The sequence below is a fragment of the Acinetobacter sp. 809848 genome (assembly GCF_000581275.1).
Taxonomy (GTDB): domain Bacteria; phylum Pseudomonadota; class Gammaproteobacteria; order Pseudomonadales; family Moraxellaceae; genus Acinetobacter; species Acinetobacter pittii.
Window position 1 is genome coordinate 1 of the sequence record NZ_JEXG01000005.1, and the last position, 57,671, is coordinate 57,671.

Here is a 57,671-nt window from a genome sequence, read left to right on the forward strand (position 1 = left end):
TTTTGCACAGAAGTGAAGTTTTCAATGTCCATGGTGTCCATCACCTGACCACCGAAGCGTTCAGCCACAATACCCGTGTTAATACCTTTACGTGCCGCATAGATTGCAGCTGTTGCACCCGCAGGACCACCACCAATCACCAACACATCAAAAGCATCTTTGGCATTGAGTGCTGCTGCATCTTTTTCAGCTGAGTTGGTGTCGAGTTTTGCCACAATCTCTTCAAGGGTCATACGACCTTGGCCAATGTGTTCGTTGTCTTGGAATACCATTGGCACAGCCATGATTTTGCGTTGTTCCACTTCATCTTGGAAGAATGAACCGTCAATCATGGTTGCTGTGGTGTTCGGGTTATAAATGGCAATCAGGTTAAGCGCCTGTACCACGTCCGGACAGTTATGACAGCTTAAGGATACAAATACATCAAAGTTTGCTTTGAGGTTTAAACTTTTAATCTGGTTGAGCACTTCATTTGACACTTTAGGTGCATAGCCAGACACTTGTAACAGTGCCAAGATCAAAGACGTAAACTCATGACCCATTGGCAAGCCTGCAAAGAACACACGAGGTTGTTCACCTGCTTTAGCCACACCAAAGCTTGGACGACGTGTATTGTTTCCGTCAAAACGGGCAGTGACTTGGTCAGATAGTTCAGCAATTTCTGTCACTAACTCTTTAATTTGAGCCGCTTTATCTGATTCATCTAAAGCAGCAACTAATTCGATTGGACTTTCTAGACGTTCTAAGTAAGCTTTTAATTGAGTTTTAATGTTTTGATCTAACATCTGTTTTTACTCCAATGCATCCAAATTCTTTCAATAGATGCATAGTACGTGAAAACACAGAATAGGTAAAACAGTATGTTTTTATATATTTAATCGGTTTTTTAGATTTAATTATTATTTACTTCAAATTAAAAAAAGCCAACCTGAACTCATCCAGCGCAGGTCGGCAAACTGGTTAAACTAGAGTAAGACCACACCAAATACAGCCCCAGCAATCAAGACATGTAAAGGATGAACCTTTTTAATTAAAGATAATAAAGTTGCAATGACTACCATAATAATGAGTAAAGTATTTATTGCAGCTGCCTCAGAAATAATCCAAGCACTAGCAAGTACAGTTCCCACAGTGACAGGTTGTAAAGCAAGCTGTAAAACACGTCTCCATTTTTTATCTTTAAATTTTGACCAGCCTCTCATCACAAATACAGTAATAAGAGATGAAGGTAAAAATTTAGCAGTAGACGTTACAAGTAGACCTGACAACCCTGCTACATGCCATCCCACCAACGGTACAATCATCATGTTCGGACCAGGTGCAGCTTGAGCCATGGCGAACAATGCACTGAATTCTTGTGCCGTCATCCAGTGATGAATATCAACTACTTGGCGTTGCATCTCAGGCAAAATTGTATTGCCGCCACCAAATGCAATAAGAGACAATTGAGTAAAAATGATCGCTAAAGTAAGTAGAACTGCACCCATTACACACGTCTCCAAATGATAGCTGAATAAAATGCCAACAAAATCAGCATCGTCACTAGTAAAGAGATTTTTAGAAAAGCAATACTGATAATTGCAGCAACAACTACGCAAATCGCTAATGGATTACGTAATAATGGCTTAAGCATTTTCAAACCTGTTGCAACCAGAAGTCCTGCTGCTGCTGCCGCTAAACCTTCGAAAAGATGCTTAACCATTAAATTATCTTGGAACTGCTCATAGACATAATGTAAAAGTACAACAATTATCGTAGGTGCAAGGATCAGACCAATGAGTGAGCTCACTGCCCCACGAACACCGCGAAACTCCATGCCAATCGCAACCGATAAATTAATAATATTGCCGCCTGGTAAAAATTGACACAGACCAAGTAACTCAGTGAATTTTTCAGGGCTTAGCCACTGTCTCTGCTCTACAATAACTTTACGGGCTAAAGGCAGCACGCCACCGAATCCAATTAAACCTAATGTTAAAAAACCTAAAAATAACTCTGTGCAGGTCGGGATACTCTCCTTCTGCACAGCAAACTCAACATGGTTCATTTTCGTTACTTTTCACTTTATCTGACCAAGATAGAATGATACTTTTGTGATATATCTACAAATGCTTTTATTTTCATTAACCATACCATAAAGGTATTCCTATGCTCGATTTACATAAGCTCCATGCCTTTGTTGTGGTAATTGAAGAAAGGAATATTACGCATGCCGCAAACCGATTGTTTATTCAACAGCCGCCTCTAACGCGTTTACTTAAAAAACTCGAAGAAGTACTTGGTACACAATTACTTATTCGCCAGCCTCGAGGAATTGAACCAACTGAGGCTGGTTTAGCCTTATTTAAAGAAGCACAACTTTTATTAGAACATGCGCGCCATATTCCAAAATTAGTCCAAGATGTTAGCCAAGGTAAAACTGGACAACTCAATATTGGTTTTACAAGTTCCGCAGGTTTGCATCCGCTTATTTCACTAGTATTGCGCTCATATCGAGAAATATATCCAAATGTACAAACCAAACTTGAAGAAGCAGGCAGCCAAAAACAATTAGATCGATTAATCTCCGAGAAACTTGATATTGCTTTTTTAAGAGCACCGATCAGCCGTGATATTGGGTTAAAACATCACCATATATTAGATGAGCCAATGATGGTGGCATTGCCTATAGGCCATCCACTTACACAAAAAGAAAAAATTAGCTCAAATGACTTATCAAATGAAAATTTTGTTTTATACCGTCGTTCTTCAGGACAAGGTTTATATGACAATATTTTATATAGTTGCTACCAAGCAGGTTTTAGTCCACGCATTATTCAGGAAGCACCTCGACCTACCGCCACATTAAATTTAGTTGCTGCTGGAATTGGTATAACGATTGTGCCAGCTTCAATGCATAACTTTTGGGAACATGAAATTGTGTATCGCGATTTTGATGATTCAATAAAAATGAATGCGCCTATTTACTTGATTACACGAGAAAATGAGAGCTCTGCCAAAGTTTCAAATTTTATTGAACTATTACAAAAACTTTTGCCCACAATGGCCTGAGTGTAAGAGCTAAGCAATAAAAAGTGCCCCAAGTGGAGCACTTTTTTATGAAACTGTTTATTTTTGATTTACTCGTTTTGACAGCTCTTCTGCTGATTCTTTGCGCTCAGAATAGCGATCTGTCAAATACTGTTTTTGCCCACGTGTTAATAAAGTGAACTTATACAATTCTTCCATAACATCAACGATTCGGTCATAGTAAGAGGATGGTTTCATACTGCCATCTTCTTCAAACTCTAAAAAAGCTTTAGCAACCGAAGACTGATTTGGGATGGTAATCATGCGCATCCAACGCCCTAAAATACGCATTTGATTGACCGCATTAAATGACTGCGAACCACCACTAACTTGCATAACTGCTAAGGTTTTACCTTGAGTTGCACGGATTGCTCCAGCTGCCAAAGGAATCCAGTCAATCTGGGCTTTTAAAATTGAACTCATTGCACCATGACGTTCTGGTGAACACCACACCATACCTTCTGCCCAAGCCAAAAGCGCATGTAACTCTTGAACTTTCGGATGATCAGTTCCTGCATCCTCAGGTAAAGGTAAACCTTTAGGATGAAAGATTTTGACTTCAGCACCTAAGTATTCAAGGATTCGACCAGCCGTCAGCACAGCAAAACGACTATAAGAACGTTCACGATTAGAACCATATAGCAATAAAATGCGAGGTGGATGCTCAAGCTGCTGTGCTTGCACTTGCTCAAATGTAGGTTTATCTAAAAGATCTAATGCTACATTTGATAAATCATTATTAAGACTGTTCATCTGAGAAATACTTTTTCTTTAACCAAAGAGAAACGGTAACGAGTGAAATTAAAACGGGTACTTCAACCAATGGTCCTATCACTGTGGTAAATGCCACAGGTGATGCCAAACCAAATGTTGCAATGGCAACCGCTAAAGCTAACTCAAAATTGTTACCAGCCGCAGTAAACGAAATAGCAGTGGTACGTGGATAGTTATTCCCCATACGTTTACTCATAAAGAAGCTAATGAAGAACATCACCACAAAGTAAATCGTGAGCGGAATCGCAATACGTAATACATCTAAAGGTAAGCTCACTACATCACCACCTTTTAGGCTAAACATCGCCACGATGGTAAAAAGTAAAGCAATTAAACTAATTGGACTAATTTTTGGTAAAAATTTAGTTTGATACCATTCCAAACCTTTCGACTTGACTAAAATCAAACGCGTCAAGAACCCCATCAAAAATGGAATACCCAAGTACACCAAAACCGCATGTGTAATAGTCCAGAAATTCACATCAATGACTTGCCCTGCCACACCAAAATAAGGCGGGAAAAAGGTTAAGAACAACCATGCATAGGTACTGAAAAATAAGATTTGGAAAATACTGTTAAATGCAACCAACGCTGCAACATATTGGTTATCACCACAAGCCAGCCCATTCCACACCAAAACCATTGCAATACAACGTGCCAAACCAATCAAAATAAGACCAGTCATGTATTCCGGATAGCTATGCAAGAAAACTATCGCAAGTACGAACATTAAAACCGGTGCAATCAACCAGTTTTGTACTAACGATAAAGTTAAGGTTTTCTTATCTTTAAATACTTCTGGTAACGCAGCGTAGTCAACCTTAGCTAAAGGTGGATACATCATCAAGATTAAGCCGATTGCGATTGGAATATTGACGTTATCTACACTCATTCTGTTCAAAGAAACCGAGGCTTGAGGAAAGAACACCCCAATTGCCAAACCTAAAGCCATGGCTATAAAAATCCATAGCGTCAGGTTACGGTCTAAAAAAGAAAGCTTTTGCTTAGTCATCTCGGCTCTCTCACTCAATATGAGAGATTTTATTAATCTCAGCAATCAAATGTGAACGGCTTAAGTTCGCAACATCAAGTGCAAACAATGCATCTAAACGACGGTTGATATGATCTACAGTCTCTTGGAATGCTTTAAGCTTTTCTTCTTTCGGCAAGTCTAAGTGAGATGGGTCACTTAAACCCCAATGTGCTTTGATTGCGCCACCTAAATAAAGTGGGCATGCTTCTTGTGCAGCAGAATCACAGACTGTAATCACAACATCTGGTTGATACTGCTCGCAGTCATCAATAGTTTTACTCCATAGCCCATCTGTTGAAAGACCTAAGTTTTCAAGTGTTTCAATGGTTAATGGATGTACCTGTCCTGATGGTTTACTGCCAGCGCTATAGGCTTTCCAATTTTCTGGTGCACGACTATTAAATAAAACTTCTGACAAAATGCTACGGCAACTGTTTCCAGTGCATAAAAATAAGAATTTCATGGTGTTACTCACAATAGGTAGAAATAGAAGAAAACTGTGAAGATGATTGATTCACTAAATTTTCATCTTGGTTTGCTATAGTTTTCAAAACTTCAACAGCCCAATTGGGTAAATCTGGATTGACGCTGTAATACACCCATTGCCCCTGTCGTGTATCAAGTAAAATGCCATGAGTTCGTAACAAAGCTAAGTGCCTAGAGATTTTCGGTTGACTCAACTCAAGCTGTTCAGTTAACTCACAGACACAAATATTTTGTTTATTTAGAACTAATTTAAGAATATTTAACCGAGTTTGGTCAGATAGACATTTAAAGAAATCGACTTGGTTGATCATATCTTCAACAGAATATATTCGTTATTGCAAATATACGGATATCCATATATAAATGCAATATCTTAATTTGACAATAAATTTACCATGACTGAGCTAGTGAAGATTTACCATAACCCTGCTTGCGGAACCTCACGTAATACCTTGGCGCTTATTCGTCATGCAGGAATTGAACCTATCGTTATTGAATATTTGCAAACACCACCAAGTAAAGATGAATTGATTCAACTCATTAAGGATTCAGGCTTAACTGTACGGGAAGCAATTCGTAAAAATGTTGATCCCTATAAAGATTTAGATTTGGAACAAGACCATTGGACCGATGAACAGTTAATTGATTTTATGGTTCAGTACCCAATTTTAATCAATCGTCCATTTGTGGTTACACCAAAAGGCACGCGACTTTGCCGCCCTTCCGAGATTGTCCTTGATATTTTAGATGTAGAAAACTTAGGCTATTTCACAAAAGAAGATGGCGAAGTGATCATTGATGAACAAGGTCGTCGTATAAAGTAATTGAAGGTATTTATTAATATAAAAAGCTAAATGGCATGGCACCATTTAGCTTTTTTGAATGAAACGGATTAAAAATAGGATTTAATAAAAGGAAGCAGTTGCTCTCCTATTACCATGCCTAATAAACCGACTAATGCAACAAGAGGTGGAGCTGGTGACTTAACATTTAAAACATAATATAAGACACCAACAAGCAACCCTACAGCCAAAGATAACAAGTACATTTTCATCGTACATACCTTAGAGAATCAAGCCATTTAATCAGCAGGTTCCCATACTGTTTTATTTAAAATGCAAAACACGAGCACCCAAGTGCGCCCCAGAAAGATTTTTTGTCCTTATCATTTACAGGAACATCAAGCATCCAAGCATGGCTATGCCCATGCATACCACAACTGCTAGCACATGCACACAAAGCACTTTGTGACTGTAATGATTGATTAGAAGGAGCATTACGGTTTTCAGATAAACGCCACTGACCACCGAAGCGCTTTACTGGTGACCATGTTGGTGAAGCTGGTGGTAACGGCGGATCGTCGTGCTTAAACTCTGCCCCGGCATAGACCACTTTGCCACCTAAGACAGTAAGTACAGACTCAATCCACTGGATATCCTCAGCTTCTACTTTAAAGTAGTCATCAGATAATACGACCAAATCAGCAAGCTCTCCTGCTGTTAGTGAACCTTTAACATCTTTTTCGCCAGAGAACCAAGCCGAACCTTTAGTCCAGAGTTTGAGTGCTGTCTGACGGTCTAATAGATTTTTTTCATCATAGAGTGGTAAACCACCGACTGTTTTACCAGTACTTAGCCAATACAAACACACCCAAGGGTTATAAGAGGCAACACGAGTCGCATCTGTCCCCGCACCAACAGGAACACCAAGTTCTAACATTTTCTTAACTGGTGGCGTTGCCTGAGCAGCCTCGGCACCATAGCGTTTTACGAAAATCTCACCTTGGTAGGCCATACGGTGTTGAATGGCGATACCACCACCCAACGCACCAATACGTTCAATATTACGCTCAGATACAGTTTCGGCATGGTCAATAATAAATCGAGTTGCAAATGGCTGTTTTGAATTTACTTTCTCAAATACATTCAGCAAACGATTAATACTTTCATCATAGGTTGCATGAATACGGAATGGCCATTTCTTTTCAGCCAAGTGCTCTACAATAGCTTCTAGTTCACCTTCCATTTTTTCTGGTAAATCTGGACGTGGTTCATAGAAATCTTCAAAGTCACCCGCTGACCAAGTCAGGTTCTCACCTGCTCCATTCATTCTAAACAGCTCATCACCATCACCTGGAAATGTCATTTCTGTCCAACGGCGATAGTCATCAAGCTCTTGGCCTGCCTTTTGAGCAAATAGGTTGTAAGCGATTCGCACCGTCATTTGATTTTGATCGTGTAATTGCTTAATCACATCATAATCTTCAGGATAGTTTTGACCACCACCGCCTGCATCAATTGCTGAAGTAATGCCTAATCGGTTCAGTTCACGCATGAAATGACGAGTTGAATTGACTTGATCTTCAACTGGCAATTTTGGTGCTTTCCCTAAGGTCGAATATAAAATCATAGCCGATGGCGTAGCGAGCAGCAGACCAGTTGGCTCACCCTTTTCATCTCTTACAATCTTGCCACCCGGTGGATCTGGTGTGTCTTTGTTAAAGCCTAATACATCAAGGGCAGCTCGGTTCAACAAGGCACTGGCATATAGATGTAAAACGAATACTGGAGTATCTGGTGCAGCTTTATTAATTTCTTCTAAAGTCGGTAAACGCTTTTCGGCAAACTGGAACTCAGTCCAACCACCTACGACACGAACCCATTGTGGAGCTGGCGTATTATCTGCTTGCTCTTTAAGTAAGCGTAACGCATCGGCAACGGATGGCACACCTTCCCAGCGCAGCTCCATATTGTAATTTAGGCCACCACGAATAATATGCAAATGACTGTCGTTTAGACCTGGTATAACGCGACGGCCATTTAAATCTACAACTTTGCTTGTTGGAGTTGCGAGTTTCATTACCTCATCATTTGTACCCGTGCGTAATACTTTACCGTCTGCAATCGCAATTGCTTGTACTTCGGGGTTCTGAGGATCTAGTGTTGTGATTTTACCGTTTATGAGTATGAGGTTTATTTCGGTCATTCTGAACTCCATTCTTGTGAATTATCGTTCTAAAAAATAAAGGCATATCTGTATTAATATCACTTAAATATTGAATACTAGACATGCCTTTACCTAAATCAGTACTGTTTTATTTTGCAGGAACTGGTGCAAGTACTTCATGTTTTGATGTTGTACGCTCAGGTGCCTTATGTACCATCGTATAAGCATAATCCACACCCATACCGTAAGCACCAGAGTGTTCACGGACAATTGCCATAACTGCATCATACGTATCACGATGTGCCCAATCACGTTGCCATTCAAGTAATACTTGTTGCCAAGTTACTGGAACAACACCCGCTTGAATCATGCGTTGCATGGCATAGTCATGAGCCTCTTTCGATGTACCACCTGAAGCATCCGCGACCATATAAATCTCATAATCCCCTTCAAGCATCGCACCAAAAGCAAAGGTGTTGTTGCACACTTCAGTCCATAAGCCTGAAACAATCACTTTTTTACGATTATTTTTTGCAAGCGAATCACGTACTTTTTGGTCGTCCCATGAGTTCATAGAAGTACGTTCTAGTAATGGAGCATCTGGAAATACATCTAAAAGTTCTGGATAGGTATGACCAGAGAAGCTTTCAGTTTCAACCGTTGTAATGGTGACAGGAATATTGAATGTTTTAGCTGCTTTTGCTAATCCTACAGTATTATTCTTTAATACTTGGCGATCTATTGACTGTACCCCAAAAGCCATTTGTGGCTGATGATCAATAAAAATAACCTGACAATTTGTTGGTGAAAGTTGTTCTAAAAGTGACTTATTCATGGGTAAACTCCATTATTCCTTATGAGTAATGCATTAAAATTGCTTACTGGTCATTATCAAAACAGATAAAAATGTAAAAGCATAGACAGCAAATCAGCACGAATCTGTATGCTGTACGAATACAATAAAATCACTGATTGCTTTTTAATTTTTATAGTTTAATCATTGATATATATTTTTTTAACTTTTGCTTATCCATGGATCGATTAGACTGTATTTCCACTTTTGTAAGTGTCGTAGAACATGGGAATTTTAGTAGCGCAGCCAGAGCACTCGACATCTCTCGTGACTTAGTGGCCAAACGTGTTTGCTACCTCGAAAATGACCTAAAAACTACACTGCTAACCCGAACCACAAGACAGATGAACCTCACCTCTTGTGGAGAAAAGTTTTATCAGCATAGCAAAGTCATTTTAAGTGAGTTTGAATGGGCTGCCTACGAAATTAGCTATAACCAACAGTACCCGGAAGGTGAACTCAAGCTCAATACGCCAATGTCTTTTAGCAACATTTTTCTTCAACATATCATTTCGGACTTTATAGAGAAATATCCCAGCATCAAAATTGATTTATTCATGACTGATCAGCTATTAGACATGAATAATAATAAATTTGATTTAACAATTCGTGTAGATGGCTCTCCTCCAAATTTGGCAAATAGTAAAATATTAAATACCTATCAACGATATTTGTATGCAACACCTGAGTATTTTAATCAGCATGGATTGCCAGATTCATTAGAAGAACTTAAAGAACATAAGTTTCTAATTTACTATCAGGATAGTCGACATAAGAAGTTGATCTTCCAAAAAGATCAAAAAGAAGTGTCCTTTAATTGCTTCCCTGTGATGACCTGTAATAATGGTGAATTATTATTAGATATGTGTTTGAAAGACCACGGCATTGTTTTTCTTCCAGAGTTTATTGCGGAGCCTTACTACAAAGAAGGTAAATTACAGAAATGTTTGGAAGACTACACCAGTCAGCCGCTTCACCTATATGTCACATGGCCAAACCGTAAGATTTTATCGAAGAAAGTAAAATTATTTATTGATTTTCTAACACGTCAAATCGTTCCCATAAAATAACTAATCTGGGCCTTTTCCAGAAGAATTGGCCCCATTATTTTTTAGTTAGTTTAAATGGATTCAATCTTCTTATTTTTAAATAAATTTAATAAATTTTGTTCTACTGACGCTGTGCTGTCTTCTTCAATAAATGTCGTCGCGTAGTGTTCTAAATGCTCTTCCATCAATTGAGTTGCTCGTTTTTCATCGCCTTGTTCAATCGCATCTAAAATTGCACGGTGTTCATCTGCCGAACAATTATTATGTTTTGGAATTTCATATAAGCCAATTAATAATGAAGTCCTTGCAATAAGCGTCTGCAAATAACTGGTCATAATCGTATTTTGATTTGCTTCAATCAGCTTTAAATGAAATTGCCCCGATAGCTTAATCCACTCGGCCCAATTGCCAGCTAAACGCTCATGAGACTCTTGATCTACTAAGCCTCGAAGCTCACTAAAATCTAAGTTATGTGACTTTTGAGCTAACTTTTTTACAGTGGCGATTTCAAGCATGCTGCGTGCTTCAAAGACCTCTTTTGTCTCATGAGCGCTATGTTTTGCGATGAGTGCTCCACGATTGGGCTGAATTTCGATAACCTTATCATGTGCAAGTTTGACGAAAACACGTCTTAGCACTCCTCGCGTTACACCGAAAGCTTCACATAAAGGTGCTTCAATTAAACGTGCGCCAGGGGCAAGTTGCCTATTTAAAATAGCATCTACAATAGCGTTATATATATGGTCATCAATTTCATCATTGCTCATTTCTAAGGCTTTTTTTGGTGCATTTGATGGCATTGATTTCTCCATTTTTATTAACGCCTCCTCTTTTTAAAACTTTATCTAATAACTGTAGTGTAAGTTTAACTTAAGCGTTTTGGAATATTGCTCTCATTTCCAAAACACTAATGTTGAGCTAAACAATTCAATATTAGACTTCTAAATATCCACTTATACACCTAACTTTACTTACTTTTTATAAAAAATTAAGCACTTCTCATTTTATAAATTTGTCTCTTCATATCCAAAATTCATACCAGTTTAAATAACTCATAAGCGCTACTTCTTAAATTTGGCATAACTTTTGCTCAATTAAAATTGTGCACAATACAAATATCACATTGTGCACAATTTTAATTTCATTCTTTTAGCCAGAATTTCAAGCTGCTGAAGAACGTGCCAGCCCAACATAAGGGAAGTGAGTGTTCAAGATGAATAATACCGAAGCAATAATTAAATCTTCTTATGATGCAAAGCTAACAAATCAAGACCTAGCTCCTTTAAAAAAGCAAACTTGGGGCGCTTATAATATTTTTGCCTTTTGGATGTCTGATGTTCATAGTGTCGGTGGCTATGTCATGGCTGGGAGCCTTTTTGCACTTGGGCTAAATAGCTGGCAGGTACTTTTATCTTTACTCATCGGCATTGCTATAGTTCAGTTTTTTACAAATCTGATTGCCAAGTCTAGCCAACAAACAGGCACGCCCTATCCTGTTATTTGTCGTGCCACTTTCGGTGTGCTTGGTGCAAATATTCCTGCTGTTATTCGGGGTCTTATCGCTGTTGCATGGTATGGCATTCAAACCTATTTGGCCTCAAGTGCATTCTTATTAGTCATTTTAAAGTTCTTTCCAGACTGGTCAGTCTATGCTGATGTTTCAACTTACGGCTTTCTTGGGCTTTCCTATTTAGGCTGGGTTAGCTTCATGCTGCTTTGGTTACTGCAAGCGATTGTTTTTTGGTCTGGCATGGACAGCATACGTAAATTTATTGACTGGGCAGGTCCAGCTGTCTATGTTGTGATGTTTGCGATGGCAGTATGGCTCATCTGGAAAGCTGGCTGGCAGAATATTGATTTAAACCTAAGCGGTGTTCAATACGACGGTTTTGCGGTTGTACCAGTCATGATTGGTGCTATTGCGCTTGTTGTTTCATATTTTTCTGGACCAATGCTGAACTTTGGTGACTTTTCTCGTTATGGCAAAAGTTTTAATACCATAAAAATGGGAAACTTTCTTGGACTACCGATTAATTTCTTAGGCTTTTCTTTACTTACTGTGGTGTGTATTGCGGCAACGCTTCCAGTCTACGGCAAACTCATTACAGACCCTGTCGAGATGGTTGGAAAACTTGATAATACATTTGTGGTTATTTTAGGCAGTTTAACCTTAATGATTGCCACCATTGGGATTAATATTGTCGCTAACTTTGTATCACCTGCCTTTGATTTTTCCAACGTTTCACCGAGCAAAATTAGCTGGCGCATGGGTGGAATGATTGCAGCAGTAGGTTCAATTTTCATTACCCCATGGAATTTGTTTAATAACCCTCAAGTGATCCATTACACCATTGATATTTTAGGTGCATTTATCGGTCCGCTTTTTGGCGTATTGATAGCCGATTTTTACCTCGTTAAAAAACAAAAAATCGAAGTAGATGATTTATATACCTTAGATACCAAAGGTTTGTATTGGTACAAAAATGGTTATAACCACTCTGCCTTTTATGCCTTAATTCCAGCTTCATTAATTCCTATTCTATGTGTGCTTTTACCACAACTATCAGGGCTAGCTAATTTCACATGGTTTATTGGGATGGGATTCGGTTTTGTCATTTACCGATTTCTTAATCAACCGCTTGCCCATGCTAAATCGGCAATGACGAAGGCAAAAGTACAATGAAAATTAAAATTATTAATCCCAATACTACTCAAAACATGACTAACAAAATTGCAACATCAGCAAAGATAGTCGCAGGTTCTGATACTCAAATTATTGCAGTGAGTCCTCAAATGGGCCCTGCAACAATTGAAAGTTATTATGATGAAGCTCTAAGTGCAGTAGGTGTGCTGGAGGAAATTCGCCAAGGTGAATTTCTAGGTGTAGATGCTTATGTTATTGCCTGTTTTGGTGACCCTGCGCTTTATGCTGCCCGTGAAATGACTTCAGCACCTGTGATTGGGATTGCCGAAGCAGCTATGCGAACTGCAAGTTATGTAAGTACTGGTTTTAGTGTGGTCACAACCTTACAACGCACAGTGAATATGAGCTGGCATCTAGCTCATCGCTATGGCGCTCAACCCTTCTGTAAAAATGTTCGAGCTTGTGACATTGCAGTTGAAGAGTTAGAGCTTCCTGACTCAAATGCCTATCGAACCATACGAGATGAATGCAAAAAAGCACTCGCTGAAGACAAAAGCGATGCGATTGTTTTGGGCTGTGCAGGTATGAGTGATTTATGCCTAAAACTACAAAACGAGTTAGGAGTGATTGTTATTGACGGCGTTGCAGCAGCAATTAAACAAGCTGAAATGTTAGTTCAGTTAAATTTAAAAACCAGCAAAGTTGGTGATTGGGCCTCACCTCCTATAAAGAACTACACAGGCCTATTGTCAGGATTTGGAATGCGCTAAAGAGTTAATATTTCAATTCCAGCTCAAAACTCAGAGTTGGAATTGAAACAAAGAATAATTAAAGGAATTAAGCCTCTGCTAACTCTGGCTGTTGTTCTTCTTTATAAAATGGCACATCACCGTTAATAGTTGCACGGTGCATGATGCGATGAGCATCGCCATAATCAAATAATGCTTTATGTTGTGTGCAACGGTTATCCCAAATCGCGATATCACCATCTTGCCACTTCCAACGCAAATGAAATTGCTCTTGGGTCGCATGTTCAAACAAGAAATCAAGTAATTGCTCACTTTCTTGTTCAGGTAACTCATTAATGCGAGTGGTAAAGCCCTCACTTACAAACAACAAAGGCTCACCTGTAACTGGATGGGTACGCACCACTGGGTGAACCACTGGTGGGTTACGCTTAAATGTTTGCAAAAGCTTTTCACGTTCTTCTTCATTATGGGCAAAACGTTCAAGCGGAAAAGACTTACGTATATCGTGCGTTGCAGTTAAGCCACGCAATTTTTGCTGCAACTCAAGCGGAAGCCCTTTAAAAGCTGCTGTGTTGCTCGACCACAACGTGTCACCGCCTACAGGTGGAATTTTTATAGCTTGCAACACACAACCTAAAGGTGGAGTTTTACTAAAAGTCACATCTGTGTGCCAAAGTTCATTGTCACGCAAATCTTGTTTCCAACTGTCGAGCACCATCACCTCCGGTACATCTTCAATTGAAGGATAAATCGGGTGCACATGTAAGCTGCCAAAACTACGGGCCAAGTCTGCTTGTGCTTGCGGTGCTAATTGTTGCTTTCGAAAAAAAATGACCTGATGATCAAGCAAAGCCTGCTGGATTTGTTGCGTTGTCTGTTCATTTAACGCATTCAAATCAATATTGTGAATAATTGCGCCAATGGTAGGCTTGATCACTTCTATATTTAAGTTTGCTACTACTGTATTCATCTTCTTTACTACAACTGCTGACCATACCAAGGAGAAAACTGTTTTTGTAACCAACGTAAAAACAGCTCAAAACTAACTGCGACAATCGCAATCAAAATAATGCCCAGAATCACCGTATCGGTAATTAAGAACTGTGCTGCCGATTGCACCATAAAACCAATACCACGGTCCGCTGCAACCAACTCTGCTGCAACTAATGTTGACCAGCCCACCCCAAGACCAATACGAATACCGGTAATAATATGAGGTAAAGCGGTTGGTAAAATGACATGCCAAAAGACTTGTGACTGACTTGCCCCTAGCGACAATGCCGCACGTTCACGATTAAGTTGATGGCTTAACACGCCATGCGCACTACTAATAATGACAGGCGCCAAAATCGAGAAGAAAATCAAAAGTACTTTTGTAGTTTCGCCAATACCAAACCAAATCACGAGTAAGGGTAAATAAGCTAACGGTGGAATTGGACGCAATAATTCAACCAAAGGATCTAGAACAGCGCGAACCCATTTGTTCAGCCCCATCCACAAACCCAGCGGAACACCAATCACTACAGCAGCAATCAGAGCTAAAAATACACGAGAGATACTGGCTGCCAAGTGTTGCCACAAAGTAGCCTTCATAAAGCCTTCTTGGCTAACCGATATAAATTTTTGCCAGACTGCCTGTGGACTCGGTAAAAACAGTTCAGGTACAACATGCAAAGCAGTAATGAGGAACCAGAGTGCAACTACACTTCCCACACTGATTATGCTGACCGCCAAAGTTCGATGCTTCTCAAAAAATGACGATAGAAATGAAGCATTTTCTGTTTGCACATTTAACTCAGGTTTAAGCTCTGCTTTGTCATATTCGTAGACGTTATCTTTAGTGTTCATGTAGGTAACGCCTCCTTACCGCTTTGTTTTTGTGCTCTTAAACTTTCAAATAACTGCTCTCTGAGCTGAATAAATTGAGGGTCCGATTTAATCGAACGAATAGATTCGCCTTGACGATATCGATTAGCAAAATCGAGATGTAGAGTTTCTACAATTTTGCCCGGGTGCGCTGTCATCAATACCAGCTGATTGCTGAGCAATAATGCTTCTTCAATGTCATGAGTAATCAAAAAGAAGCTTTTATTTTGTTGAATCCATAAATCGAGCACTAACTGCTGCATGTTTTCACGCGTAAAAGCATCTAATGCGGCAAAAGGTTCATCTAATAAAATAAACGGCGCATGACTGATCAAAGCTCTGGCAATACCAACACGTTGTTTCATACCGCCAGAAAGTTCCCAAATATTGGCTTTTTCAACGTGACTTAAACCCACAATTTTTAAAATTGCACTCACTTGTTTCTCAATCTCTGCACGCTTTAAACCTTTTAATTGCAAAGCGAAGCCAACATTATCTGCAACATTCAACCAAGGAAGTAAGGCATGATCCTGAAACACCACAGCGCGGGTTACATCTGGACCAGTTACGACCTCATGATTTACAAGTACATCACCTGAACTTGGCTTTTGAAACCCTGCCAAGATATTAAGCAAAGTTGTTTTACCGCAACCTGACTCGCCCAAAATCACGATTAAAGAACCTTCTTCAATCGTTAGGTTAATGTCTTGTAAAACTGGCTTTTGCTGTTTAGGAAAAGTCAGATGAATATGTTTGGCTTCTAGTACACTCATGACAACTCCTTAAGGCTGCAAAAATGAAGAGTTCACATTGCCTTTATAATCGGCTTTCAGTTGATCGACCTTGCCCTGACCTTTTAAGAACTTCGCTGTATCAAAAATATTTTGCGCGAATTCACCATCTAACGTTTGTTTTTGCTGAGCGTGGTCAAGGTAAATATTTCCACTTAATAAAAGCGGGATATCTTTTGGATCAGAACCTGTGAGCTGCGCAATTTTTTGCACGTTATCGGCATCTTTAACGTAAGCGGCTGGATCTTGATTATATTTTTCAAGCTGCTCAAGCGTGGTTTGGACAAAAGCTTTTAAAAAATCAGGATTTTTCTCTGCAAAGTCTTTACGTACAACCCATAAGTCATAAGTTGGAGCGCCCCATTCACCCACTTGTTTCGAGTCGGTTAAAACCGTACCAGATGCTTTGGCTTTACTTAAAGCAGGTTCCCAAACATAAGCAGCATCAATATCACCACGTTCCCAAGCAGCTGAAATTTCAGGTGGACGCAAGTTAATAATTTTTACTTTGTCTTCTGGAATGTTCCAATGTTTAAGTGCAGACAAAAGGCTGTAATGGGTTGTTGAAACAAACGGTACAGCAATGGTTTTGCCAATTAAATCTTGAGGAGTTTTAATGCCTGATTTATTACTTATTACTAATGCTTCAGATGCGCCAAGTTTTGATGTAATTAAGAATACTTCAATCGGTAAATCACGGCTTGCCGCAGCAGCAAGTGGGCTTGAACCAATATTGCCAAGTACGACATCACCTGAAGCAAGTGCGTTTACAACATCTGAACCCGCATCAAATTTTTTCCATTGAATGGTTCGTTGACTATGTTTTTCATATTCCCCATTCGCCTGCGCCACTTTGCTTGGGTCAACCCCAGTTTGATAAGCAATCACAACAGGTTTGTTGTCACGAACTGAAGCACTTGTATTATTGTCTTTTTTATTTTGCCATACGATAAATGCAACAATTGCGACTACTACAATTGCCGTGATAATCAACGGTTTGGTCTTCGTGCTCATAATTTCATGATCTTTCAATAATATAAGCCCATGGTATGCAGCCGGCTTTATAATGAAAAATAAAAAAATATGAGTTGCTTATCTAATTTTTATAAATAACTTTTCCTTATAAGTTTTTATCTTTTGGTAAAGAGCAAGTTCTAAGTAAACTTACAGATTAAAATAAAAATTAAAATACTTATATATCAATAACTAAAAACGATATTCACAAAAGATAAGATGTGAAAAGGCTGACACACATCTTCTAAGTATTTTATCCTACTCATTTCATCATTTTTATTTTTGCTTATCGCATCCAGGGTTTTGCATCTCATTAATTTTCATTCTTTTATATAAAGTACAGATTTTATTATCTTTTTATCTTGAATCTTCTGCAAATATTAAGATTTGGACAAATCTTTTTCTGGTTTATACATGAGGCAAATTTAATTTTTATTTTTAAGAGGAGAAAAATTCTTTTGTTTAAACATTCTCAAATTTTGACAAAAACATTAATTACAACGTCTTTGCTTACATTCAGCCTCTCAAGTCATGCAGCCCTTACCTTTGGCAATGCTGAAGAAGGTCAACTTAAAGTAAGCGGTACTGTTCGAGCTAAATATGTTTATGATTTTGACTCAGATCCCACTACCAGTAAATTTTCTTTTAATGATGCGGTCTTATGGCTGGACTACAACTCTCCGAAATGGATAGGCCGCCTAGATTATCGGGTTTATGAATATTACGGGCGTTTAGGCGATGCCAATTGGCTCACCGATGCGTGGTTGGGTTATAAAATTAATGACAACAGTAAAATTATTGCAGGCTTAAACCCAGTTCCTTTTGGCTTGGGTCGCTTTTGGGGAAATACTTATTATTTAGGCATTGCCAATAGTGCAGGTTGGGAAGATGTACACAACCTTGGGGTGAAATATGATTTCAATGATGGAATCAATGAAGCACAACTCGCCTTTTATCCTACCGATGGTGGCACCTATAGAGGTAAAAGCAAAGACTCGAGTCGATTTAGTATAAACCCTGTCAATGCGGACGACTCAGTACCACAAGGCACCAATACCCAAGAAAAGAACTCAATTGTTGTTCGCGGTGCTCATACCTTTAAAAATGTCTTAGGCCAAGAAAATTTCTCTACGCAATTGGGCGCCTCTGCATGGTACTCCACCATTGAAAATAAACGCTCAGGCGAAGATGGAGATCGCCAAGTCTATTCGGTTTTTAGCAATACCAATTATAATCAATGGAATTTACAGCTTTTGGCTGGTTATCAAGACATTGATAATGCCGACACTGAATATAAAGATCATCTGACTTTGGGCGGTTTCGATTATTCATTTAACTCCGCAACCAAAGGTCAGATTTACTCAGCCGAGCTCAGCTATTTATTTCCTCAGCAATTTGGCCCAATTACCTCTATTCGCCCTTATCTAAACTATAGTTCTTATCGAAAAGAACAAGACGGGTTTAAAGACTCCACCCGTTTTATTCCCGGCATTGCCTTTAACTATCAAAAATTGACAGTACAAGCCGAGTTGCTGATGGGTAAACATGATCCATATCTAGGAGATAGCGAAGGTCTAGCGGCTGGTGGAACCAACGATAAATGGAACAAAAAAGCGTTTGTAATTTTTGCTTATTACTTCTAACTCCAAAAACAAAGGCCAACAGATGTTGGCCTTTGTTTTTATCTAGATATTTATTTTTACTCTAATCGATTACTGGTGAATTATTGAGAGGAAGTTCTGTTTTATCTTCATCAATCACATCGACATCTTGGGCGGTAGGCTCAAACTTAATCAGTAGCCCAATCACAATTAAAGGAATAAACGCAAAAATAGAAATAATCAGGTAAACATCGGTTTTATATCCCGCCATCCAGATCGGTAAAACAAACAAAGCAATTGCTTGAGCAACACCCGTTACTGCACGGTTAAAGCCAACACCAACACCACGAATCGAAGCTGGATAAGCCATAGTTGGATAAACCATCATTTGTGCACCTGGCCCAAAACCTTCAGCAAAAAGCCACAAACCGAGCATGCCAATTGCGGTGTAGAGTAAAAAGCTATTACCGGGTTCACCAATTAATGCTAAGGCAATGAGGGCTATAAACTGGAGTAAAAAGCCTGTAAGCAACACATGACGAGATTTAAATCTGCTAGCAACAAATACACCTAACAGCCCGCCCGTAAATGCAAACAGCAAATTGAGTCCGAGTGTTGTAGTAATGGTCGTCAAGACATCTGTATGAAAGAATCGCGTTAAAATAGAAGGTAAAAAGAAGGCAATGGTCGTGTACTGAAATGCCACCGAAATATGAATCACAATGGCCACAATAGTTCTTGGCAAATAGGTTTTATTAAATAAAACCGCAAACCCCTCGCGCTTTTTCTTTTCAGCAGTTCTTTCTACTTTTTCAACTGTAGCGACTGCATTAATTGCATAGGAATCTTGTAGAACTTTAGCTGCACCTTTTAAATCGCCTTGATTTGCAAGCCAAATGGGTGATTCAGTTAAATATTTACCACGAATAAAAATAATGAGTAACGCTGGCACTGCTCCAAAAATTAAAGATGCTCGCCATAACCAGTTGCTATGCTCAGGAGGTAAAAGAAAATAAAGCGCCAGAACTAGACCAAAACATACCGAAGAAGCGGCATACCACATTGGGCACCATGCTGCTAAACGCGCTGCCTTGTTGCTACTTCCATTAAACTTGGAAAACTCAGATAAGTATGACATTGCCACAGGCAAATCAATACCGACACTAATTCCCATAATAAATCTGGCTAAAATCAAAACCCATACATTCGGTGCAAAACCAGCGACAATTGCCGCAATGACAAACAGCACCATGTCCGCCATGAAGACCCGATAACGGCCAATTTTATCTGTCAGCCAACCACCAATCAGGTTACCAACAATGGTTCCGCAGACAATTGCTGAAGCCACCACACCAGTCATCACAGGGCTTAAAGAAAACTCTGAGATAACTTGCTCAATACCAAAGGACAGCGTTGTTAAATCGTAGGCATCAATAAACACCCCAATCAGTGCCAACCAAATAACTTTATTCGATTTACCCTTCCCTGCAAATTTGGAAATTAATTGTGAAACATCATCGGGAGATTTAATTTCATAACGATGGTTATGATCGAGTTCTTGTGTGCTCACTTAATAATTCCTGAATTTTAATAACAGGAACAAAATAATGATTATTCACATAATACAAAAACAAATTAATCTGATGTTTTAATCTAAATTATAGAATTATCTTTTCATTATTAACTCAGCAGTAAAATGGATATAAAAAGACAAAATAAAAGCTGGCATTTAACCAGCTATTTATTTAAAGGTTTTCCAAAATATTAACTTGCCTCAGCAAGTTTTAATTCCTTTAGATTACGATATTTTGCACCGCGGTGATTTTCAGGCAAATATGGCCCAGCACCAAATAATTTTTCTCTTAATGTTCCTTGTGCATATGAGGTTTGATATACCCCTCGTTTTTGCAACTCTGGAACAATAAACTCAACTACATCAGCAAAGGTTTGATGCGCCAAAATATAGGCAAGGTTAAAGCCATCAATATCCGTATCTTCAACCCATTGTTGTAGAGCATCCGAAACTGTTTCTGCCGAACCCACTAACACAGGTCCATTCCCACCTAAGCTGTTCCAGTTTGCAATTTCTTCAATAGTCCAAACACGTTCTGGGTCCGCATTTACATAAGAATCTAATAAAGATTGAATCGCGTTGGTTTGAATATATTCAACTTTATCGGTCGGTTGATATTGTGAAAAATCGACACCAGACCAGCCAGACAGCAAAGTTAAAGCGCCGTCATAACTTCCATAGCTTTGATATTCTTTAAATTTAGCCTGAGCTTTTGCATCGGTTTCATCAGTGACAATCGACAAAAGCGCATAAATTTTAACTGAGTACGGGTCGCGGCCTTCTTGAGCCAATTTTTGGCGAATGCCCTGTACCACTTTTTTAGTGGCAATTTTAGACGGCGCTGCTATGAATACACACTCGGCATTTTGACTAGCAAACTTCTGCCCGCGTGATGACGCACCTGCTTGGTAAAGTACAGGCGTCCGCTGTGGTGATGGTTCACAAATATGGATGCCCGGTACAGTAAAGTATTTACCTTCGTGCTGAATTGGATGCACTTTTTTATGGTCAGCAAAGATACCGCTTTCACGGTCACGAAGTACCGAACCTTCTTCCCAAGAGCCTTCCCAAAGTTTGTAAAGGACTTCTAAGTATTCATCAGCAATATCATAACGATTGTCATGATTGACCTGAGTTTTTAGGCCCAAATTTTTCGAACCACTTTCCAAATAAGACGTCACGATATTCCAACCAACTCGCCCTTTGGTTAAATGGTCTAGCGTGCTAATACGTCTAGCAAAAGGATAAGGATGTTCAAAGGAAATCGAAGTTGTGACACCAAAACCTAAGTGCTTTGTGACTGCTGCCATCGCTGGCACAATCTGTAGCGGATCATTGACTGGAACTTGTACTGCACCTGTTAAAGCATGTTCAGCACTTTGATGATAAACGTCATAAATACCAAGTACATCTGCAATAAAAATACCGTCAAAAAAACCACGCTCAAGAATTTGTGCTAAATCTGTCCAATATTCTAAATCTTTATATTCAACAGATCGATCTTGAGGATGTCGCCATAATCCAGGAGATTGGTGGGCAATACAATTCATTTCAAAAGCATTAAAACTAATTTTCTTAGTCATAAAATATCAACCAGCATTTTATTTAATTTTTATACTAAAGCAATTTTTAGGTTTTCTTTATAATATAAACCCCAAACAAAATATGATTTTATTCTAATAGGTTTTTATAATTTATTTCTAAAAAACATAAACAATATTAAGCTACTAAAAATAGCAGCTTAATATCTAAAACTATAATTTATTGTTTAGCAACATTCCCTATTCGCCATTGATACGGAGGTAATGTGCCATTTACACTAAAATCACCAATAATTCGATTTTTAAATACTCTCGGGTTGTGTGAAGATAAAGTTCGTACATTACGCCAGTATCGATCTAGGCCTAAATCTTTGTCTGTTGCAGAAGCACCTAAAGCATCAAATAAAATTGTAGAAGCATTTAAAATTAGATCGGTAATGACCGTTTGAGAATGCGCACTTTCAAGTTCGGCAAGTGCATTTTGCTCCTCTTCAAGCTGCTCATTATTTTGAAATGCAGCCAAATAAGCACGTTGTAAGCTTTGTGCAACTTTTTCAACAATCGCTCCTGCACTGTAAGCTGCACCACGGATTTGACCTACGACTTGTAAAATTTGCGGATCCTGTTTTACAAATTGGGCATTCGCATGCGTATAGTTTCGGGTACGTTTAGCAACAGCTTGAGAAACATCATAGGTTGCAGCACGTCCTAGACCTGTAATGATTGCCAGTTGGACCAGTTGATAATAAGCCGCTGAATATTTAAAACGGTCATCGTCAGGTAAAATTTCAGTTTCATCGACCAATACGTCATGGAAATATGCTGTACCGCTTGCGGTGAGTTGCTGACCAAAGCCATTCCAGTCATCAATAATTTCCACCCCTTTATCTTCACGGCGGACAACGACAGAACCAGATTCACCCTTTAAATCTGTTACACCTACGTCAACCCAGTCTGCATATAGACTGCCTGTGGTGTAATATTTTTTACCCTTAACGCGAATTTTTCCTTCACTGTCTCGATATAAATGTGTTTCGAACTGATCAATTGACTCTTTCCCGCCTTCAGACCATGCACTACCGACTGTTTCCCCATTTGCAATTCGGCTAAGCCAACGTTGTTGAAACGCTTTGTCTTTACTTACTAAGACATCTTCAGTGAAACCAAAATGCACACGCAAAGCTTGCGGTAAGTTTGAATCGGCCTCGGCAAGTTCAATGAGCAATGCAAATAGTTCAGGAATGGTTGCATCAAAGCCCCCATGAGCTTTGGGAAGTCTTAACCGTGTAAAACCAATATCTTTAAGCCACTGAAGTTGTTCATAGGGCAAAATATGCTGTTGCTCACGAATTAAAGCCCCTTCTTTAATACGGGCAAAAGTCGGTCTGAAATTTTTTGCCAATTCATCATAACGTTCTGAAGGCCCTTCACCCCACACGCGAGAAATGATCGAAGCCTGACTGAGTGCTGCATGCGTTAGTGAACCGAGATGATGCTCAAAATTTAAATTTGTCATGTAAGTAAAACCAATATTGCTTTGCTTTTACCATAAAATATTTATTTCACATGAAAACGATTATTTTTTTATAACTGTATTCATTCTTTATATAAGCCCCCAAGCACAAAGATAAAAAGCTCTCATCTCAAAGACTAAGAAGCCTCTTTTTGTCTAATGCTCTGCTGGCTTTGCAGAAGTGTTTGTATATATTCTGAATAGACGGATAACTTTTCAAAAATATGTTCTGAATAAAACATGTCGTCAATTAAATGCGTCATTTGAGGCGTAGTGAAAGTGTCACAGAGTCCTACCAACTCAGCATTCATTTGAGCAAATTTCGCGCATAATTTGACATAAGTTTCATCTTTATTTTTGAATAATAATTTCCGCATTTCTAAGCTATTTAAATTTTTCAAGTCATCATCTTTTGTGGTTTTAATCCAATAAATTTTGACCTTTAAAAATTGCTCCAGTATTTTTAAATGCTCGACATCTACATCTAAACTCGTAATTAAAAAAACGGTAGAGAGATCACTTCGGCACAGTGCCTTGATTAAGCTTAAATAAATAAACTCAACTTCATTAAGCTCTGTAAGTTCCAAATCTATATAAATTTTTAAGCTGTCTAAAACATCATCTACTTTGAATAGTGCTTTTTTTTCAGCTTGGTAATATTTATTCAGAATAGAAAGCACAGGCGTTGTCGCAGGCGTTGTATAAATAGCAGCCTTGTTTAAGTTGGCAAAAATAAATGGTGAAAATAGATAAGCCACACTACTTTGCTGTGGCTCAATATGAGATTGGATTAAATATACAGTTTCAGATTTAGAAAAGTCTCTGAGTACTTTCGCTCTTAATAAGGTAGCTTCAAAATTAACATAGGTCTGCTCTAACTGAGCCAATATAGATTCAGGAATAGGCTGATTTTTAATAATTTTATGCAGGACATTGAGTTGAGAAGTAATAAACATTTTTTAACATCCAAGCTATTTTAGAAGAGCTACACTTAAATCAGGTCTTTAATAACCTACGTAACAACCAGACCTCACGCAAAACAACAAAGGAATAAAAGAGAAGAAACTATTCTGCGCTTATTACCCAAAGTCGCATTCGCTGTATTTTGGAGAGTGATTTTGGCCATTCGTAAATCTTGTTCATTTATTTTGGACTTTTGAAGAATGGATACATAGCTACAGATAATTGAAAAAAAACTATAGCACACCTCATGACTGCTCCAGACTGTTATAGTTTTATAAAAAATTTCTGTATCTACATATACAAAATTAGTAAGTGCATGATTAAGGAAACTTCTTAAGGTAGGTAGTTTTCATGAGACGATCTATTGCATATCGCCAGATATTTCATCAATGTTTCAATGCAACATGCATTTTTACAAATGCAACATCAAGCATAAACTTTGTTAACAGACTGAGAACAATTAATCAGTCTATTCTCTTGGAATATCAAGCAATTATATTGCTTAACCCTGTTGGCATTTTACTTGCTAAGAACATTTATCACAGAAGTAAGTTTAATCGCCAAAATACTTTGTTGCCTGAAAATAAGTATTTAACTCATTTAACCATCATCAGCTAGTTCACAGGGGGAAAGTTTATGAGCCTCGGTCTAACCGCTCTAGAATTAGCGCGAATACAATTTGCTTTTACAGTATCCTTCCATATTATTTTTCCGGCCACCTCCATCGGTCTTGCCTGCTTTTTAGCAGTGTTAGAGTGGAAATGGTTAAGAACCCAAAACCCGATTTATAAAGATCTCTTTAAATACTGGATTAAGATCTTTGCCGTTGCCTTTGGTATGGGTGTGGTCTCGGGCGTGGTCATGAGTTACCAGTTCGGTACGAACTGGAGTGAATTTTCACGTGTCGCCGGAAGTATTACTGGTCCCTTACTTACCTATGAAGTCTTGAGTGCCTTCTTCTTAGAAGCAGGTTTCTTAGGCATTATGTTATTTGGTTGGGGACGTGTTGGTCCTCGAGCCCATTTCTTCGCAACACTTATGGTTGCCATCGGAACATGTATTTCCATGTTCTGGATTCTATCTTCAAATAGCTGGATGCAGACACCTCAAGGCTTTGCCATCGAAAATGGCATTATTGTGCCAAAAGATTGGTTTGCAATTGTCTTTAATCCATCCTTCCCTTACCGCTTTGCCCACATGGGTGCAGCAGCCTTCTTAGTTTCATCATTATTGGTGGTCGGAACATCTGCATGGCATTTAGTAAAAGGCCGTCGTGATGAATTGGTGAAAAAATCGTTCTCGATGGGTTTATGGATGGTGCTTGTGACATCTTGTTTGCAAGTGGTGATTGGCGATAACCATGGTTTAAACACCCGTGAACATCAACCAGCCAAACTTGCGGCAATGGAAGGTCACTGGGAAACCAATCACAATGAACCGATGCCATTATTGCTATTTGCAATTCCAGATATGAAAGAAGAACGTAACCACTTCGAAGTGGGTGTTCCTTATTTGGGTAGCTTAATTTTAACACATAGCTTAGATGGCCAAGTGACAGGTTTAAAAGATTTCGCACCTGAAGACCGTCCAAATTCAACCATCGTTTTCTGGAGCTTCCGTGTGATGGTGGGTCTTGGTGTGCTCATGGTCACTCTGTCTTTAATTGCGCTTTGGTTACGTAAGCGTGGAAAACTCTATGAAACATCATGGTTTCATAAATTTGCTGTAGTGATGGGGCCTGCGGGTTATGTGGCAATGCTGGCTGGCTGGATTACTACCGAAGTAGGCCGTCAACCGTGGGTTGTATACGGGATTATGCGCACTAAAGACGGGCTTTCACATACCGTTTCGGCAGATCAGGTTGGGCTTAGTCTCTTTATTTTTGTGGTGGTCTATACCATCGTTTTTGGTAGCGGTATTTACTACACCTTAAAACTCATTAATAAAGGCCCTGTATTTATCGATACACCAAATATTGAAACTGGTGGCGTTGGACACTTTAAAACACCAATGCGTCCACTCAGTGCTGTCGATGAAAACCTTGACGATAATCAAAAATCTGGGGAGAAACATCATGATTGATCTTTCTTTAATATGGGTCGGTATTATTGGTTTAGGTGTTTTAATTTACGTGGTCATGGATGGTTTTGACTTAGGAATCGGGATTATGTTCCCTTTCATTAAGAACAGCCAAGAACGTGACGTCATGATGAATACCGTCGCTCCTGTCTGGGATGGTAACGAAACCTGGATGGTTCTCGGTGGTGCTGGTCTATACGCAGCATTCCCACTGGTTTATTCAACAGTTTTATCAGCACTCTACCTGCCTATCATTTTCATGGTCATTGCCTTGATTTTCCGTGGAGTTGCTTTTGAATTCCGTTTTAAAGCTCATCGAACCAAACACCTTTGGGACTTGGCTTTCATTTGGGGTTCAGTTTTAACGAGCTTCCTTCAAGGGATTATTTTGGGTGCTTATATTCAAGGAATCAAAACCGAAAATGGTATTTTTGCTGGTGGGTCTTTTGATTGGCTTTCCCCGTTTACCATCTTTACAGGTATTGGCGTAGTTGCCATGTATGCCACTTTAGGCTGTGGATGGCTGATTTTAAAAACCGAAAAAGGTTTGCAGCAACGTATGTATGAGCTTATGCCAAAGCTGATCATTGCACTGCTCATTATTTTTGGTGGCGTGAGTTTATATACACCGTTGACTCATCCTGAAATTGCAGATCGCTGGTTCTCTTTACCAAACCTGTTCTATTTTAGCCCAGTACCGATTTTGGTCTTATTGTTTGTTGGTCTGATTTTATCGGCATGTAAAAAACAGGATCATGACCTTAAACCATTTGCATATACATTAGCGCTCGTTTTCCTTGCATTTACTGGTTTTGTGATTAGTTTATGGCCATATATTATTCCGCCATCAGTCACAATCTGGCAAGCCGCAGCACCGCATTCAAGCCAGATGTTTGCTTTGGTCGGTGCACTTATTCTGATTCCAATTATTATTGCTTACACCATTGTTTCTTATTGGGTATTTAGAGACAAAGTTCGTGTAGGTGACGAAGGTTATCATTAAGTATGGAGGGTTTTATGAAAAAGTCATCCGTTAAACTCAATCAAACCCAATGGTTTATTCTGCTATGGATCGGTGGTTTTTTAGCCTTAGCTGTGATTGCGGGATTGTTTAAAGTGATATTGATTTATGCAGCCCCTTACTTAAAGTAATTCCAACTTTCTAAACAAATGCCGTTTGTAGATTCTGCAAACGGCATTTATTATTGATTCAGTGCATCTTTTTTTATTTTGTGCAGCTCATACATGTATAAATCAGAACAACTCGCTCATAGCATTCGCCAACTCATTGAGAGCGGCACTTTAATTGCGCATGAAAAATTACCTTCATTAAGAGATCAGGTACAACGCTCTGGCTTTAGTTTAATGACCGTAATGAATGCTTATCAGGAGCTTGAATCACAAGGTCTGATCTATTCAAAAGAAAAGTCTGGCTACTTCGTTGCCGAGCAAATTGCACTAAAGCCACTCGAACAATATTCAGTTGTTTCACTGAACTCTAAAATTGAAATTAATTCATTAGTTTTTAAATATCTTAAGTCAATTCAACATGAGTCCGTCGTACCTTTTGGTTCAGCTTTTCCGGACAGTCAGCTTTTAACAGCACCCAAACTTATTCAAATTATGGGGCAACTTGCGCGCCAAAGACAAAGTTATGACCAGACAACCAGTTTGCCTCCCGGTAATTTAGCCTTAAGAAAACTAATTGCTCAGCGCTACTGTATGCAAGGCATACAGACCGACCCAGATGACATTGTCATTACATCTGGAGGTTTAGATGCACTGAACCTTTCGCTACAAGCGGTCGCTCAACCCGGCGATTATATTTTATTACAGCAAACTGTGTTTTATGGGGCTTGGCAAGCCGCCGAGCGTTTAGGACTTAAAGTGATTACCATTCCTGAACATCCACAACATGGTTTTGACCTAGAGGCATTTGAACAAGTCATTCAAACCTATCCAATCAAAGTGTGCTGGCTCATGCTCAACGCCCATAACCCGATTGGTTTTACTGTTAGTGATGACATTAAATATAAAATTGCCAAGTTGCTTCATGAACACCAAATTTATTTGATTGAAGATGATGTCTATGAAGAGCTTTTTTATGGCGGTCAAAAACCACTTTCAATGAAGTATTTTGACCAACAAAATCTGGTGCTTCACTGCTCGTCTTTTTCTAAAACATTAGGTGCAGGTTTTCGGGTCGGTTGGGTTTATGCGGGTAAATTTTCAGACCATATTCAACACTTGCAACTCATGAGTACCATTTCAGTCAATGCACTCATTCAAAATGCATTAGTCGAATTTTTGTCACATCATCATTATGAAAAGCATTTGCGTACACTTAGACTTTCACTTGAGCGTTATAAAAAGCAGTTTTATCACTATTTAAAGCAGCATTTACCGAGCTCTTGCGAAGTGTATTACTACCCGAGTGGCTATTTTCTATGGGTCAAACTTCCTAGTACGCTAGACAGTATGCAAGTTTATGAAGAATTGATTCAGCAAGATATTGGCGTTGCGCCAAGCCCTTTGTTTAGTGTTTTACCCTCACAACAGCATTATTTGAGAATTAACTGTTCTTTTGAATGGAACACTAAAATTCAAAGCGCATTAGATCAAGTTATCAAAACCATTCAACAAAGAGTTGAAGCAAGTATCTAAAGAAATGCTTCGACCTAAGCACAATTTTATAGACTTTATTTTGTGGTAACTTTATAGCTCAAATCTATAGTTTTAAGGGAAACAGTTTCAAGGAATTAATATGGAAATTGATGAAGAACTCACCCTTAAAAAAATACAGATTTTTTTAGCTTTTATGCGCTGTGGAAATTTGTCTAAAACAGCCACAGAAATGCAGTTGAGTAATGTCAGTGTTCATAAAGCCTTACATTCTTTAGAAAGTGCTTTACGTTGCCCTCTTTTTAAAAATGAAGGCCGTAACCTCATTCCTTTAAAAAGTGCTTATGTCTTTGAGGAACGGGCACAAAAAATAGTACAAGACATTTTTATCACCGTAAATAAAACCAGAGAAGCAGCAGGTTTTGCGGCTAAGGTTTTACATTTAGGGTCTCTTTATTCTTTGACGGTAAATACGATTCCAAATGTGATTAGCGGTCTTAAACTCAGACGTAGTGAGCTTGATATTCAACTGTTGCTGAGTTCAAATCAGGATTTGGTGAAAAAGCTGAAAGCAACTGAGCTTGATGCCATTATCGTGGCTTTAAATGAAACCACTCAAGATGATGACTTTGAAATTTTACCGATGTTTTCAGATGACATTTTTTTGGCCGTCAATAAAGATTCAAAATATGCCGATTTTAAAGATATTGATTTAAGCCTTTTAAAAGAAGAAACTTTTTTAACTTTAACTAAGGGTTTTTCAACTCATAACGACAGCGACATTATTTTTAAAAAAGCAGGTTTTTCACCAAAAGTTGCTTTACAGGTCAATGATATTTTTACCTTAATTAGTATGGTCAGCTCAGGTGTCGGTTTTGCTCTACTACCCGGCCGTATTTCTGCAGTTTATGAAAGCTCAGTCAAACTCATTCCGCTAAAACAGCAATATCACATGCAACAAGAAATTGGACTGGTCTTTTTAAAAAGTAAAGAACGCGACCCTAACTTACTTGCCCTGATTGCTGAATGTCGAATGTTTACGACTAATTTTAAAAGATAAATATCGGCAACTTATTAAAGAATAATCAGTTGCCGTTATAGGATTTTCAAAAATTTATCCAAAAATTGCATTAACCGTTAGGAAAAATAAAGAAGGTCCAAGTAAACAGCCAAGTCCTGTATAGAAGGTTGCAACCAATGCTCCATAAGGTACAAGTCGTACATCAGTACCAGCTAGGCCTGCTGCAGTGCCACTGGTTGTTCCTGCTAAACCGCCAAATACCATCGCTGAGCGTGGACTTTTTAAGTACATGAATTTAGCAAGCAGCGGCGTACCGACCATAAAGAAAACTGACTTGATTAAACCAATTGCAATAGAAAGTGCGATGACATCAGAACTCGCGCCAATTGCAGTGCCAGTAATTGGACCTACAATATAAGTCATTGCGCCTGCACCGATCGTTGTCATCGAAATGGGATCTCGATAGCCCATGCTCCATGCAACCAAAACCCCAATTGCAAAAGGCACAACACAACCAAGCATTAATGCAATTAGACCAATTTTGCCTGCTTTCTTCACTTCTTTCACATCAACTTCAAATGCAGTTGAAGCAATCGCTAAATCACGAATCATGGCTCCGCCCAACAGCGCAAAACCAGAAAAAATAGCGATGTCCGAAACACCTTTGGTTCCCTGCGTATAAACTCCCGCAAAGTAAGCAACAACCAAACCTAAAGTAATCGCAATTGCAGAACTTTGTAGTTTTCCCTTCGTCAAATATTTTGAGAGTAGATGGGAAACAAACATCATTAAACCCGTTACTGCAAGAGCAGTAACTAATGCATTTTTTGATAACACAGCAATTATAGCGTCCATCATTTAAATCCTTTTTGATTGAACTTTTTGTAGTTTATGTTGCTTAGGCTATTTTTTCCTTGGGTTCTATCGTCCATTCATATGTTTCATAGTCACCACTCATTCTATTTAAATAACGGATGACTAAAACCGTGCCAATTAACGATGCAATAGAGACAATCAGCCCTAACATGCCACCCGATAATGCTGCAACAACATTTTGACCTGCCGACATCGCAACAACGATCGGAATATACATACCTGACCAATACAAGACGCCAAATTGTGTGACTTGAGGTAAGTAACCTTTTTTTGCCAATAATTCTTTAGATAAAATCAATAGAATCATTGAAATAGCAACGCCACCGACATTCGCTTTAACGCCTAATACCATGCCTAAGGTGTTGCCAAGATAGTCGCCTAATAAATGACAGATCGCTAATATTGCTGTTCCATATATAATCATTGTAAATCCCTCATATCCTTGGGTTATTACTCAATTTTTAATTTGTATTGTAGTTACAAAGAAGCATTATTTTCATTTTGCATTGCTAAATGAATGCTGTCTAAACGTGTTCCCTGAAATGACAATACAGTTCCTTCTTTAAACGTTCGACGTGCAAGTGCAGTAAGTACCGTTCCCGGCAAAGCTTCTATCTGTAACCTTACACCTCGCTCCCATGCAGCTTGGATAGTACTTTCCCAATCTACAGTTCGACTCATATTAAAAGCCAAGTCATCACCAATCTGTTCTGGCCTGATAAGCGTACGAGCCGTTGTACCACTTAAATATCGTATTTTAGGCTGCTTTAAAGTCACTCCCTCCATAGACGCTGCAAGTTGCTTTGCTTGCTGACTTAATAATTCACAGTGCGATGGCACCGATACATCTAATTTTTTTGCCACCACGCCTTGTTGCTTTGCCAAAACAGCAACTTGGTTCATGGCTTCAAAGCCTCCTGAAATAACGATCTGGTTATGTGCATTAATATTTGCGACAAACACCTCTGGCGTTATTTCATAAATCTGTTTGACCCACGTTTCAACAGCTGCACGGTCTGTACCAATCAGAGCAGTCATACCATATCCAGTTGGATAGGCGTTTTGCATGAGTTCACCTCGATAGGCAACCAAACGAACGGCATCCTCAAAGGCTAAAACTCCCGCTACAACAGCAGCCGACCATGCACCAATCGATAGACCAGCCACATAATCAGGTATTAAGTTTTCCTCAGTGAATAGTGCAGAACTCACCACACCTGAAATCAGTAAACAAAGCTGTACTGCACGTGTCGATTGCAATGCAGCTGCACTATCTAGCATCAAGACATCTTCTTTGAGTGCATCTGATGCACGCTCAAGGTATTCTTTGACCAGAGCGGTTTGAGGTAAGTCGTGCAGCATATTGCTTCGTTGCACACCTTGTCCCGGATATACCCAAATTGAAGCCATGATATCTATTCCCTAATTCCATGGGTTTTCTACTAAAACTGCACCATCAGGTCGTTTCAATAGAACTTTTTCGCTATTCCTAGCCCATTCTTTTAACGCCAACCCACCTTGTGAAAGTTGTAGCTGTACATCCACATTGAGTCCTGCTTGCTGAAAAGTTTCGAGTAGCTCAATCGCCTGCTTTTTGGCAAAAGGTTGTTCAGCTCGGATCAACAAATCTATATCACTTTGCTGAGTTACCGTTTTAATACCAGTTGCCAGCTCAAACCCGAAACTTCCTGTATATCCCCAACATCCTGAAAAGTTTTTCATAATGCTGGAAATGCTTTGTAAACGTTCTGCCAAGTGTGCAAACTGTTGCGTATCTATGCGAGTCAGCGCTTCTGGCTTAAGCTGTTTGCTGATTGCTGATCGTGGCATTTGAGCTGCATATCGTTGATAGCGAAATTGTCCTCTTATACCCACAGCCACCTGATCTTCAGGAGTAATTTCCCGTCGAACTACAACGGGATCACCGCGTAGTAACACCTCTTTCACCCAAAGTGGGGCATCATCGACCAAGCAATCGACCGTCATACCCCACAACAAATCATGGGCTTCGAGCTTAAGTTTCATGACCATTGCTCACGCAATAATTCACGGACTTTTTTAGACATTTGACGGTTTTGGCCATGAAGTCTTTGTTCAAGTCCTCTCGATTGATCAGCATTAATTTCTTTAAATGCTTGAGCAATTGTCTGCTTCGCTAACAAAAGATCATCGTTTGTCGGTTGTTCAGGGTTTTCAACAGATAACAGTTCAGATAACAAACCTAGAGTTGCATAACTTTCAATGTCATAAGCCATTGGCGGAATGCTTGATGCCAATTGCTCTAACTCATCAACCGATCGCAAGGTAACACGTGCAGCAGATTCCTTACCCATCGCATGCACCATAACACCTGAATCTTTTAAGGCAATAATACGATTGGCTTGGTATCCATGCGCCAAGAAAGCACCCGACATCGACCTACCAACCAATAAACTCACAATAGGATGGCCTGCCAATCTGGCCCTGGTATAACTATCTACTGCACCTGCTAAAGCTTGATGAATACCTAATAATTCTTCGCGGCGTCCATAGGCCTGACTTGGAACATCAACCAAACATAAAATAGCGCGTTTAGTTTCAGCCTGTGCATCGACTTGAATCACGTCATCAACCGCTTTTGCCAGACTCCAACCTTCCAGCAGTCCAACTTCACCTTGTCTCGCGCGTGGGAACAGATTATTGCTGTCTTGGACAACTGCAATAACACGTACCGCTTGCTGATCAATCTGACCATCAGCTACCCAAACAGAAGCTGGAAAACCTTCAACTGTCTTAAAGTCCTGTGTAAATGCTTTAAACCAATGTGCACCACGAGTAGATGCTTTTAATGTATCAACGGCGATATTCATGCTTGCTCTCCTTGATACAAAGCTTGAACCTGTGCTGGGGTAATCTGCTCAGCAGTATCAACTTGTTGCAGCTTTTCTAAATAGAATGTGTAATTTGAACTACGATGCTGATGAGGTACGCCTTGAGTTAAATAATCGATGACTTGCTGACGAATTTTCTGGCGATCATCGTCTACATAAGCATCTGCCAAACCACTAGTGAAGCGCTGATTACCACCAGTAATACTCCATATAAATGGGCGATCTTTGGCGTTATATTCTTGAACACCAGCTTCTTGTTCAATTACTTGCGGGCCATTTAAGCCTAAACGCCCTTCTTGTGTCATTACAATATAGCTACATAGGCCAGCCGCAATTGACATACCGCCAAAGCACCCTACACTGCCTGCAACTACAGCAATGACGGGTTGATACTGACGTAAGTTCACAATGCTAGCCTGAATCTCAGCAATTGCAGCCAAACCCAGATTTGCTTCTTGTAGGCGAACGCCGCCCGTCTCTAATAGTAAAATTGCCGCTGTTGGAATACCTTTCAGATTGTCTTCAACCGCAAGTTCTAAGGCACCTGCAATTTTGGCGCCCCCCACCTCACCTAAACTTCCACCTTGAAATAAACCTTCAATTGAAATTAAAACCACTGGGCGTTCTTGAATAGATCCTTTTGCAATCACTACCCCATCATCGGCTTGCGGTACGATATTTTGCTTAACGAGCCAAGGCGACATAACACGTGCAAATGGGTCGAGTAACTCTCGAAAAGTCCCTTCATCTAATAGCGCTTTAACGCGTTCTCTTGCACTGAGTTCAATAAAATCTTGTTTATTTAACAAACTCTGAATATCAGTCATGAGCAATCTCCTCTAATGCTTGTTCCAGACGTAAGCGAACGACACCGGGAGTTGCACCAAAGTCATGAATATCAATATTGACCGCTGGTGGTATTTGCGCAGTAAAAATCCGTTCAAAAAGATTGTGCCAACGTGCAGCACTACCATCTACTGAAGTCACCACTTGAATAGAAGCTTTTCCAGTTTCACCAGGTTCCATCAAAATTTCTAAATCACCCGAACCAACACATCCTACCAATGCTTTTTTTACAGATGGCTCTGTGGCCACAAATTCAAAATGAAGTGTTTCCATAATCAAAATCCCTCTTTATTTTTTGACAGATGTCTGCTCAACACGATCTATCAATAGTGTTGCTGCCAACAAATCTGCGGCACCACCAGCGGAAGCTTTCATCCGAAGCAGGTCAATCTCTAAAAGATGCAAGGCACGTCGACCTTCTAAGCTTGAGCTACCGCCCAAATCCAATACTTGCTGAGCACCTTGTTGCATACGCTTTAAACCAGATGTGCCAGAGCGATAAAGCACACAGGTATCGGTCAAATCTGTCATCATGGCAAGTAAGGCATCTAAGCGAGCGAACTCTTCTTTCATGGGTTTACCACGACTTTGATAAAGTTGCTTTAAACCAAATTTCACAATAGTTGGAAAGCCTTGTTGTGCCTGTTCTTTGGCACCTAAGATGCCTAATTTTTTCTGTACTTCTTGACCATGACTCAAAGCCTGCTTTGGAATAAAGCGATCTTCAAGCTGGGCAATCTGGCCTGCTAACTGGCATAGCTCAACAGCCGATAAATACTGTTGATTCGTGCGCGCCAATGCTGCTGCCGTAACCATTAAACCCAAAGCCCAAATTGCGCCGCGATGTGTATTTACACCATCTGTCGCCAACATCATGCTCTTTTCACCTTGACGGCCAATTTCTCCAATGTCTTCACGCAAAGCTAAACAGACTTTTCCATGATGCTTTGCAGCTTGGGCCATTGCATCAAACATAGGCCTTAAACTTTTCGCAGAGCGCTCCATTAATTCCAAAGTCAGGTCATCATGCGCACCACTGCCACGACGATCAACCAATGCTGGTTTCGGTGTCAGATTAACTTCATCAATTAACGCTTCGACCGCCATATCTGCCAAAAGCTGACTATCGCTGAGCGTTTGATATTGAACTTGTGCCATCATTACCAACTCCTGAATTTTGCAGGGGGTTGATATAAGCCATCTGACCATGTCACCAAGTCGGCAATATTTTTCGCCGCTAAAAGTTCACGTGTGGCATCGGTACGGCGAATACCTAAATCTTCAGGGAATACAACCAGACCTTCACTTCTCAAACGTGCTGTTGTTTTCGGATCTTGAGTTAAACCAATACTGGTCACACCTGCTACCGCAGCAATCATGGCTTGACGTTCTTCTTGGCTGCTTGCTTTATATAGATAAGCAATGCCTTCTTCGGTGAGTAAGTGAGTGACATCATCGCCATAAATCATGATCGGAGCTAAAGGTAGGCCTGCAGTTTTAGCAACATCAATCGCATCAAGGCGATCTACAAAAGTTGGCTTGCCACCCTCTTGGAAGGTTTCCACCATTTGCACCACCAGCTTTTTACCACGTGCCAAATAGGTTTCTGTTTCATTGGCACCTTGCAAGCGCATATCTAGCCATGCTGGCGTATCGTGACGACGGCCACGCGGATCATGCCCCATGTTTGGTGCACCACCGAAACCAGCCAAACGACCTTTGGTAACAGTCGAAGAATGCCCCATGCCATCAACTTGCAACGTTGCGCCAATAAATAGATCAACGGCGTATTGACCTGCAAGCTGACACATCATGCGGTTGGAACGTAAAGCGCCATCACGACCTGTAAAGAAAACGTCGGGACGAGCAGCAACATATTTTTCCATACCGAGTTCAGTACCAAAACAATGGACGCTTTCAACCCAACCTGTTTCAATCGCTGGAATTAAGGTTGGATGCGGATTCAATGTCCAGTTTCGGCAAATTTTTCCTTTTAAACCTAAAGACTCACCATAGGTCGGTAAAATCAGTTCAATTGCCGCAGTGTTAAAACCAATACCATGGTTTAACGATTGCACATTATGCTTTTCATAAATTCCGCGAATTGCCATCATCGCCATAAGCACATGCACTGGCTTGATGTGTTTCGGGTCACGAGTAAATAACGGTTCGATATAAAATGGCTGATCTGCCACCACCACATAATCAACCCAAGAAGCAGGAATATCGACACGTGGTAAATCTGAAACGTCATCGACCAGTTCATTGACCTGAACAATCACAATACCGTCACTAAAAGCCGCCGGTTCAATAAGTGCTGGAGAATCTTCGGTGCTAGGGCCTGTATAGATATTGCCTTGGCGGTCCGCCATAAAACCCGCCGAGAGCACCACATTTGGAATGAGGTCGACCACCAAACGTGAATACAACTCGATATAGGTATGAATGGCACCAATCTCTAGTAAACCATCTTCAATTAACTGACTAATACGTAAACTTTGTGGGCCAGCAAAAGAAAAATCGAGCTTACGCGCAATCCCTTTTTCAAACAGATCAAGATGTTCCGAACGCCCGACACTTGGCATAATCATATGCAAATCGTGCAAAATATCTGGATTGGTTTGAGCCAAAGAGCGCGATAAGAAATCTGCTTGTTTTTGGTTATTCCCTTCGAGTACAACCTTGTCACCCGGTGTAATTAAGGTTTCTAAAACTTTAATAATGTCCTGAGTTGGAATGACCACACCATCGGTATATTGGTTTGCCATCTCTAGTTTTAGTTGTTTGGCATGACGCCGCTTTGTCCATAACCGTTCTTTATTCTGAACTGATCCTTCCATGTGCTTACCTATAGATCGCAGTTTTGTTCTGAATCTATAAAAACGCTTTATGGAGTTTCGATCAATCAACCTAGATGAGTTGTTATTAACTTCAGGTTAATGATTATCACAGCTTCTCTCTTCTGGCTAAGCCAAAAAAGAGAAAAACAGCTTGCTTAAAATTCCTTTTAGCGCGGTTTATTCAACATCCATTCCAGATTTTGGCGAACCGCAGGCCACTCATGTTTTAAAATGCTGTAAACGTGAGTGTCCCGCAAAATATCATCTTTCACAATTTGATGGCTTCTTAGCACACCGTCTAGCTTTGCACCCAAGCGTACAATCGCGGCTTGACTTTGAACATTTAAAGAAGATGTGCGTAACTCAACCGCAATACAGTTTAAAGTCTCAAATGCATGAGCCAACAATAGCTTTTTACATTCAGTATTTACAGGCGTACGTTGTGCAGACTTTCGATACCATGTTGAGCCAATTTCTACACGGCGATGGGCTTCTTCAATATGCATTAAAGTTGTCATGCCCAGCGCTCGTCCCGTTTTTCGGTCTTCAATATAAAATGGCAACATAGAGCCGGATTTTTGCAAATCAAGACGTCTTTCAATTTCAGCAGTCATCTGTTCAGGTCTTGGCACACGGGTATACCAAAGATTATAGAGTTCCCCATCGCAAACGGCCTCTTTGAGCGCTTCAGCTTGAGTTACATCTAGCGGCTTTAAAATAACGTGTTCACCCAATAACTCAACAGGTGTAGTCAAAGGCATCTTTATCTCCTCAATTGATATTAAGCTTTTATATTTTCAAAATTATTTATTTAACTCAGCCACACTGTACATGGCATTCGCTATGGTTTGATGACCAGATTTCGATAGGCCATCTGCCGCGCCTAAAATATCTCGGCGTTCTTTGTTTTGCCCAAGTTTTGATTTTCCTCGTAGCTTGGTAATTTCAATCTCAATACCTACAATGGCTTTTAACATCGGTTCAAGATAGTCCTTTGGTGCATCGGACATTTTCCATGGTTCAGGTTGAGATGCTTCATGAGTACGGGTTAAACGAGCCACAACACCGCGAACGTAACGTTCATCATCTCGAATTGTCACTTTGCCATAAGCATGCACAACCCTATAGTTCCATGTCGGTACTTGTCTGTGCTGTTCATGTTTAGATGGATACCAGTTTGGTGAAATATAAGCATCGCCTGCTTGGAACACGACAATTACCTCATCTCCATTTTTAATGTCCTGCCAAACAGAATTATTTCGTGACACATGGGCATGTAGCATGCCAAATTCCCCTTCATTTTCCTGCAACTCGAATGGAAGATGATTTGCATCTAAGCCATTACTTCCATGAGTAAAAAGCACTCCAAATGGATGTTCGGTAATAAGAGAATGCAACACATCCAAACGGTTTTCTGCAAAATCATCAGGGATATACATGACTAAAACCTCACTGTAAATATCAGGGTTATTTATATTTTGTGTTGTAAATTTTCTGGTTTCTGTGGTTTATTAAAAAGAACCACTTTGTATTTTTTTAAGTAGACCAGAATTATGGCAAGAATGGCAAAAGTTGTTGAACTTCCGTCTATTGCAAAGATTGATAAAAGCCAAGGAAAGATAAGTGCTCAACTGACTCAAGCTTTACGCGAAGCTGTACAAAGTGGTGATTTACAGCCTGGCGATCCGTTGCCTTCTTCACGCGAATTGGCTTTAACCCTAGGTGTCGCTCGCGGAACCATTATTGAAGCTTACGATCAGCTTTTAGCTGAAGGTGTGTTTGACTCTCAACCACGAACTGGCACCTATGTGTCTCATGCTTTGGTTAAAACATCTGTAATACAACATTCATCAAAAGAAAATAAACCTAACTCGATATCTTTAACCAAATCGGCACGTTCTTATGCCAACGTGCTTGATGAATTTAAGCCACTTCCTCATGTTCCTTTTGCGGTATCTGTCCCCGTCGGTCGTACTCAACCGAGCGACATCTGGCGTAAGTTTGGTAATAAATATAGATCACGAGGTGCAGGTGCCCCTTCGGGTTATGGCGAACCGCAAGGTGTATTATCGCTGAGAGTTGCTATAGCAGACTATGTACGACGGTCACGTTCTGTCCACTGCGAACCTAACCAAATTGTGATTACACCTGGTATTCAACAGTCACTTTATATTTGCAGCCAAATTTTATTTGAGGCGAAAGATGAAGTTTGGGTTGAAGATCCAGCTTATCGGGGTACAACAGCCATTTTTGAGCATACTGTGCAAAACATTCAAATGGTACGTGTTCCTGTTGATGAAGAAGGTATTCAAGTTGAAACTGGGATTAAACTTTCTAAACATGCCCGTGCTGCTTTTGTGACACCGTCTCACCAATATCCACTTGGTATGCCAATGAGTCTAGCAAGACGTACAGCTTTATTAGCTTGGGCAAAACAACAAAATGCATGGATCATTGAAGATGACTATGACAGCGAACTCCGTTATAACGGTCAGCCCTTCCCATCCTTACAAGGCATGGCACCCGACCAAGTCATTTATCTGGGTACTTTCAGCAAAGTACTATTTCCTTCCCTTAGACTTGGCTATGCAGTATTACCTAAAGAATTGGTAGCACCTTTTTGTGGGCTTAGAGTCTTAATTGATCGACATCCACCTGCAGCTGACCAGCACGTTTTGGCTGCTTTTATTCAAGAGGGTTATTTGGAACGACATATTCGACGTACTCGAAATGTCTATGCAGAAGTTCGAGAATACATTATTGGCTTGATTGAAAAATACATACCTCGAGAACTGGCTTGGTTACAGCCGGGCGATCAAGGCATGCATATGGTGTTATGGCTTTCTCAGCATATTAATGATATTTACGTTGCAAGTTCGGCAATCGATGCAGGCATTGCCATCAAAGCAATTTCACCGACATTTTCAAAAGAGCGGCAACGTTCGGGTTTAATTGTCGGCTTAGGCGATTTTGAACCCGAACTGATGCAACAAGCCATAAAAAAACTATCAAAGATTATTCAACAATATGACAAGCCGACTTAGACAAAGCCTACAATAACAGCCATAGATGAATCGCAAATGGTCCAATCAGTACCATTAAAATACCGGCAATAACCATGGTTAAACTGGCAATTACCCCTTCTTCACTATTGCGCTGCTGTGCTCTAACTGTACCAAAACCGTGGGCTGCATTACCAAAGGCCGCCCCATTTGCTACGTTAGAACGGATTTTAGTAATCGCTAAAATCGCATCGCCGCAAATCATACCGACCAAACCAGTAATAACGGTAAATAGTGAAACCAATGCTGCCGAACCATGAATATCTTCGGCTAAAATCATGGCAAAAGGTGTTGAAATAGAACGTGCCATTAAACTGTTGGTCACTTCTGGGCTAAAGTGGAACCACTGAGCCATCTCATAGGCTGACATCACACCTACACTCATCCCCACAATAATCGCAATTGAAAGGACTCCAAGGTTTTTACGAATCGTTTCCCGATAACGATAAATCGGTACAGCAAACGCAACCGTTGCAGGCCCTAATAAATTAACAATCCACTGCGTATCTTCAGCATAAGTTTGATATGAAATTCCAAAAATCGTCATCAAAATGATGGTGAGTACAGGCACACTAATCGCGGGTGACAACCAAAGTTTTGGATTTTTCTGATAGATCCGCTTTGCCACAATATAGGCTGCCAAAGTCCAGATCAGACAAAGAATTGACCAGATATTCATGTCGTTTGCTCTTTAGATATGCTTATGTTGAAGACGTTTTCGAGCCTGTAAATAAGCTTTCAAACGATTGTAATAGTGAATCGTCAGGCACGTACTGAGCATGACCGAAATGGTCCCAACCGCAATGCTCAAGACAATTTGCCACCCTTCGGTCATAAACAAGGTTTTATACTGAACTACGGCAACGACTACAGGCACAAAAAACAGTAATAGCTCACCTAAAACCACAGTTGCTCCCATTGCCACCTGATCCATTTTGATAATTTTAAAGAACAGGCATAAAAGTAATAAAAACATACCTAAAATACCTGCCGAGACAGGTACACCGAGCTTTTGATGTAAAAGATACCCGATCCACCAAAATCCAGCCAAAATCAAAATTTGTTTAACTAAAACTAAAAGTGAAGGTTGTTTGGGTGTTCCAGAAGCAGATTCAGTACTCATTTTGCGAAATTAGATGGTTAACTACACTATTATGCTAGCTTGGTTAGACCTGCTAAATATGAATTATTCATGTTAATATTATTCCAAAATGGAATAATTTATTCTTTATTATGCTTTCACTAAAATCATTACAGTGCTTTGTTACGCTGGTAAAAACTAAAAGTTTTACCCATACTGCTGAAGAGTTATATCTGACTCAGCCCACCATTAGTAAAATATTACAGCAGCTTGAAGAGCAGCTTCAGGTACAGCTTTTGGTTAAACCCGATCATGGACGAAAAAGACAAATTGAATTAACCGAAATTGGAGAGCGCATATATCAACATGCGGTCGAGCTTCTTCAGGCAGAACAGAACATTTTTCTTGAAATTGAAAACTATCAACAATTAAAAACAGGAACTTTAAAACTCGGCGTTCCACCTTTAGGTTCACAGCTCCTAACCACTGCCCTGTTTGATTATCATCAGCAATTGCCAGATATTGAATTGGCTTTTATGGAAGTGGGTTCACGTGGTATTGAACAAGCTTTACTTAACAATGAACTAGACGTTGGCGTTTTATTGCAGCCTTTTGATGAACAAACTTTTAATAGCATCGAGTTATGTAACTACCCTTTAATGGTCCTTTTACGCCGTGATGCCACTTGGGCAACCCGCAAAAAAATAAATCTAGAAGAGCTACAACACCAATCATTTTTAATGTTTCCTGAAAATTTTTCTTTAAACAGTATTATTCTCGATGCATGTAAGCAGCATGGTTTCTACCCAACCATTGCGTGCCGGACCAGCCAATGGCACCTCTTAGCAGACATGGTGTTACAACGTATGGGGATCGCACTTCTTCCTCAATATTATACCGACATGCTTGACCCGACTTTATTTGCAGCAGTGCCACTTGAGAAACCAAATATTCAATGGCACTTAGTGATGGCTTGGAAAAAGAATCTTCCCGTCTCACCAGCGGTACAGGCGTGGCTTAGTATTGTTCGTCAACATTTTCAGCACATTAAGCCCTAACGTTGAACACTGAAATGGCTTAATTCAAAAACCGATAAAGCTTTTCCACAAAAAAGCTACCCAATCTTGGATCAGCTCACTTAGACTAGATCCGATTGTTTTATGACATGGACAATAACAATGAATAATGAACATTTTAAGCTGTACACAGATTCACAATTTCTAAGCCCCTATGCGTTTACAGTTTTTGTAGGGCTACATGAAAAACAAATTCCATTTGAAATTGCGACCATTAACTTAGGCCAACAAGGCCAGTTTGAAAAATCTTATGTAGCAAAGTCATTAACTGCCAAAGTGCCTGTACTCGAGCATAACGATTTTGCCTTATCAGAATCCTCCGCCATTTTGGAATATCTTGAAGAGCTTTATCCAAACACAGCTATTTATCCGAAAGATATTCAAGCACGCGCAAGAGCAAGACAAATTCAGGCATGGCTCCGATCGGACTTAGTTGCACTAAGAACTGAGCGTCCAACCGATGTTATTTTTATTCAGCCCACCTCTAATCCACTTTCTGAACAAGGCCAAAAAGCAGCCGAGAAACTTTTCTTTGTTGCAGAAAAACTTCTTGCGTCTGATGCCGAATTTCTTTTTGGTTCATGGAGCATTGTGGATGCTGAACTCGCCCTTATGTTGCAACGCCTTATTCAAAATGGTGATGCTGTACCAAAACGTTTAAAAAACTATGCATTACAGCAATGGCAAAGACTGACCGTACAAAAATGGCTTGCCTTACGACATAAATAAATCCTTATATTTACACCAAACACGAGATAAAAAATGAGTGATTCAAACTATATTCCTCCACAAGTTTGGCAATGGACTGGAGAAAAAACCGATTTAAACCAACCTACTTCAGGCCCTCGCTACGAACATACACTTCCAGTAGGGAAACATCCGCTCCAGCTCTACTCTTTAGCAACGCCTAATGGTCAAAAAGTCACTATTTTATTAGAAGAGCTTTTAGCTCTAGGACACCAAGATGCTGAATATGATGCATGGCTGATTAAAATCGGTGAAGGACAGCAATTTGGTAGTGGCTTTGTAGAAATTAATCCAAACTCTAAAATTCCTGCGTTAGTTGACCATAGCCAAAACCCACCATTAAGAGTATTTGAATCTGGCTCAATTTTGCTTTACTTGGCTGAAAAGTTTAAAGCGTTTATTCCGACTGATATTGCTGCACGTACTGAATGCCTCAATTGGTTATTCTGGCAAATGGGCAGTGCACCTTACTTAGGTGGTGGTTTTGGACATTTTTATGCTTATGCCCCTGTTAAAATTGAATATGCGATTAACCGCTTTGCCATGGAAACAAAACGCTTACTTGATGTATTAGATCAGCATCTGGCAAAAAACGAATATTTGGCTGGTTCTGAATATAGCATCGCTGATATTGCAGCGTTCCCTTGGTATGGCGGTCTTGTTAAAAACTGGGTATATAACGGCGCGGAGTTTTTAGGTGTCGATCAATATAAAAATGTTCAGCGCTGGGCAGATGCGATTCTAGCGCGCCCTGCGGTACAACGTGGCCGTATGGTCAACCGTACCTTTGGTGATTTAGCCACACAGTTGCATGAACGCCATGATGCCAGCGATTTTGAGACCAAGACGCAAGATAAAGTTTAATCATCATTTTTTAAATAAAACCCACTTTTGCTCAAAAAGTGGGTTTTATCATTCTTCCAATAAAAATCTTATTGATGCAAAGAAAGTCCTTTAATTGCCTTATCAACTGCCTTTTTAGGTCCTCTTAATGCTAGCCCAACCAAATTTAATTGATTCGCATCTTCGGCCAAAAATACAGCTCGATTATCCTCATCATTGCCTGTAGAAAACATAGCATGTACATAGGGAATTATCGTTAAATCTTGCTCAATTGCTTTCCTATGCGCTTTTTGTAGACCAGATAAATCCCCCTCAAATACCAACATCGGTTGCCCTAGCATGTTGCCATACTCATAGCCATTTGCATCGATATAAGGTTTCCCCAGCATTTCAGGTACAGCAGAGGCAATCCCCGTTGCCAAAAAAGCCACCACATTTAATCTCTGCCACGTCGCAAGATCATTACGGACAATCAGCGCAATTTTTGTGTCAAACATAAATCTCTTTCCTGAATCGTTTATTTTAGACCGCTCATCATGACTCATTCGGATTTTTCTCGTCTTGTACGTTTGTGCAGGAGCTATCACAAACGTACAAGACCCTAAATTTACGAGTCACTATGCTGGGTTGTTTTTGTTTCAGTAGATACGTTATGGAAATCTTTTTTTATACCTTGAGTGTGATGTATAGCCCCGGTCCAGTAAATTTTATGGGGCTAAATGCTGGGCTTACCGGACAATTCAAAAAAACGATTTATTTTTTTATAGGCGTCGGTTGTGCAATGCTGATGTTATTCATGATTTTTGGATATCTTGGGGCTGCAATCATTCCACAAAATGCCTTGCACTATATTGCGTTGTTTGGTGCACTTTATACGTTTTATCTTTCATACCAAATGTTAAAGTCAGATATCGATCTGAGTAATGAGACCACTGAAGTTCAGGTGCTTTCGTTCTGGAATGGTTTTTGGATACAAGCTTTAAACCCCAAAGGGATTTTAGTCATTTTGCCTGTTACAACCATTATGTACCCTACTACACATATCATTGGCGTTCAAATATTCTTCGTATCATTGCTCATTTCACTGGGTGCAGCTGGCGCGCCCTGCCTTTACTCTTGGGCAGGTGCTGTGTTAGGTAAAAAAATTAAAAATAAAATCTGGTTTAATCGTATAAACCGAGCCATGGGATTGATGCTAATCATTTCCGGCATATTTATGCTTTATGATTTTTTGAAAGGTATGCAGCTAATTTAAGATAAAGTCTATGTCAGCCTAAACAGGCTGGCTTTTGTTTATGAAGAGAGTTTATTGATCATCCGCCATCTGGCTGGAGTCAATCCAAATGCTTTTAAAAAATGACGTGTCATGTGGCTTTGATCAAAAAATCCTGCAATCAATGAAGCTTGAGTTAAGGACTCTCCATACATCAAACAGGACTTCACAACTTCCAGTCTGCGCATAGTCATATATCGATGTGGACTTGTACCAAATAGCAATCGGAAGTCCCGTGAAAGGCTCCAACGGTCTCGTCCCACATTTTTTTCAATATCATCTAAAGAGATATTTTCATATAAAGAGGCATGTATAAATTCTCTAGCGCGCTCCGCTGCAACATAGTCATAAGCATGTGAGGTACGCTGATTATTACCAGAAATTTCGTAAAGTGTGGTTGCCAAATCATATAAAGCATCTTGTTTTTCTAATGGATCAATATGGTGATCCATCCCTTGTAATAGAACATCAGTTGCCTTAAATAACCGAGGATCCTGACTCAAGCCATTTTCAAAAAATGGTAAAGGTTTGCCCTTCATAATTTCCTGTAGAGTTGCAGGTTCTACGTACACCATCCGATATCTAAAACCGTCTCGACTACCTGACTCTCCATCATGTTTTTCATCAGGATGCAAAACCATCGTCATTCCCGGCTGGCTATGTTTCATCTCTCCACGATAATGAAAGCTTTGAACACCTGTTAATGTTCGACCAATGGCAAAAGTATCGTGGCGATGCGACTCATAAGCATGATCGGTAAAAAAGGCTTCGATTCGTTCGAGACTATTAGGGTCAGAATTTCTGACGATCCAATCATTTGCATTGGGTAATTCAATCACATATTCACCAAAATTTTATATGTGCTAGAGAGCATTCTACCTATACGTTTATGCTATCGTTATTTTGAAAAATAGCCTGTATATAACTCACTCAGCCAAGCGACAAAAACGCGTACGCGTGGCGAGAGCTGCCGATGCTGCGGATATAAAGCAGAAACTGACATCTTCGGGATTTGCCATTCAGATAAAACCTCAACCAACTGCCCGTCTTTTAACTCATTCGCTACATGATAGCGCGGGACCTGAATTAAACCTGCCCCACGTAAAGCAGATAATACATAGTTTTCAGCATCATTTACCGCGATCCAGCTTTTCAAAAAATAATCTTGTTTTTTGCCGTTCACCATCAATTCAAATGGATAATTCCGCCCGCCTGATGTCGAAAAGAAATTGACACAATAATGTGATAATAAATCTTCTGGTTGCTGTGGTGTTCCATGTTTATTTAAATAGTCAGGACTTGCACAAATCACTTGCGGCATATCGACCAAATGTCTAGCAATTAAAGTGGAATCATCCAAACGTCCCGCTCTCACCACGCAGTCTATCCCTTCCCTAATCAGATCAACCAAGCGATCACCCGTACTAATTACCAGTTCAATGTCGGGGTACAACTGATGAAATTGGTCGATATTGGGTAAAACAATTTTAGTCGCATGTGCGCCTGATAAATCGACACGTAATAAACCACGGGGCTGAGCAATTACATTGCGTAAAGATGATTCGGCATCATCAAGTTCCGATAATATTTGTGTACAACGCTCATAAAATGCCTGTCCATCTAGTGATGGCCTTACATGCCGAGTCGTCCGCTCTAATAAACGGCACTGTAAGTTACTCTCTAACTCTTTAATGGCGTTACTTGCTGTAGCACGTGGGATATTTAGCTGATCGGCTGCCTGACTAAAACTACCCAGCTCTACTATGCGGGTAAAAAGTTGCAAGGTATCAAATTTATCCATAGTGCTCGCTTTTAACCCTATCCATTATTAATTTATATGGAATTATCTTATCCAATTCTGATGATTTATCCCATATTTCTATATTATTAAAATAAGCCATACTTACTCAAACAGGCAATCTAAAAATGAATATTTCAAGAAAAACAGCTCTGGTTACTGGCGCATCACGTGGTATTGGCCGTGCTATTGCAGAACGTTTAGCTCAAGATGGTTTTTATGTGATTGTTAACTATGCTGGCAATAAAGTGCATGCCCAAGCCACTGTAGAACATATTATTGAGCAAGGTGGTCAAGCCTCAGCTATTCAAGCGGACGTTGCAAATGAACAAGAGGTGAGCCGTTTATTTCAAGAAGCAAAAGTGATTAATGGTCAAGTAGATGTGGTAGTTCATAGTGCCGGTATTATGCCTATGGCAAAAATTACACCTGAAAACCTGCCAGATTTCGACAAAGTGATTCATACCAATTTACGTGGTGCGTTTTTAATATTGGCGCATGCGGCCGAAACAGTGCCAGATGGTGGTCGGATTATTGCGCTTTCAACCAGTGTAATTGCCAAATCTTTTCCGGCATATGGTCCTTATATTGCTTCAAAAGCAGGTGTCGAAGGTTTGGTACATGTGTTAGCAAATGAGTTACGCGGCCGAAATATTACCGTAAACGCCGTTGCACCCGGCCCGACAGGTACTGACCTTTTTTACAATGGAAAAACTGATGAGCAAGTAGCAGCAATTGCAAAACTCGCTCCATTGGAAAGAATCGGAACACCTGAAGAAATTGCCAGTGTAGTTGCCATGCTGGCTGGTCTAGATGGGCGCTGGGTAAACTCTCAAGTCATTCGTGTAAATGGTGGATTTGCTTAATTTTTAAAACCGTGTGGATTATTTAATTCTCACGGTTTTTACTAAATAATAAAATTTCTTAAATCTACTTTATTTTAATAACTTTATAAGATTAATGAATACCGCTCTGCAAAAAATATACACTCTTCTTATTTATCAAAATAATATATATAAATAGATATTCCTTATTTTTGCTTATATTTAAAACCGCGTAAATTGAACCTTAACAATCTGAATCAAAGATAAGGATATATTCAATGAACGCTAAATTAAATACTGAAACTCCGCAAAGTTTTATCTCAAATGGTTCAAATACATCCTTTTCAGCCGAAGAAATTCTTGCTAAAGCACAGCAATATGCAAAAGACCATGAACTAAATTTTAGTGGCAGTTTATCACCTACTGATGCATGGCAACTCGTACAACAAGGCGAAGCTGTTTTAGTTGATGTGCGTACCAATGAAGAACGCAAATTTGTGGGTTATGTCCCTGAAAGTATCCATGTTGCGTGGGCAACAGGCACATCGTTTAACCGTAATCCACGCTTCTTAAAAGAACTTGAATCAAAAGTTGGTAAAGACAAAACCATTCTTTTGTTATGCCGTAGTGGCAACCGTTCAGCACAAGCAGCCGAAGCCGCATTTAATGCAGGTTTTGAGCACATTTATAACGTTCTTGAAGGCTTCGAAGGCGATCTAAATGATCAGCAACAGCGTAATCAGAAAAATGGCTGGCGCATCCACCAACTTCCTTGGCAACAAGACTAATACTTCAATCAATTTTCAGTGAATCAAGGAAAGCTTGTGACTCAATGGAACATTAATGCGGTTGTACAAGGTTTACAACAAGCAAGGCATGACTGGCGTCAGCAGCAGCATAGAACCAAAGAATTTGGGGGTCGTGAACTTCCATCTAAAGAAGCTTTAAAGGCCATTTTAGATGACCTGTGCGGGATTTTATTTCCAATGCGTTTAGGCCCTGCCGACTTACGTCAGGAAACTGAAGATTCTTATATTGCCTATACCTTAAATCGGGTACTAACAGCTTTACATGCTCAAGTACAACTGGCTTTAAATTATGAAGCGAAACGACATTTGAGTCATTCAAGCCCAGTGCAGCAGCCACAAGAACTTGCTCAAACTATTGTGCAGGATTTTGCCAACACTTTGCCCTCTATACGGCGCCTTTTAGACGGCGATGTGCGTGCTGCTTATGAAGGCGATCCGGCGGCACATAGTGTGGATGAAGTATTACTTTGCTATCCGGGCATATTTGCGATTATTTATCACCGAATTGCGCATCAACTGTATGCCCAAGTGCCTTTATTGTCGCGCATTATTTCCGAGTTGGCCCACTCTACAACAGGCATTGATATTCATCCGGGTGCGCAAATCGGCAAAGGATTTTTCATTGATCATGGTACGGGTGTGGTGATTGGTGAGACTTGTGTGATTGGAGAACGCGTTCGTATTTATCAGGCCGTGACCCTTGGAGCAAAACGCTTTGAAACCAATGATGATGGTGGTTTGAAAAAAGATTATATACGCCATCCGATTGTTGAAGATGATGTCGTGATTTATGCAGGCGCCACTATTTTAGGCCGTATTACCATTGGTCGAGGGTCAATTATTGGGGGGAATGTTTGGCTAACCCATAGTGTTGCTGCAGGTAGTCAGATTTTACAGTCACCGAATGAGTCTTATCAAAAAAATCATATTGCCGGTTAAAAGCTATAGATGTGAAATAAATAGATAAGGAGATAAATAAACAAAGAAATTGCAGATTAATAAAATGCTTATTTCTAGTTTAAATATATTTTTATTTAGAAAATAGATAACTCATTAATAAGCTCAGTATTTTAAAAATTTATAACGCGATTTTAATTTTAAAACCAGAACTAATTCTAGTTTATATGCATCCTAGAATTTTTATTTTCAAAAAGCCAATGTAATAAGGAAAAATGATTCATGGCGAAAAATACAGACAAAGCCCAACTTGCACTTGGGGACCATGCGGCCCGTCAACTGGCCAATGCAACCAAGACAGCTCCCCAGCTTTCTACAATTACTCCCCGCTGGCTGACTCACTTACTTCAATGGATTCCTGTTGAAGCAGGTATTTATCGCCTAAACCGTGTCAATAATACCGATGATATTCAAGTCGCTTGCACACAACGTGATGAAGCAACTTTACCTCAGACTTTTGTTGATTATGACCCAGAGCCACGTGAATACTTTTTAAATGGTGTATCTACAGTTTTAGATGTGCATACACGTGTAGCCGACCTTTACAGCAGCCCACACGACCAAATTAAAGAACAGCTCCGTTTAACGATTGAAACCATTAAAGAACGTCAAGAAAGTGAGCTTATCAATAACCCTGAATACGGTTTACTGGCAAGTGTGACAGATGACCAACGTATTTCGACTTTAAATGGCCCACCTACTCCAGATGATCTTGATGACTTATTACGTAAAGTCTGGAAAGAACCGGGGTTTTTCTTAGCGCATCCTGATGCGATTGCAGCATTTGGACGTGAATGTACACGCCGTGGTGTACCACCTCCAACGGTTAGCTTATTTGGTTCGCAATTCATTACATGGCGCGGAATTCCACTCATTCCATCTAATAAAATTCCTGTAGAAGATGGCAAAACTAAAATCTTGCTGCTTCGTGTTGGTGAAAAGCGTCAAGGGATTGTTGGTTTGTTCCAACCGGGCCTTGCGGGTGAACAGTCACCAGGGCTTTCAGTACGTTTTATGGGGATTAACCGTAACGCGATTGCGTCGTATCTAATCTCGTTATATTGCTCACTTGCAGTATTAACAGACGATGCTTTGGCAGTGTTAGATGATGTGGAGGTGGACAAATATCATGACTACCCAGTTAACTACAAGTAATCTGCAAGGTAGTCCAACGGGGCCTGAAGTGACTGGTGTTAACCCACCAGCCAACTTCCCTGATGAGTCCACCATTGCTCGACTTGCTAATGAGTTTTTTTCAGCATTACCAAGTTCAAGCAGTTCAGCTTCTCCATCGGGCCTTAACTTGGACTTACCTATCGGAGCGCCACCGCACCCACCACAACCGGGTGAACCATTTTCTGCACTCAGTGGTCGTGCGCCCAATATCGCCTTTCAGAAAAGTCTCAATCCGGAATATCCTGAGCATATTCCAAATTTGCCAGACTACCCTGAACGTCGAATTGTAGCGTCTGCGCCTGTGATTGGTGGAGCTAATTTGCCGCGCCCACCATTTGAGCCACATTTACCACAAGCTGCTCATAGTGAACCCAACGTGCCACGCATTGAACCAAGCTTACCAACGGGTGCAGGTAAATCACCTTATTATTTTTTAAATGATTTTTCTGCTCCCAATACAGCAGAACCGTCTGTTAAAGGTGTTGAAGATAATTATTCAGTTGCACAGTCTTTTCAGTTGCCACATGGTGACCAGCTGAAATCATTGCTGACGGAAGATCGTTTTGCAACGAACAAGCCTCCTCAAAGTTCGGCAAGCTCTGCATTTTATTTTTTAGACTTGCCTCAAACTGGACAAAGTTATAGTCACTATCAACCATCACAACCCACTTTTGTAGCAAGCGGTGCTCAACCACTCGATGTGCATGCCATACGTCGCGATTTCCCAATTTTAAAGGAACGCGTCAATGGTCGACCTCTAGTCTGGTTGGATAATGCTGCGACCACACAAAAACCGCAGCGAGTGATTGACCGGATTGCTTATTTTTATCAGCATGAAAACTCAAATATTCACCGTGCTGCACATGAGTTAGCGGCTCGTGCAACTGATGCCTATGAGCATGCAAGAAATGTAGTTGCCCGATTTATTGGTGCACCCTCTTCCAAAGAAATTATCTTTGTTCGAGGAACAACCGAAGGGATTAACCTGATTGCAAAAACATGGGGCGAGCAAAATATTGGTGAAGGTGATGAAATTATCGTTTCTCACTTAGAACACCATGCCAATATTGTACCTTGGTATCAACTCAGTAAAAAAACTGGAGCTAAATTAAGAGTCATTCCTGTGGATGACACGGGCCAGATTATTTTAGAAGAGTTGCCAAAACTGATTAATGAGCGCACTAAACTGCTGTCAATTACTCAAGTTTCGAATGCTTTAGGCACAGTTACACCTGTTGCTGAAGTCATTAAAATTGCCCATGCCAAAGGTGTACGTGTTTTAGTTGACGGCGCGCAATCTGTTTCGCACATCCCTACCGATGTACAAGCTCTCGATGCAGACTTTTTTGTATTTTCTGGACATAAAGTATTTGGTCCAACGGGTATTGGTGTGGTCTATGCAAAACCAGAACTACTTGAAAGCATGCCTGTTTGGGAAGGCGGCGGCAACATGATTCAAGATGTGACCTTCGAACAAGTAGTTTACCAACCTGCACCCAACAAGTTTGAAGCTGGAACTGGAAATATTGCCGATGCTGTTGGCTTAGGTGCTGCACTTGAATATGTAGAAAGTCTAGGTATTCATAACATTGCTCGCTATGAACATGATCTACTCGAATATGGTCAAAATGCACTGAGTAGTGTGTCTGGTTTACGTCTGATCGGAACGGCACATCATAAAGCCAGTGTGATGTCCTTTACTTTACAAGGCTATTCAACCGAACAAGTCGGTAAAGCTTTAAATCAACATGGTATTGCCGTACGTTCTGGCCATCACTGTGCACAGCCAATTTTACGTCGTTTTGGTGTAGAACAGACCGTGCGTCCGTCTTTGGCTTTTTATAATACGACGGAAGAAATTGATTTATTGGTTTCGGTGTTACATCAACTCACGCGTAATCGACGTACGAGTTAAATTTATTAAAAAAAGACTGCTTTCGAGCGGTCTTTTTTTATAATTAATTTGCCATCATTAAAATTCAATTTTTCAATGAGGAAACTATTAAAACTCAAATAGTCCTAGCACCACATTTACTCGAGCAAAAGTCGTCTGCAACCTGCGTAGCATCAAAAAGATTCTTTTTCTGTGAAACACTAGTTAAATGAAATAAGTCGACAGGTTTTGCAGATGACAATGCTTTTGCTCTTACGAAGCTTTAGACGCTTCTCAGAGCGAAACCAAAGTAAGTCCAGCCGAAGGCGACTGAAGAAATTAAAACTTTAAGCGATAATACTCTGTCGTGCTATGCAATAGTTCGCAGATGACTTTAGGTTGAGCTAAAAATTATTAGTGGTTATCACGGCGGAGTCTTACCGTTTTGCCTCCAAAGAAAGTAGCTAATTCTGTTACTTTTTTTTAAAAGTAACCAAAAACTTTCTCATCCACAGAACCTGTTCTCTGTTTTCATTTTTCAAAAAATATTGCAAATACATTATCTTTATAAATTATGGGCAGGCTGTGGATGAAATTTAGCACGAGTGAATATAGGTATGAACGCCTTGAACACTATAAGCAATCTAAAATCGTACTTCTGTACCCCCATTAAATACTCACGGCAATTAAACAAACAATCCCCAAATCAATCTCAATGCAATTCCAATTAATAACGCTCCCATCACCCTCTCAAAATACACTCCAAACTCCAAAAACCGTTTACGTACAATAGGCTGTGCAAACAGTACACTCACCACCATAAACCAGATGGCATTGACCATACACATCCATACTCCATAAAAGATTTGAACTTTCATTGGTGTGGTCGTACTTACAATCGTAGTAAAAATTGCCAGAAAAAAGATGGTGGCTTTCGGATTCAATGCATTGGTGAGAAAACCCATCGTAAAGGCTTTAAATAAACTCGGAGTATCACTGTCTGCTTGGCTATTGATCTCAATATTTGTATTCGGCTGGCTACGTAAACACTGCCATCCTAAATAAATCAAATAAGCTGCTCCCGCTGTTCTGATCAATGACATGAGCCATTCGCTTTGCTGAATCAAGAAGCCAATCCCAACCAGTGTATAAAAAACATGTACTGAAATTCCGACACCAATACCAATTGCGGTTAGACAACCAATCAAATAGCCATAACGTACACTTTGTCTTACCGTAACCACAAAATCTGGTCCCGGTAAAATCACCGCCATAAAGTGAATAAGAGCTAGTGTTAAAAACTCATGTCCATACAACTGCCACATAACAATTTAGTTTCCTGAAAATCACCTAAAAGATTGTATTGCGATTTTTTAGACGCGATAATCCAATCAAAATCCAAATAACTTTTGCCTCATGAGCACAAATCAAAGTCTGGTTCTGTTAAATGAAATGGCGACTTTCGTTAAGGTGGTCGAGTCGGAAAGTTTTTCTGAAACTGCCCGCCAGCTTGGTACAACACCTTCTGCTGTTAGTCGTGCGATTGCTCGTTTAGAACGTGCTTTAGGCACCCGCTTACTCTATCGGACTACACGAAAACTTCGTTTAAGTGAAAGTGGACAGCAGGTCTATCAACGCTGTTTAGATATGGTGAATGCGGCACAAGCAGTCATGGAAAGCTCGGGTCAATTTCATGTCGAACCAGAAGGTATTATTCGTATGAGTGTTCCAAAAGCTGTGGGACATTTTATGATTCATCCGCATTTACCCGAATTTTTAGAACGCTACCCGAAAATTGATATACAAATGCTTTTAGAAGATCGCTATGTAGATCTCATTGATGATGGAGTCGATTTAGCACTTCGAATTACAGAGCAACCACCCGGTGGCCTTATGGGTCGAAAACTCATTGATATTGATCACTTGGTTTGTGCTACACCTGAATATTTGTCCAAGCACGGTACACCGAACCACCCTCATGATTTAAAGCAGCATGAATGTATTTACTTGGGTGAACAAGCCAGTGACTCAAAATGGAAATTTCAACAAGGAAATAAATCGATCAGTGTGGCTGTGCGTGGACGTTATGCAGCAAACCATACGGGTGTGCGTTTGAGTGCTGCATTACAGCATTTAGGTATTGCGAGCTTGCCGTACTTCGTTGCACGCCATGCTCTACAACAAGGTACCTTAGTTCAGGTTTTACCAGATTGGTATTTTAAAACCTATTACAGTGGCGGGCTGTGGTTACTCTACCCACCAACACGACATGTCCCACCTAAATTGAGTGTGTTGATTCAATATTTGGCAGATAAATTAGCAGCAGAGCCGACTTTGTTTAAGTTAAATTAATATAAATTCAAGGAATTAACACGATGGAATGCTATCTTTGAATCTCTAAAGCAATCAGCTAATTCTGTTACTTTTTTTGAAAAAAGTAACCAAAAAACTTTCTCATCTACAGAACCTGACCACTGTTTACATCTATAAAAAATATTGCAAAAACATTATCTTTATAAATTATGGGCAGGCTGTAGATGAATCCTAGCTCGAGCAAATCCTATCTAGAGTCCTCTTTGTTAGAATTACTCAACCAATAGATCTTTTGGATTAATCGTATCGCCATAGACTGGTTTTAAGGTTTTTTCATAAGCCTGATGAATCACGCCTTCTTTCGCCAGTTTCTCTAAATCTTGATTTAACCAGTCCAATAACTCTTTATCCCCCTTTTTCACTGCTGGTGCAATTAAGTCCTGCTCACCTAAATTGGTAATGCCAACCGTGTAATTTGGATTTTCTTTGGCCCAAGCTAAAACCAGCAAGTTATCATGTGCAAGCGCAGCACCACGACCATCTTTTAAAGCATCAAAAGTTTCAGTGTTTTGTTCATACTTTTGTAGTTTAATTTCAGGGTGAGTCTTGGTGAAGAATGAATCAGCCGTTGTACCTTTGTTTACCAACAAAGTTTTATCTTTCAGTTGGGCCACATCGGTTATCGGATGACTTTTAGGAGAAACCACACCTAGTGCCACTTTTAAATAAGGTTTAGCAAAATCGACCACTTCTTTACGTTCTGATGTAACAGTAAAGTTTGCAAAAATAATATCTACTTTATTGGCTTTTAAATATTCGACACGGTTCGCAGCTTCAGTTAAAACAAACTCAACTTTGTTTTCATCACCCAGCAGATCTTTCGCAACATGCTTGGCAATCTCTACATCAAAGCCTTGGTTTTTACCTTGAGCATCTAAATATCCAAATGGCGGTTTATCACTAAATACACCAATTCGTACCACACCATTCTTTTTAATCTGCTCAATACTCGACACGGTTTGTGTAGTATCTGCCGTTTTTTCAGTAGACTGAGTTCCTTTGTCACATGCAACTAAACCTAAACTCAGTAAAGACGCAGCTAAAATATGCTTCACGTTTTGAAATGTTAATGTTGTCATTATTTCACCCTATCGTTCTTGTAAAAGTCTTATTTAAAAATAGCAGCGCCTACTTTCAGACACTGCTCTAGTGATATCGAAAATTATTGGCCTACATCTAAAAACACATTCGGATTGACCGAGACACCGTAAATTGGCTTCAAGGTTTCATCATAAATTTTCTTAATTTCACCGCTTGTTCTGAGCTGCTTGATTTCAGTATTGAGCCAATTCAATAATTGGGTATTGCCCTTTTTCACTGCTGGTGCAATAAACTCTTGATCACCAATAGACTGTATACCTGCAACATAACTTGGGTTCTTCGCAGCCCATGCCAAAGCATAGGTACTATCTTGTGAAATTGCGTCACCACGACCATCAGTTAAGGCTTTAAAAGCATCCGAGTTTCTTTCAAACTTAAGTAAATTTACTTTTGGATAATGCTTGGTAAAGTAGGTATCTGAACTTGTGCCTTTGTTTACAATTAAGGTTTTACCTTCTAATTGGGCAATGTCAGTAATCGGTTTGGCTTTGGGCGAGACAATACCAAAAGCACCTTTTAAATAAGGCTCGGCAAAATCGACAACTTCCTTACGTTCTGGCGTTACCGTAAATGTCGCGAACACTACATCGGCACGGTTTGATTTTAAAAACTCCACCCGATTTGAAGCTTCAGTCACAATAAACTCAACTTTCTTTTCATCACCAAGCAAGTCTTTAGTCACCCGTTTTGCTAAAGCCACATCAAAGCCCTGATTATTCCCCGCACTATCTACATAACCAAACGGCGGATCATCAGCAAAAACAGCAACTCGTAGAACCCCATTTTTTTTGACTTGTTCTAAAGAATGGTCTTCTTGACTATTGTTTGCCTGTTCAGTTGATGGCGTTTTACTACATGCAGTTAATAAAACCCCAGCAACGGCAAGACTGCTTAATATTTTTATTGAATTACGTTTAAACATTCACTTCCTCATGATTCAAATAATAAAAATTTAGTACGACAAAATATTTAGAAAGGCTTTCGCTCGTTCTGTTTTCGGCTGTTCAAAAAATTCTTCTGGTGAAGCCTGTTCAATAATCTTGCCCTTATCCATAAAAA

The 57,671-nt window shown here is 39.9% G+C and carries 61 protein-coding genes and 1 pseudogene (1 of these 62 running past the window's edge); 23 read left to right on the forward strand and 39 right to left on the reverse strand.

Translation table 11 applies throughout. The features are described from left to right. The 3 genes from J536_RS08605 to J536_RS08615 form a co-directional block, all read right to left on the reverse strand. Positions 1-785, reverse strand: a 785-nt coding sequence (locus tag J536_RS08605; protein WP_032062616.1) for a thioredoxin family protein, incomplete at its 3' end; no start/stop codon positions are given. Positions 786-965: 180 nt separating this feature from the next. Further along, positions 966-1,487: a chromate transporter gene (locus J536_RS08610; protein WP_000501457.1), complete on the reverse strand. Its 522-nt coding sequence runs from the start codon at positions 1,485-1,487 to the stop codon at positions 966-968. Beyond that, positions 1,487-2,047, reverse strand: a complete 561-nt coding sequence (locus J536_RS08615) for a chromate transporter (RefSeq protein ID WP_032062618.1) — start codon at positions 2,045-2,047, stop codon at positions 1,487-1,489. The genes J536_RS08610 and J536_RS08615 overlap by 1 nt, the downstream gene beginning before the upstream one ends. Positions 2,048-2,148: 101 nt before the next feature. Here J536_RS08615 and J536_RS08620 point away from each other — a divergent pair, with 101 nt between their 5' ends. Then, the gene (locus tag J536_RS08620; protein ID WP_032062620.1) at positions 2,149-3,051 is read left to right on the forward strand and encodes a LysR family transcriptional regulator; all 903 of its coding nucleotides are present in this window, start codon (positions 2,149-2,151) and stop codon (positions 3,049-3,051) included. 57 nt (positions 3,052-3,108) lie between these two features. Here the strand turns inward: J536_RS08620 and arsH are convergent, their stop codons facing one another. The 4 genes from arsH to J536_RS08640 are packed head-to-tail and all read right to left on the reverse strand — an operon-like array spanning position 3,109 to position 5,673. Continuing rightward, positions 3,109-3,822 carry an arsenical resistance protein ArsH gene (arsH, locus tag J536_RS08625; protein ID WP_005069734.1) on the reverse strand — a complete coding sequence of 238 codons (714 nt, stop codon included), beginning with the start codon at positions 3,820-3,822 and terminating at the stop codon, positions 3,109-3,111. Next, entirely contained in the window at positions 3,809-4,855 is a 1,047-nt protein-coding gene (gene arsB, locus J536_RS08630; RefSeq protein WP_032062622.1) for an ACR3 family arsenite efflux transporter, read from the reverse strand. Before arsB ends, arsH begins: the two co-directional genes overlap by 14 nt. A gap of 10 nt (positions 4,856-4,865) precedes the next feature. Beyond that, positions 4,866-5,339 (reverse strand): arsenate reductase ArsC, encoded by a 474-nt coding sequence (locus J536_RS08635; RefSeq protein WP_032062626.1) that lies wholly within the window; start codon positions 5,337-5,339, stop codon positions 4,866-4,868. A gap of 4 nt (positions 5,340-5,343) precedes the next feature. Next, positions 5,344-5,673: a metalloregulator ArsR/SmtB family transcription factor gene (locus tag J536_RS08640; protein ID WP_032062628.1), complete on the reverse strand. Its 330-nt coding sequence runs from the start codon at positions 5,671-5,673 to the stop codon at positions 5,344-5,346. Positions 5,674-5,757: 84 nt separating this feature from the next. Between J536_RS08640 and arsC the strand changes: the two genes are divergently transcribed. Next, positions 5,758-6,186 (forward strand): arsenate reductase (glutaredoxin), encoded by a 429-nt coding sequence (gene arsC / locus J536_RS08645; protein ID WP_032056309.1) that lies wholly within the window; start codon positions 5,758-5,760, stop codon positions 6,184-6,186. 68 nt (positions 6,187-6,254) lie between these two features. On the opposite strand, the gene J536_RS24990 is transcribed toward arsC, so the two are convergent. From J536_RS24990 to J536_RS08660, 3 genes are all read right to left on the reverse strand, one after another. Beyond that, on the reverse strand, positions 6,255-6,416 hold the full coding sequence (locus J536_RS24990; protein WP_000784879.1) for a DUF1427 family protein: 162 nt from the start codon (positions 6,414-6,416) through the stop codon (positions 6,255-6,257). A gap of 56 nt (positions 6,417-6,472) precedes the next feature. Further along, positions 6,473-8,347, reverse strand: a complete 1,875-nt coding sequence (locus J536_RS08655) for an amidohydrolase (RefSeq protein WP_032062630.1) — start codon at positions 8,345-8,347, stop codon at positions 6,473-6,475. Between the two features lie 109 nt (positions 8,348-8,456). Next, complete coding sequence (locus J536_RS08660) at positions 8,457-9,143, reverse strand: hydrolase (protein WP_001043290.1); 687 nt, start codon at positions 9,141-9,143, stop codon at positions 8,457-8,459. A 197-nt stretch (positions 9,144-9,340) separates the two neighbouring features. Here J536_RS08660 and J536_RS08665 point away from each other — a divergent pair, with 197 nt between their 5' ends. Beyond that, a complete protein-coding gene (locus J536_RS08665) occupies positions 9,341-10,231 on the forward strand; it encodes a LysR family transcriptional regulator (RefSeq protein ID WP_032056314.1) in 891 nt (296 codons plus the stop codon). Positions 10,232-10,281: 50 nt separating this feature from the next. Here the strand turns inward: J536_RS08665 and J536_RS08670 are convergent, their stop codons facing one another. Next, positions 10,282-11,022: a GntR family transcriptional regulator gene (locus tag J536_RS08670; RefSeq protein WP_068791388.1), complete on the reverse strand. Its 741-nt coding sequence runs from the start codon at positions 11,020-11,022 to the stop codon at positions 10,282-10,284. 401 nt (positions 11,023-11,423) lie between these two features. Here J536_RS08670 and J536_RS08675 point away from each other — a divergent pair, with 401 nt between their 5' ends. Together J536_RS08675 and J536_RS08680 are read left to right on the forward strand one after the other, a co-directional pair. Then, positions 11,424-12,893 (forward strand): NCS1 family nucleobase:cation symporter-1, encoded by a 1,470-nt coding sequence (locus J536_RS08675; RefSeq protein ID WP_032056318.1) that lies wholly within the window; start codon positions 11,424-11,426, stop codon positions 12,891-12,893. Beyond that, entirely contained in the window at positions 12,890-13,624 is a 735-nt protein-coding gene (locus tag J536_RS08680; RefSeq protein ID WP_032056320.1) for an aspartate/glutamate racemase family protein, read from the forward strand. The genes J536_RS08675 and J536_RS08680 overlap by 4 nt, the downstream gene beginning before the upstream one ends. Positions 13,625-13,691: 67 nt before the next feature. On the opposite strand, the gene tauD is transcribed toward J536_RS08680, so the two are convergent. The 4 genes from tauD to tauA are packed head-to-tail and all read right to left on the reverse strand — an operon-like array spanning position 13,692 to position 17,292. After that, positions 13,692-14,573: a taurine dioxygenase gene (gene tauD, locus J536_RS08685; protein ID WP_032056322.1), complete on the reverse strand. Its 882-nt coding sequence runs from the start codon at positions 14,571-14,573 to the stop codon at positions 13,692-13,694. Positions 14,574-14,581: 8 nt separating this feature from the next. Further along, entirely contained in the window at positions 14,582-15,451 is an 870-nt protein-coding gene (tauC, locus tag J536_RS08690) for a taurine ABC transporter permease TauC (protein WP_032062634.1), read from the reverse strand. Beyond that, complete coding sequence (locus J536_RS08695) at positions 15,448-16,242, reverse strand: taurine ABC transporter ATP-binding protein (RefSeq protein WP_032056325.1); 795 nt, start codon at positions 16,240-16,242, stop codon at positions 15,448-15,450. The genes tauC and J536_RS08695 overlap by 4 nt, the downstream gene beginning before the upstream one ends. Positions 16,243-16,251: 9 nt before the next feature. Further along, positions 16,252-17,292 (reverse strand): taurine ABC transporter substrate-binding protein, encoded by a 1,041-nt coding sequence (gene tauA, locus J536_RS08700; RefSeq protein WP_080776902.1) that lies wholly within the window; start codon positions 17,290-17,292, stop codon positions 16,252-16,254. 440 nt (positions 17,293-17,732) lie between these two features. Between tauA and J536_RS08705 the strand changes: the two genes are divergently transcribed. Further along, the gene (locus J536_RS08705; RefSeq protein ID WP_032056329.1) at positions 17,733-18,917 is read left to right on the forward strand and encodes a hypothetical protein; all 1,185 of its coding nucleotides are present in this window, start codon (positions 17,733-17,735) and stop codon (positions 18,915-18,917) included. 61 nt (positions 18,918-18,978) lie between these two features. On the opposite strand, the gene J536_RS08710 is transcribed toward J536_RS08705, so the two are convergent. The 4 genes from J536_RS08710 to J536_RS08725 all read right to left on the reverse strand — a co-directional run bounded on the left by J536_RS08710 (position 18,979) and on the right by J536_RS08725 (position 24,458). After that, positions 18,979-20,445, reverse strand: coding sequence for an MFS transporter (locus tag J536_RS08710; protein WP_032056331.1), 1,467 nt, complete (start codon positions 20,443-20,445; stop codon positions 18,979-18,981). Positions 20,446-20,639: 194 nt separating this feature from the next. Next, positions 20,640-22,031: an LLM class flavin-dependent oxidoreductase gene (locus tag J536_RS08715; RefSeq protein WP_004642499.1), complete on the reverse strand. Its 1,392-nt coding sequence runs from the start codon at positions 22,029-22,031 to the stop codon at positions 20,640-20,642. 178 nt (positions 22,032-22,209) lie between these two features. Further along, positions 22,210-23,505: an acyl-CoA dehydrogenase family protein gene (locus J536_RS08720; RefSeq protein WP_032062636.1), complete on the reverse strand. Its 1,296-nt coding sequence runs from the start codon at positions 23,503-23,505 to the stop codon at positions 22,210-22,212. Positions 23,506-23,639: 134 nt separating this feature from the next. Further along, positions 23,640-24,458 (reverse strand): hypothetical protein, encoded by an 819-nt coding sequence (locus J536_RS08725; protein ID WP_032062638.1) that lies wholly within the window; start codon positions 24,456-24,458, stop codon positions 23,640-23,642. 643 nt (positions 24,459-25,101) lie between these two features. Here J536_RS08725 and J536_RS08730 point away from each other — a divergent pair. From J536_RS08730 to J536_RS08750, 5 genes are all read left to right on the forward strand, one after another. Then, positions 25,102-26,547, forward strand: a complete 1,446-nt coding sequence (locus J536_RS08730; RefSeq protein ID WP_032062640.1) for a cytochrome ubiquinol oxidase subunit I — start codon at positions 25,102-25,104, stop codon at positions 26,545-26,547. Next, complete coding sequence (gene cydB, locus J536_RS08735) at positions 26,540-27,547, forward strand: cytochrome d ubiquinol oxidase subunit II (protein WP_005076463.1); 1,008 nt, start codon at positions 26,540-26,542, stop codon at positions 27,545-27,547. Before J536_RS08730 ends, cydB begins: the two co-directional genes overlap by 8 nt. 14 nt (positions 27,548-27,561) lie before the next feature. Beyond that, positions 27,562-27,696 carry a hypothetical protein gene (locus J536_RS25000; RefSeq protein WP_005076466.1) on the forward strand — a complete coding sequence of 45 codons (135 nt, stop codon included), beginning with the start codon at positions 27,562-27,564 and terminating at the stop codon, positions 27,694-27,696. Between the two features lie 93 nt (positions 27,697-27,789). Further along, positions 27,790-29,208: a PLP-dependent aminotransferase family protein gene (locus tag J536_RS08745; protein WP_032062641.1), complete on the forward strand. Its 1,419-nt coding sequence runs from the start codon at positions 27,790-27,792 to the stop codon at positions 29,206-29,208. Positions 29,209-29,308: 100 nt separating this feature from the next. Then, complete coding sequence (locus J536_RS08750; RefSeq protein ID WP_032062642.1) at positions 29,309-30,226, forward strand: LysR family transcriptional regulator; 918 nt, start codon at positions 29,309-29,311, stop codon at positions 30,224-30,226. A 54-nt stretch (positions 30,227-30,280) separates the two neighbouring features. Here J536_RS08750 and madM read toward each other — a convergent pair whose 3' ends face one another. The 11 genes and pseudogenes from madM to J536_RS08805 all read right to left on the reverse strand — a co-directional run bounded on the left by madM (position 30,281) and on the right by J536_RS08805 (position 39,058). Continuing rightward, positions 30,281-31,042, reverse strand: coding sequence for a malonate transporter subunit MadM (madM, locus tag J536_RS08755; protein ID WP_032053681.1), 762 nt, complete (start codon positions 31,040-31,042; stop codon positions 30,281-30,283). Between the two features lie 43 nt (positions 31,043-31,085). Further along, positions 31,086-31,487, reverse strand: coding sequence for a malonate transporter subunit MadL (madL, locus tag J536_RS08760; RefSeq protein WP_005076475.1), 402 nt, complete (start codon positions 31,485-31,487; stop codon positions 31,086-31,088). A gap of 53 nt (positions 31,488-31,540) precedes the next feature. After that, a complete protein-coding gene (gene mdcH, locus J536_RS08765) occupies positions 31,541-32,473 on the reverse strand; it encodes a malonate decarboxylase subunit epsilon (RefSeq protein ID WP_032062643.1) in 933 nt (310 codons plus the stop codon). A gap of 12 nt (positions 32,474-32,485) precedes the next feature. Further along, positions 32,486-33,094, reverse strand: a complete 609-nt coding sequence (locus J536_RS08770; protein WP_080776904.1) for a malonate decarboxylase holo-ACP synthase — start codon at positions 33,092-33,094, stop codon at positions 32,486-32,488. Then, entirely contained in the window at positions 33,085-33,912 is an 828-nt protein-coding gene (gene mdcE, locus J536_RS08775; protein ID WP_032056346.1) for a biotin-independent malonate decarboxylase subunit gamma, read from the reverse strand. Before mdcE ends, J536_RS08770 begins: the two co-directional genes overlap by 10 nt. Next, a complete protein-coding gene (locus tag J536_RS08780) occupies positions 33,909-34,760 on the reverse strand; it encodes a biotin-independent malonate decarboxylase subunit beta (protein ID WP_032062644.1) in 852 nt (283 codons plus the stop codon). Before J536_RS08780 ends, mdcE begins: the two co-directional genes overlap by 4 nt. Next, positions 34,753-35,052 carry a malonate decarboxylase subunit delta gene (locus tag J536_RS08785; RefSeq protein WP_032062645.1) on the reverse strand — a complete coding sequence of 100 codons (300 nt, stop codon included), beginning with the start codon at positions 35,050-35,052 and terminating at the stop codon, positions 34,753-34,755. The genes J536_RS08780 and J536_RS08785 overlap by 8 nt, the downstream gene beginning before the upstream one ends. A gap of 2 nt (positions 35,053-35,054) precedes the next feature. Then, a pseudogene (locus J536_RS08790) lies at positions 35,055-35,940 on the reverse strand (triphosphoribosyl-dephospho-CoA synthase). Continuing rightward, a complete protein-coding gene (gene mdcA / locus J536_RS08795; protein ID WP_000399241.1) occupies positions 35,940-37,619 on the reverse strand; it encodes a malonate decarboxylase subunit alpha in 1,680 nt (559 codons plus the stop codon). Before mdcA ends, J536_RS08790 begins: the two are co-directional and overlap by 1 nt. 167 nt (positions 37,620-37,786) lie before the next feature. Beyond that, positions 37,787-38,380, reverse strand: a complete 594-nt coding sequence (locus J536_RS08800) for a GNAT family N-acetyltransferase (protein WP_032062648.1) — start codon at positions 38,378-38,380, stop codon at positions 37,787-37,789. Between the two features lie 42 nt (positions 38,381-38,422). Further along, positions 38,423-39,058, reverse strand: coding sequence for an FMN-binding negative transcriptional regulator (locus J536_RS08805; protein ID WP_032062650.1), 636 nt, complete (start codon positions 39,056-39,058; stop codon positions 38,423-38,425). 114 nt (positions 39,059-39,172) lie between these two features. Between J536_RS08805 and J536_RS08810 the strand changes: the two genes are divergently transcribed. Beyond that, positions 39,173-40,663: a PLP-dependent aminotransferase family protein gene (locus tag J536_RS08810; RefSeq protein WP_032062652.1), complete on the forward strand. Its 1,491-nt coding sequence runs from the start codon at positions 39,173-39,175 to the stop codon at positions 40,661-40,663. A 7-nt stretch (positions 40,664-40,670) separates the two neighbouring features. Here J536_RS08810 and J536_RS08815 read toward each other — a convergent pair whose 3' ends face one another. Together J536_RS08815 and J536_RS08820 are read right to left on the reverse strand one after the other, a co-directional pair. Continuing rightward, positions 40,671-41,360, reverse strand: a complete 690-nt coding sequence (locus J536_RS08815; protein WP_032062653.1) for an LrgB family protein — start codon at positions 41,358-41,360, stop codon at positions 40,671-40,673. Positions 41,361-41,372: 12 nt separating this feature from the next. Continuing rightward, positions 41,373-41,804, reverse strand: a complete 432-nt coding sequence (locus tag J536_RS08820) for a CidA/LrgA family protein (RefSeq protein ID WP_002114274.1) — start codon at positions 41,802-41,804, stop codon at positions 41,373-41,375. A gap of 110 nt (positions 41,805-41,914) precedes the next feature. Here J536_RS08820 and J536_RS08825 point away from each other — a divergent pair, with 110 nt between their 5' ends. From J536_RS08825 to yghU, 3 genes are all read left to right on the forward strand, one after another. Further along, entirely contained in the window at positions 41,915-42,820 is a 906-nt protein-coding gene (locus tag J536_RS08825) for a LysR family transcriptional regulator (RefSeq protein WP_032062656.1), read from the forward strand. 120 nt (positions 42,821-42,940) lie between these two features. Next, positions 42,941-43,567: a glutathione transferase gene (gene yfcF, locus J536_RS08830; RefSeq protein ID WP_032062658.1), complete on the forward strand. Its 627-nt coding sequence runs from the start codon at positions 42,941-42,943 to the stop codon at positions 43,565-43,567. A gap of 33 nt (positions 43,568-43,600) precedes the next feature. Further along, on the forward strand, positions 43,601-44,449 hold the full coding sequence (yghU, locus tag J536_RS08835) for a glutathione-dependent disulfide-bond oxidoreductase (protein ID WP_014206482.1): 849 nt from the start codon (positions 43,601-43,603) through the stop codon (positions 44,447-44,449). 68 nt (positions 44,450-44,517) lie between these two features. Here the strand turns inward: yghU and J536_RS08840 are convergent, their stop codons facing one another. Beyond that, positions 44,518-44,925 carry a DUF2000 domain-containing protein gene (locus tag J536_RS08840; RefSeq protein ID WP_014206481.1) on the reverse strand — a complete coding sequence of 136 codons (408 nt, stop codon included), beginning with the start codon at positions 44,923-44,925 and terminating at the stop codon, positions 44,518-44,520. A gap of 155 nt (positions 44,926-45,080) precedes the next feature. On the opposite strand from J536_RS08840, the gene J536_RS08845 reads away from it, so the two are divergent. Beyond that, on the forward strand, positions 45,081-45,683 hold the full coding sequence (locus J536_RS08845; protein WP_014206480.1) for a LysE family translocator: 603 nt from the start codon (positions 45,081-45,083) through the stop codon (positions 45,681-45,683). A 38-nt stretch (positions 45,684-45,721) separates the two neighbouring features. Here the strand turns inward: J536_RS08845 and J536_RS08850 are convergent, their stop codons facing one another. Beyond that, complete coding sequence (locus J536_RS08850) at positions 45,722-46,540, reverse strand: AraC family transcriptional regulator (RefSeq protein WP_014206479.1); 819 nt, start codon at positions 46,538-46,540, stop codon at positions 45,722-45,724. A 59-nt stretch (positions 46,541-46,599) separates the two neighbouring features. Further along, the gene (locus tag J536_RS08855; RefSeq protein WP_014206478.1) at positions 46,600-47,502 is read right to left on the reverse strand and encodes a LysR family transcriptional regulator; all 903 of its coding nucleotides are present in this window, start codon (positions 47,500-47,502) and stop codon (positions 46,600-46,602) included. Between the two features lie 125 nt (positions 47,503-47,627). Here J536_RS08855 and J536_RS08860 point away from each other — a divergent pair, with 125 nt between their 5' ends. From J536_RS08860 to J536_RS08880, 5 genes are all read left to right on the forward strand, one after another. Next, positions 47,628-48,365 (forward strand): SDR family oxidoreductase, encoded by a 738-nt coding sequence (locus J536_RS08860; protein WP_032062665.1) that lies wholly within the window; start codon positions 47,628-47,630, stop codon positions 48,363-48,365. Positions 48,366-48,601: 236 nt separating this feature from the next. Beyond that, on the forward strand, positions 48,602-49,111 hold the full coding sequence (locus tag J536_RS08865) for a rhodanese-like domain-containing protein (protein WP_032062667.1): 510 nt from the start codon (positions 48,602-48,604) through the stop codon (positions 49,109-49,111). An 18-nt stretch (positions 49,112-49,129) separates the two neighbouring features. After that, positions 49,130-50,071, forward strand: a complete 942-nt coding sequence (gene epsC / locus J536_RS08870) for a serine O-acetyltransferase EpsC (protein WP_080973447.1) — start codon at positions 49,130-49,132, stop codon at positions 50,069-50,071. A gap of 240 nt (positions 50,072-50,311) precedes the next feature. Further along, positions 50,312-51,244 carry a family 2A encapsulin nanocompartment shell protein gene (locus J536_RS08875; protein WP_001107594.1) on the forward strand — a complete coding sequence of 311 codons (933 nt, stop codon included), beginning with the start codon at positions 50,312-50,314 and terminating at the stop codon, positions 51,242-51,244. Then, complete coding sequence (locus J536_RS08880; protein ID WP_032062669.1) at positions 51,219-53,180, forward strand: family 2A encapsulin nanocompartment cargo protein cysteine desulfurase; 1,962 nt, start codon at positions 51,219-51,221, stop codon at positions 53,178-53,180. Before J536_RS08875 ends, J536_RS08880 begins: the two co-directional genes overlap by 26 nt. 644 nt (positions 53,181-53,824) lie before the next feature. On the opposite strand, the gene J536_RS08885 is transcribed toward J536_RS08880, so the two are convergent. Then, positions 53,825-54,463 carry a LysE family translocator gene (locus tag J536_RS08885; RefSeq protein ID WP_032062671.1) on the reverse strand — a complete coding sequence of 213 codons (639 nt, stop codon included), beginning with the start codon at positions 54,461-54,463 and terminating at the stop codon, positions 53,825-53,827. A 91-nt stretch (positions 54,464-54,554) separates the two neighbouring features. Here J536_RS08885 and J536_RS08890 point away from each other — a divergent pair, with 91 nt between their 5' ends. Further along, positions 54,555-55,490 (forward strand): LysR family transcriptional regulator, encoded by a 936-nt coding sequence (locus J536_RS08890; protein WP_032062673.1) that lies wholly within the window; start codon positions 54,555-54,557, stop codon positions 55,488-55,490. A gap of 76 nt (positions 55,491-55,566) precedes the next feature. Then, entirely contained in the window at positions 55,567-55,686 is a 120-nt protein-coding gene (locus J536_RS25005) for a hypothetical protein (protein ID WP_002114211.1), read from the forward strand. 37 nt (positions 55,687-55,723) lie between these two features. Here the strand turns inward: J536_RS25005 and J536_RS08895 are convergent, their stop codons facing one another. From J536_RS08895 to J536_RS08905, 3 genes are all read right to left on the reverse strand, one after another. After that, complete coding sequence (locus J536_RS08895) at positions 55,724-56,590, reverse strand: cysteine ABC transporter substrate-binding protein (protein WP_032062674.1); 867 nt, start codon at positions 56,588-56,590, stop codon at positions 55,724-55,726. Between the two features lie 83 nt (positions 56,591-56,673). Beyond that, a complete protein-coding gene (locus J536_RS08900) occupies positions 56,674-57,534 on the reverse strand; it encodes a transporter substrate-binding domain-containing protein (RefSeq protein WP_032062676.1) in 861 nt (286 codons plus the stop codon). 30 nt (positions 57,535-57,564) lie between these two features. Beyond that, positions 57,565-57,671, reverse strand: the end of a protein-coding gene (locus J536_RS08905; protein WP_001130360.1) for an amino acid ABC transporter ATP-binding protein. 625 nt of this gene lie beyond the right edge of the window; the window shows 107 of its 732 coding nt (coding positions 626-732); its start codon lies off the right edge, out of view; it ends in the stop codon at positions 57,565-57,567.

What these genes read in the sequence shown, in the direction of transcription:
- J536_RS08610 (WP_000501457.1), bottom strand. Translation starts at nt 1,487, where the DNA reads ATGGGTGCAGTTCTACTTACTTTAGCGATCATTTTTACTCAATTGTCT.
- J536_RS08615 (WP_032062618.1), bottom strand. Translation starts at nt 2,047, where the DNA reads ATGAACCATGTTGAGTTTGCTGTGCAGAAGGAGAGTATCCCGACCTGC.
- J536_RS08620 (WP_032062620.1), top strand. Translation starts at nt 2,149, where the DNA reads ATGCTCGATTTACATAAGCTCCATGCCTTTGTTGTGGTAATTGAAGAA.
- arsH (WP_005069734.1), bottom strand. Translation starts at nt 3,822, where the DNA reads ATGAACAGTCTTAATAATGATTTATCAAATGTAGCATTAGATCTTTTA.
- arsB (WP_032062622.1), bottom strand. Translation starts at nt 4,855, where the DNA reads ATGACTAAGCAAAAGCTTTCTTTTTTAGACCGTAACCTGACGCTATGG.
- J536_RS08635 (WP_032062626.1), bottom strand. Translation starts at nt 5,339, where the DNA reads ATGAAATTCTTATTTTTATGCACTGGAAACAGTTGCCGTAGCATTTTG.
- J536_RS08640 (WP_032062628.1), bottom strand. Translation starts at nt 5,673, where the DNA reads ATGATCAACCAAGTCGATTTCTTTAAATGTCTATCTGACCAAACTCGG.
- arsC (WP_032056309.1), top strand. Translation starts at nt 5,758, where the DNA reads ATGACTGAGCTAGTGAAGATTTACCATAACCCTGCTTGCGGAACCTCA.
- J536_RS24990 (WP_000784879.1), bottom strand. Translation starts at nt 6,416, where the DNA reads ATGAAAATGTACTTGTTATCTTTGGCTGTAGGGTTGCTTGTTGGTGTC.
- J536_RS08655 (WP_032062630.1), bottom strand. Translation starts at nt 8,347, where the DNA reads ATGACCGAAATAAACCTCATACTCATAAACGGTAAAATCACAACACTA.
- J536_RS08660 (WP_001043290.1), bottom strand. Translation starts at nt 9,143, where the DNA reads ATGAATAAGTCACTTTTAGAACAACTTTCACCAACAAATTGTCAGGTT.
- J536_RS08665 (WP_032056314.1), top strand. Translation starts at nt 9,341, where the DNA reads ATGGATCGATTAGACTGTATTTCCACTTTTGTAAGTGTCGTAGAACAT.
- J536_RS08670 (WP_068791388.1), bottom strand. Translation starts at nt 11,022, where the DNA reads ATGGAGAAATCAATGCCATCAAATGCACCAAAAAAAGCCTTAGAAATG.
- J536_RS08675 (WP_032056318.1), top strand. Translation starts at nt 11,424, where the DNA reads ATGAATAATACCGAAGCAATAATTAAATCTTCTTATGATGCAAAGCTA.
- J536_RS08680 (WP_032056320.1), top strand. Translation starts at nt 12,890, where the DNA reads ATGAAAATTAAAATTATTAATCCCAATACTACTCAAAACATGACTAAC.
- tauD (WP_032056322.1), bottom strand. Translation starts at nt 14,573, where the DNA reads ATGAATACAGTAGTAGCAAACTTAAATATAGAAGTGATCAAGCCTACC.
- tauC (WP_032062634.1), bottom strand. Translation starts at nt 15,451, where the DNA reads ATGAACACTAAAGATAACGTCTACGAATATGACAAAGCAGAGCTTAAA.
- J536_RS08695 (WP_032056325.1), bottom strand. Translation starts at nt 16,242, where the DNA reads ATGAGTGTACTAGAAGCCAAACATATTCATCTGACTTTTCCTAAACAG.
- J536_RS08715 (WP_004642499.1), bottom strand. Translation starts at nt 22,031, where the DNA reads ATGACTAAGAAAATTAGTTTTAATGCTTTTGAAATGAATTGTATTGCC.
- J536_RS08720 (WP_032062636.1), bottom strand. Translation starts at nt 23,505, where the DNA reads ATGACAAATTTAAATTTTGAGCATCATCTCGGTTCACTAACGCATGCA.
- J536_RS08725 (WP_032062638.1), bottom strand. Translation starts at nt 24,458, where the DNA reads ATGTTTATTACTTCTCAACTCAATGTCCTGCATAAAATTATTAAAAAT.
- J536_RS08730 (WP_032062640.1), top strand. Translation starts at nt 25,102, where the DNA reads ATGAGCCTCGGTCTAACCGCTCTAGAATTAGCGCGAATACAATTTGCT.
- cydB (WP_005076463.1), top strand. Translation starts at nt 26,540, where the DNA reads ATGATTGATCTTTCTTTAATATGGGTCGGTATTATTGGTTTAGGTGTT.
- J536_RS25000 (WP_005076466.1), top strand. Translation starts at nt 27,562, where the DNA reads ATGAAAAAGTCATCCGTTAAACTCAATCAAACCCAATGGTTTATTCTG.
- J536_RS08745 (WP_032062641.1), top strand. Translation starts at nt 27,790, where the DNA reads ATGTATAAATCAGAACAACTCGCTCATAGCATTCGCCAACTCATTGAG.
- J536_RS08750 (WP_032062642.1), top strand. Translation starts at nt 29,309, where the DNA reads ATGGAAATTGATGAAGAACTCACCCTTAAAAAAATACAGATTTTTTTA.
- madM (WP_032053681.1), bottom strand. Translation starts at nt 31,042, where the DNA reads ATGGACGCTATAATTGCTGTGTTATCAAAAAATGCATTAGTTACTGCT.
- madL (WP_005076475.1), bottom strand. Translation starts at nt 31,487, where the DNA reads ATGATTATATATGGAACAGCAATATTAGCGATCTGTCATTTATTAGGC.
- mdcH (WP_032062643.1), bottom strand. Translation starts at nt 32,473, where the DNA reads ATGGCTTCAATTTGGGTATATCCGGGACAAGGTGTGCAACGAAGCAAT.
- J536_RS08770 (WP_080776904.1), bottom strand. Translation starts at nt 33,094, where the DNA reads ATGGTCATGAAACTTAAGCTCGAAGCCCATGATTTGTTGTGGGGTATG.
- mdcE (WP_032056346.1), bottom strand. Translation starts at nt 33,912, where the DNA reads ATGAATATCGCCGTTGATACATTAAAAGCATCTACTCGTGGTGCACAT.
- J536_RS08780 (WP_032062644.1), bottom strand. Translation starts at nt 34,760, where the DNA reads ATGACTGATATTCAGAGTTTGTTAAATAAACAAGATTTTATTGAACTC.
- J536_RS08785 (WP_032062645.1), bottom strand. Translation starts at nt 35,052, where the DNA reads ATGGAAACACTTCATTTTGAATTTGTGGCCACAGAGCCATCTGTAAAA.
- mdcA (WP_000399241.1), bottom strand. Translation starts at nt 37,619, where the DNA reads ATGGAAGGATCAGTTCAGAATAAAGAACGGTTATGGACAAAGCGGCGT.
- J536_RS08800 (WP_032062648.1), bottom strand. Translation starts at nt 38,380, where the DNA reads ATGCCTTTGACTACACCTGTTGAGTTATTGGGTGAACACGTTATTTTA.
- J536_RS08805 (WP_032062650.1), bottom strand. Translation starts at nt 39,058, where the DNA reads ATGTATATCCCTGATGATTTTGCAGAAAACCGTTTGGATGTGTTGCAT.
- J536_RS08810 (WP_032062652.1), top strand. Translation starts at nt 39,173, where the DNA reads ATGGCAAGAATGGCAAAAGTTGTTGAACTTCCGTCTATTGCAAAGATT.
- J536_RS08815 (WP_032062653.1), bottom strand. Translation starts at nt 41,360, where the DNA reads ATGAATATCTGGTCAATTCTTTGTCTGATCTGGACTTTGGCAGCCTAT.
- J536_RS08820 (WP_002114274.1), bottom strand. Translation starts at nt 41,804, where the DNA reads ATGAGTACTGAATCTGCTTCTGGAACACCCAAACAACCTTCACTTTTA.
- J536_RS08825 (WP_032062656.1), top strand. Translation starts at nt 41,915, where the DNA reads ATGCTTTCACTAAAATCATTACAGTGCTTTGTTACGCTGGTAAAAACT.
- yfcF (WP_032062658.1), top strand. Translation starts at nt 42,941, where the DNA reads ATGAATAATGAACATTTTAAGCTGTACACAGATTCACAATTTCTAAGC.
- yghU (WP_014206482.1), top strand. Translation starts at nt 43,601, where the DNA reads ATGAGTGATTCAAACTATATTCCTCCACAAGTTTGGCAATGGACTGGA.
- J536_RS08840 (WP_014206481.1), bottom strand. Translation starts at nt 44,925, where the DNA reads ATGTTTGACACAAAAATTGCGCTGATTGTCCGTAATGATCTTGCGACG.
- J536_RS08845 (WP_014206480.1), top strand. Translation starts at nt 45,081, where the DNA reads ATGGAAATCTTTTTTTATACCTTGAGTGTGATGTATAGCCCCGGTCCA.
- J536_RS08855 (WP_014206478.1), bottom strand. Translation starts at nt 47,502, where the DNA reads ATGGATAAATTTGATACCTTGCAACTTTTTACCCGCATAGTAGAGCTG.
- J536_RS08860 (WP_032062665.1), top strand. Translation starts at nt 47,628, where the DNA reads ATGAATATTTCAAGAAAAACAGCTCTGGTTACTGGCGCATCACGTGGT.
- J536_RS08865 (WP_032062667.1), top strand. Translation starts at nt 48,602, where the DNA reads ATGAACGCTAAATTAAATACTGAAACTCCGCAAAGTTTTATCTCAAAT.
- J536_RS08875 (WP_001107594.1), top strand. Translation starts at nt 50,312, where the DNA reads ATGGCGAAAAATACAGACAAAGCCCAACTTGCACTTGGGGACCATGCG.
- J536_RS08880 (WP_032062669.1), top strand. Translation starts at nt 51,219, where the DNA reads ATGACTACCCAGTTAACTACAAGTAATCTGCAAGGTAGTCCAACGGGG.
- J536_RS08885 (WP_032062671.1), bottom strand. Translation starts at nt 54,463, where the DNA reads ATGTGGCAGTTGTATGGACATGAGTTTTTAACACTAGCTCTTATTCAC.
- J536_RS08890 (WP_032062673.1), top strand. Translation starts at nt 54,555, where the DNA reads ATGAGCACAAATCAAAGTCTGGTTCTGTTAAATGAAATGGCGACTTTC.
- J536_RS08895 (WP_032062674.1), bottom strand. Translation starts at nt 56,590, where the DNA reads ATGACAACATTAACATTTCAAAACGTGAAGCATATTTTAGCTGCGTCT.
- J536_RS08900 (WP_032062676.1), bottom strand. Translation starts at nt 57,534, where the DNA reads ATGTTTAAACGTAATTCAATAAAAATATTAAGCAGTCTTGCCGTTGCT.